We start from the raw sequence: 56,104 nt of genomic DNA, 5'->3' as shown, positions 1-56,104 counted from the left end.
TTGCCGTCGGACAGCATCTGCAGGCCGTCCGGCACCAACTGGCTCTTGCCCCAGGCCTGCATCACGAACGGGTCGTTGACCGCCATGCAGTACACCTCGATGCCGCGCTTGCGGAATTCCTCGAAGTGCTCGACGTAGCCGGGCAGGTGCTTCTCCGAGCAGGTCGGGGTGAACGCGCCGGGCACCGCGAACAGCAATGCATGGCGGCCGTCGAACAGGCTGCGCGTGTCGACCTGCTCCACGCCCTCGCGGATGCGCTGCAGGACCACTTCGGGAATGCGTTCGCCGGGCTGGATGGGCATGTCGGGCTCCTTGGATGAATCGAGTCTAGAAATCGGGATGGGAAGGCAGCGTCAAGGCCCTTGAAAAGCGCCGGCCCATTCCTATCTGGCAGGCATGGCGGCGGGCCTGGCCCGGCGCCGCGAACCACCCGTCAGGGTTTACCCCATTCACGTTGCAGGAGACTACGAGATGAGCATCGTCCGTTATCGCCAGTTGCCGGCCCAGGCCGCCTTCCAGAACGAGATCAAGCAGGTGTTCGACCGCTTCTTCGACCCCAACGGCGGCACCGACGAGTCGGCCGTCGTCACCGCGCAGTGGGTGCCGCGCGTGGACATCAAGGAGGAGCCGGAGCGCTTCGTGCTGTACGCCGACCTGCCCGGCATCGACCCGTCCGAGATCGAGGTGTCGATGGACAAGGGCATCCTGTCGATCAAGGGCGAGCGCAAGAGCGAGTCCACCGCCGACAGCGAGCGCTTCTCGCGCGTGGAGCGCCGCTACGGCAGCTTCCACCGCCGCTTCGCGCTGCCCGACAGCGCCGATCCCGACAACATTTCCGCCACCGGCTACCATGGGGTGCTGGAAGTGCGCATCCCCAAGCGCCCGGCGAGCACGCCGCGCCGGATCCAGGTCGGCAGCGGGGCCACGATCGTGCAGTAAGCGCCCGCCCGCGTCGGCGCCGCTGCGGCGGCGCCGCGCCTTCGCGGCCGGCCAGTAGAATGGCCGGGCGATGGTGCGCAACATGCAACCGGCCCGTTGCCGCAAGGCGGCGGGCCGACTCTTTTTGAGGTGATGGATGGAATTCAAGGATTACTACGCCACCCTGGGCGTGGAGCCCAGCGCGGGCGACGCCGAGATCAAGACCGCGTACCGGCGGCTGGCGCGCAAGTACCATCCCGACGTCAGCAAGGAGGCCGGCGCCGAGGACAAGTTCAAGGCCATCAACGAGGCCTACGAGGCGCTGCGCGATCCGCCCAAGCGCGCCGCCTACGACCAGCTGCGCGCGCAGGGCTACCGGCCCGGCGAGGAGTTCCAGGCCCCGCCCAACTACGGCGGCGCGCAGGGCTACGACTTCGAGGAAGTGTTCGGCAACGGCGGCGCCGGCGGCGGCTTCAGCGATTTCTTCGAGAGCCTGTTCGCGCGCCAGCAGCGCGCGCGCCAGGGCGGTGCCGGTCCCGGCCCGGGCGCGGCGCCGCGCGGCGATACCCGCGCCAAGCTGGCGGTGCCGCTGGAGGCGGTATACAGCGGCGACAGCGTGCGCATCACCATCAACGGCCGCCAGCTGGACGTGCGCGTGCCCAAGGGCGTGCGCCCCGGCCAGGTGATCCGGCTGAGCGGGCAGGGCAACGGCGGCAGCAACCTGCTGCTGGAGATCGAGTACGCCGCCCACCCGCAGTTCGAGGTGGACGGGCTCAACATCCTCTACACGCTGCCGGTGACCCCGTGGCAGGCGGCGCTGGGCACCAGCATCAGCGTGCCGACCCTGGGCGGCGCGGTGGAGCTGAAGATCCCGCCGGACTCCGACGCCGGGCGCAAGCTGCGCCTGCGCGGCCGCGGCCTGCCGGGCACCCCGCCGGGCGACCAGATCGTGGAACTGGAAGTGCTGGCGCCGGCCCCGGAGACCGAGGCGCAGCGCAAGGCCTACCGGAATCTGGCCAAGGCGTTCGGCGAGGCGGTCTGAGGGCCGGGATTCGGGATTCGGCATTGGGGATTCGCAACAGCGACATCTCCCTCGCCAAGCCGGATCGTGGTGGGAGTGGCTTCAGCCGCGACGCCGTATCCATAAAGCGGCCTCAGCTGCGCAGGCGGGCCAACGCAACCAGTGCACCCTGTGGGAGTGGCTTCAGCCGCGACACGCCTTACCGATAACGCATGTCGCGGCTGAAGCCGCTCCTACAGGAGCACTGCGTGCACCACGGTTTCACATCGCAGCCAAGCCGCCCGGAAGCCCGCCGTTACTAATCCCCAATCCCCAATCCCGGCCTTTCAGCCCTTCGGCGGATCCTCGCCACTGAACACCCGCTCGATCACCTCGGACAGTTCGTCCTCGGAGAACGGCTTGGTGATGTAGGCGCGGGCGCCCTGGCGCATGCCCCACATGCGGTCGGTGTCCTGGTCCTTGGTGGTGACCAGGATCACCGGGATGTTCTGCGTGCTCGGCTCGCGGCGCAGGGTGCGGGTGGCCTGGAAGCCGTTGAGGTTGGGCATCACCACGTCCATCAGCACCAGGTCCGGCAGCGCCGCCTTGGCCGCTTCCACGCCGGCCGCACCGTCGGTGGCGGTGAGCGTTTCGTGGCCCAGCTTCTCGACGATGCGCTGGATGCCCAGCAACTGCGACGGCGAGTCGTCGACGATCAGGATGCGTGCCATGTGTTTCCCCCTTGGAGACACGAGTGTAGTGGCAGCGGCGCGCAGCCGGAAAGCGCTGCGCGTCACAAAGCCCCGGGGGCGTCTACGCGGCCGGATCCAGCCGCACCACGGTGCGTCCGAACGACTGCCCGGCGAGCATCGTCGCGAACACCTCGGGCAGGCCGGACAGGTCCACCTCGCGGGTGCAGATCGCGTCCAGGTGGCGCGGTTTCCAGTCGCTGCCCAGGTGCTGCCAGATGCGGTCGCGCAGGTCGCGCGCGGTGCCGGCCGAGCCGATCCCCAGCAGCGAGACCCCGCGCAGGATGAACGGCATCACCGTCATGTCCAGTTCCGGGGTCGCCGCCAGCCCGGCGCTGGCGACGTTGCCGTACGGGGCGGTCTGCGCCAGCAGGCTGGTCAGCATCGCGCCGCCGACGTTGTCCAGGCCGCCGCCGAAGCGCACCGACTCCAGCGGGCGCCGGGTCTGCAGCGCCTCGCGGCCCAGCACCTGGCTGGCGCCCAGCGCCTTCAGGTGCTCGGCGCGGTCGGCCTTGCCGCTGACCGCGTGCACCTCGAAGCCGGCGCGGCTGAAGATGTCGATCGCCAGCGAGCCGACCCCGCCGGTGGCGCCGGTCACGCACAGCGGGCCGTGGTCCGGGGTCTGCCGGTTGTCGAGCAGGCGCAGCAGCGCCAGCGCCGCGGTGAAGCCGGCGGTGCCCAGCACCATGCTCTCGCGCAGGCTCAGCCCGGCCGGCAGCGGCACCACCCACTTGGCCTCCAGCCGCGCGTACTGGCTGTAGCCGCCGTCGCGGGTCTCGCTGAGGCCGCAGCCGGTGACCAGCACCGCATCGCCTTCCTTGAAGGCCGGATCGCTGGAGGCGACCACGTGCCCGGCCACGTCGATGCCGCCGACCAGCGGGAAACGGCGCAGGATCTTGCCCTGGCCGGTGCCGGCCAGGGCGTCCTTGAAGTTCACCGACGACCAGGCGCCGCGGATCACCACTTCGCCCGGACTGAGCTGGTCCAGCCCCACCGGCTCGACCGCGGCACGGTAGCCGGCATCGTCCTGGTGGATGCGGAAAGCGGGGAAGCTGGCGGGGAGCGACATGGCGAACACCTTGGTCGGCGCGAAGGAATGCACCAAGATAGCCCTTTCGAAACGTCGGATCTGCCCCATCTTGTAGAATCGGCGACTCACTTACGGTGACCGGCGCGGACCGACGCGCCGCCACCTTCCTTCTTGGAGCATGCATGGCCTGGAATACACCCGGCGGCAAGGGCGGAGATGGCCCGGACAATAACGGGCGCAATCCCTGGAAGCCTCGTGGCGGCAATGGTGGCGGCAAGTGGGGCGGGTTGCCCGGTCCCGTGAAGGACCTGTTCGGCGGCGACGGCGCCAGCATCGGCCGCTGGGTCCTGGCGGCGGCGGTGTTGCTGCTGCTGTTCAGCAGCTTCCAGCTGATCGGCGAGCAGCAGCGCGGCGTGGTGCTGCGCTTCGGCCAGTTCTCGCGGATCCTGCAGCCCGGCCCGAACTTCAAGCTGCCGTGGCCGATCGAATCGGTGCGCAAGGTCAACGCCACCGAGATCAAGACCTTCAGCAACCAGGTGCCGGTGCTGACCCGCGACGAGAACATCGTCAGCGTCTCGCTCAACGTGCAGTACCGCATCGACGACCCGCGCATGTACGTGTTCGGCTCGCGCAACGCCGACCAGGTGCTGGAGCAGGCCGCGCAGAGCGCGGTGCGCGAGCAGGTCGGCCGCGCCGACCTCAACGTGGTGCTGAACAACCGCGGGCCGATGGCCGTCGCCGCGCGCGACCGCCTGCAGGCCGCGCTCAGCGCCTACCGCACCGGCCTGATCGTGACCGGGCTGACCCTGCCCGACGCGCGCCCGCCGGAAGAAGTGAAGCCGGCCTTCGACGAGGTCAACGGCGCGCAGCAGGTCAAGGAGCGGCTGATCAACGAGGCCCAGGCCTATGCCGCCAAGGTGGTGCCGGAGGCCCGCGGCAACGCCGCGCGCACCCGCACCGTCGCCGAAGGCTACAAGGAAGCGTCGATCGCCCGCGCGCAGGGCGATGCCGAGCGCTTCACCCTGCTGCAGCAGCAGTACCAGAACGCGCCGGAGGTCACCCGCAAGCGGCTGTGGCTGGAAACGGTGCAGAAGGTGCTGTCGGAGAACCGCAAGGTCATCGGCGGCGACGGCCGCCAGCTGATCTACGTGCCGATGCCGGCCGATGGCGGCAAGGCTGCCGGCGCTGCCGCGCCGGCGCCGTCCAGCAGCGGCGGCGTGCCGACGCTGCCGCAGGACGTCCTGATGCCGTCGCTGTCCAGCAGCCCGGCCGAGAGTATCCGCAGTCCGGAGCGCTCGCCGCGCCCGAACGGCCGTGAGGAGGTGCAGCCATGAGAATTTCCCTGTGGGCAGGCGTTGCGGTCGTGGCGCTGTTCGTGTTGCTCAGCTCGGTGTTCGTGGTGCGCGAAGACCAGACCGCGATGGTGCTGAACCTGGGCCGCGTGGCCCGCGCCGACCTCAAGCCGGGCCTGCACTTCAAGCTGCCGCTGGTGGAGACCACGCGCGTGTTCGACCGCCGCTTCCAGGTGCTGGACACGCCGCCGGCGCGCTATTTCACCGCCGAGCAGAAGGACGTCAGCGTCGACTTCTTCGCCATCGGCTACATCTCCGACGTGCGCGCCTTCTACCGCGCCACCGGCGGCGACGAGAAGGTGGCCAATGCGCGCCTGGCGCCGATCATCATCGATTCGCTGCGCAACCAGATCAACGCGCGCACCCTGCAGCAGCTGGTGTCCGGCGACCGCAGCGAGCTGATCGCGCAGCAGTTGAACGCGATCAATGCCGCCGGCAAGACCCTGGGCATGCAGATCACCGACCTGCGCATCAAGCAGATCGACCTGCCGACCGACAGCCAGGTGATCACCGACGTGTACGAGCGCATGCGCGCGCAGCGCAAGCAGGAAGCCAGCAAGCTGCGCGCCGAGGGCGAGGAACAGGCGCTGACCATCCGCGCCCAGGCCGACCGCGAGAGCACGGTGCTGGTCGCCGAGGCCGAGCGCGACGCGCAGAAGCTGCGCGGCGAGGGCGATGCCGAGGCCGCCAGCATCTACGGCAAGGCCGGCTCCGCCGACCCGTCGTTCTATGCGTTCTACCGCAGCCTGGAGGCCTATCGCGGCGCGATGGCCGACGGCAACGCGGTGATCGTGCTGGACAAGAACGATCCGTTCCTGCAGTACCTCAAGAGCGAGCGCTGATCGAGGCCGGGATTGGGCATTGGGGATTCGGGATTCGTAAAAGCGGGTCCCGGTTCCTGGCGACGTACGGGTTGCCGGTCGCATACGGCCTGGCGGTCCGGCGCTTGGAACATTCTCAATTCGAATAGTCCCAGTCCGCGGACCGTTGTGGGAGCGACTTCAGTCGCGACGGGCCTTCCCGGTAAAGCCCGTCGCGACTGAAGTCGCTCCCACAGGTTTCAGTGCGGTGCCCCAGTCCCGGCGCGGTGCGCCTTCCCCTTGCCCGAGACCCCCATGCACGATCTGATCGCCGCGGTGTGCCTGGTCGTCATCTTCGAGGGCCTGGTCCTGCTGGTGGCGCCGGAGGCCTGGAAGCGGCTGGTGCAGCAGATGCTGGCCATGCCGGCCGCGCAGCTGCGCATCGCCGGCGGCGTGGCCCTGGCGGTGGGGTTGCTGGCCTTGCTGTGGGTTCGCGCCTGACCCGCATCCGGTTCGCTCCAGCCAGGTACGTCGCTGAACGCGACCGCGGAAGGGGTGGTGACCGCCATCCAAAACCCGGATAATGCACAAAAGCCGGCCGGACCCGCTCCACGCGAGCGTCTCGACCGGCTTTTTCCGTGTATGGGCCTGTCGCCGCCTGGACGTTCCCCGATGGAGCGGCCGCCGGTGCCGGCAGCCACCCCTGCATGGCCACCACATCCGTGCGGCCCCGATGGCTGCGCAGCAAACCAGGAGTTACCCAGCCATGGGTCAGTCAGTTGTCGTGCTCGGCGCCCAGTGGGGCGATGAAGGCAAAGGCAAGATCGTCGATCTGCTCACCGAGGAAATCGGTGCCGTCGTGCGCTTCCAGGGCGGCCACAACGCCGGCCACACCCTCGTCATCAACGGCAAGAAGACCGTGCTGCACCTGATTCCGTCCGGCATCCTGCGCGAAGACGCGCTGTGCCTGATCGGCAACGGCGTGGTGATCTCCCCGGCCGCCTTGATCAAGGAAATCAGCGAGCTGGAGGAGGCGGGCGTGGAAGTGCGCTCGCGCCTGAAGATCTCCCCGGCCGCGCCGCTGATCATGCCGTACCACATCGCCCTGGATCAGGCCCGCGAGAAGGCCGCCGGCGGCAAGGCCATCGGCACCACCGGCCGCGGCATCGGCCCGGCGTACGAAGACAAGGTGGCGCGCCGCGGCATCCGCATCGCCGACCTGCATTACCCGCCGCAGCTGGAAGAACTGCTGCGCACCGCGCTGGACTACCACAACTTCGTGCTGACCAAGTACCTGGGCGTGGAAGCGGTCGATTTCCAGAAGACCTTCGACGAAGCGCTGGCCTTTGGCGACTACGTGCAGCCGATGAAGTACGACGTGGCCGGCATCCTCCACGACCTGCGCAAGCAGGGCAAGCGCGTGCTGTTCGAGGGCGCGCAGGGCGCGTTGCTGGACATCGACCACGGCACCTACCCGTACGTCACCAGCTCCAACACCACCGTCGGCGGCGCGCTGGCCGGCACCGGCGTCGGCGCCGATGCCATCGACTACGTGCTGGGCATCGCCAAGGCCTACGCCACCCGCGTCGGCGGCGGCCCGTTCCCGACCGAACTGGACGACGAAGTGGGCCAGGGCATCCGCGACCGCGGCGCCGAATACGGCGCCTCCACCGGCCGCCCGCGCCGTTGCGGCTGGATGGACATCGTCGCGCTCAAGCGCGCCGTGGCCATCAACGGCATCTCCGGCCTGTGCATCACCAAGCTCGACGTGCTCGACGGCATGGAGAAGCTGAAGATCTGCATCGCTTACGAATACCGCGGCAAGCGCACCGAATACGCCCCGCTGGACGCGCAGGGCTGGGAAGAGTGCACCCCGGTGTACCTGGAGTTCCCCGGCTGGAGCGAGAACACCCACGGCATCACCGAGTGGGACAAGCTGCCCGCCGCCGCCCGCGCCTACCTGCGCGCGCTGGAGGAACTGGCCGGCTGTCCGATCTCCATCGTCTCCACCGGCCCGGACCGCGACCACACGATGGTGTTGCAGGATCCGTTCGCCTGATCCGGCGTCCCGGCGCATGCCGGGACCAGTGCCGCAGGAAGGCCCCGCAAGGGGCCTTCTTTTTTGGTCAAAAGACTTGCAAAGCAGTGCCCTGGGGCGGATATTCCATATTCCGGAATATGGAATAAGGGTGCGCTGTGGAGCTCAAGCCCCAGGACCTCGTGGTGCTGTACAAACAGGTCGCTCAAGCAGGGCGATCCTGGACGTATGCATCCTTGGGCGAAGCGCTGCAGATGAGTGCCTCGCAAGTGCACCGTAGCGTGAAGCGATGCACGGCGTCCGGCTTGGCGCTTGAGAAAGGGCGCGGCGAATGGGAGGCGGTGCGTACGGCGCTGCATGAATTCGCGGTACACGGCGTGCGCTATGCGTTCCCTGCCGTCTTGGGTCCTGTGCGAAGAGGGATCCCCACGGCGTTCGGCGCGCCGCCGCTGTCCGTGGATATCGCCAGCGCGCCCGGCGAGGCGCCGGTGTGGCCGAGCGCAGAGGGCACGGCAAAGGGGCCGGGCGTGGCGCCGTTGTCCGCCAATGCGCCGCACGCCGCACTGGCTGATCCTGGCTTGTACGAATTGTTGGCGCTTCAGGACGCCCTGCGCATCGGCCGCGCGCGTGAGCGCGCATTGGCTGCCAAGCACCTCAAGCAACGGTTGGGCCTCGGCGATGCGAGCTGACGATCCCAATCTGCCGCATCTACGTGCGATCGCCGATGCGCTAGGCGAATTGCGCGAGCAGGTCGTCTTCCTCGGTGGTGCAGTCGTTGGCCTGTTGCTGTCCGATCCATTGGCCGAGAGCGTTCGCTCTACCTACGACGTCGATGCGGTAGTGGATCTGGACTGGTCCCGGTTCCGTCGTATCGAAGAGCGCGTACAGACGCAAGGCTTCGCCCGCGAGATGGAAAGTGGCGTGGTCTGTCGTTGGGTGCATCGTGAGTCTGGTGTGGTGTTCGATCTGATGCCGGTGGATTCCGAGGTCCTTGGCTTCTCGAATCGTTGGTACGTCTACGCCGTGGAAACCGCTCAGTCAGTTGAATTGGATGAGCGTTTATCCATACGGATGGTGACAGCGGTTGCGTTCGTCGCGACGAAGCTCGAGGCCTTCGCTACGCGGGGTCAGGGCGACTTTCTTTCCAGCCACGATCTGGAGGACGTGCTCAATGTCGTCGACGGTCGGCCAGAACTGGTGGAAGAACTTGCCATGGCGCCGCAAGACCTGAGGCACATGGTCGCCCACGCGTTTGCGGCGCTGCTGGACGATCCCGCGTTTGCGAATGCGCTACCCGGTTTGGTGGCCGAGCCCGGAAGGGCATGGATTGTGCGCGAACGCCTTCAAGCCATGCTCCTTTCGCGGCCAAAGTGAAAATCGCCGCTTAACGAAGATGCCGCACGCAAGACGACACTCCCAACCTCGCGCCGACGTCGACGCGGTGGCCGAGCGGCGCTAAGCCGGCATCGTCGCGTCCGGGAAGGCCATTGCGTGAAGCGACATGCGCGTCTATCTGGAAAAGCGCATGTCAGCTGAGCTGAACCCTACTCGGTCGGCTGCCTGCTGCCTGTAACACACATGTGCTACATTGCCTCGAACCCATCGCCGGGAGCCCCGCATGAGCACCACCACCATCCGCCTGCCGGACGCGCTCAAGGCCCGCATCGCCAAGGCGGCGGAAGCGGCCGGCACCACGCCGCACAATTTCATCCTGCAGGCCATCGCCGAGAAGGCCGAGCTGGCCGAGCGGCGCGCCGACTTCCACGCCCAGGCCGATCGGCGTTGGGTCGAGTTCCTGGAGACGGGTGAGACCATCCCCTGGGACGAGGCGCGCACCTACTTCAGGGTCCAGATTGCAGGAAAGCCTGCGAAGCGGCCGGTGGCGCGCAAGCTGGAAGACTGAAGTGGCGCGCATTCGCCTCGGTCCCGGCGTGATCGAGGATCTGGAGCGGATCGCCGTGTATTTGCGCGACCAAGAGCGCGCGCATGCAGAAGAGCGAGCCGAGGAGATCGTCAGCGCGTTCGACGTGCTGGCAGGCAATCCGTTGATCGGCCGTCCGGTGCATGGCGACAGCCGTGAACTGGTGATGGGCCGCGGTTCGCGCGGTGACGTGGCGTCGTATCGCTATGTGGATGTGACCGATACGGTGGTGGTGCTGGCGATCCGCGCACAGCGAGAGGCGGGCTATGCACGCGATGCATGAAACCGAGGCGCGGACGCCCGCGCCAACCACCAAGGAAGACCACTGATGCTCACAGCACTGTTCGACAAACTGCTCACGCGCAAGACCAGCCCGGATGCGTTCGCCAAGCTGTTCGAGGAGGCGTTGCGCGCGCAGGGCTACCGGGAGGAGCTAACGTACCGGCCGGACGAATTCCGCCTTGCCGACCAGCGCGGGCGGATCATCAACCTGCACAACGCCTACCACTCCTACGGCATTGCCGATCGCCATGGCCGGGCCGAGGTTCTGCGCAGCTATGTCGCGGCCTTCGTGGAGGGGCACAGCGAAGAAAACGAGGCCCAGACCTTCGAGCAGGTGCGGCCGATGCTGATGCCCGTGCTGCGCCATCGCGGCATGTTCGAGGAAATGCGCCTGGACCATGTCCGCGAGCACGGCTGGGAGGCCCCCTTCGTGGCCGTCTGGCGCGAGGTTGCCGAGGATTGCGTCGAGTTGTTGGCGATCGACCGCCCCGATTCGACCTCGACCCTGGCCCACGGGCCGAAAGAAGCGTGGGGGATCACCTTCGAGCAGGGCCTGGCCATCGCGCACGACAACCTGCGCGATGCCACCCCGGACCGCTTCGTGGAGGTCGCGGCAGGCGTCTTCCGCGGTGGCTGGCAGGATGCGTACGACTCCAGCCGCGCCTTGCTGCCCGACGTGCTGCAGCGCGTCCCGGTGAAGGGGCGGCCGGTGTTCATGCTGCCCACGCGCGATTGCCTGCTGGTGGTGGGCGACCGCGACGAAGCGGCGATGGCGGGCATGCTGGAATTGAGCCTGGAAGAGGCCGCGAACGGCCGCTGCATTTCCTCGCTGGCATTCGCCTACGACGACGATCGCCGGATCGTCCCCTTCGCGCTGCCGCAGCCCGAGCACCGGCGCCGTCAGGCCGACCTGCGGCGTCTGCTGGAGGCGTCCACCTATTCCGTGCAGAAGGAGCTCCTGGAAAAGATCCACGAGGCGAACCAGGCCGACATCTTCGTCGCCTCCTACCGCGTGTTCGAGGAGAACGACGGCAGCGGCCATCAGTTCTCGTTGGCCACCTGGACCCAGGATGTCGACACCTCCTTGCCGAGGGCCGACCGCATCGCCTTCGTCGCGCCCAAGGACGATGGCGACGCGGACGTGGTGGTCGCGGACTGGGACAAGGCCGTCGCGGTGGTGGCCGGTCTGATGCAGCAGGAGCCGGAGTTCTATCCGCCGCGCTTTCGGTTGCGTGGCTTTCCCAGCGAGGCGCAACTCCGGCAACTGGCATCGGCATAGCCGGCGCCATCGTTTCGCCGCATGCCGGGTTCTTCGATCGACGCTAAAACCGTGAGCGCGAACAGGCTCGCGGTTGCGCAGGAAGAGGCGAGGGCAATGGCGCTTGCTGCCGCGTCCACGTTGTCGGCCTTGGCGGGCTGGTAGTCCGACCTGATTCTCCGCTGTCTCCGGTCCAGGCGGCTGCGCCAATCGTTGTGCCACCTCTGTATCCTGCGCCGGCCCCTTCGAAGAGCCCCCATGCGCCAGATCCTGACGACCGCTATCGCCCTGGCCCTGGCCAGCGTCTCGCCGTGCACGTTCGCGCAGCCGGAACCCCCTGCGCCCGGCGTCGCCGCGGCGCCGGCCGCCGCGGTCACCACGCAATTGCCGCGCACCGCCAGGCCGCGCCACTACGCGCTGGAGATCACCCCGCACGCCGAGAAGATGACGTTCGACGGCAAGGTCCGCATCGCGCTCGACGTGCTGCAGCCCACCGACCGCATCGTGCTGCAGGCGGCCGACCTGCGCTTCGGCCAAAGCACCCTCACCGGCGGCAAGGCCAAGGCCGCGCTGGTGGCCAAGGTCGCCACCGACGCCGACGCGCAGACCGCCAGCTTCGTCTTCGCCAAGCCGCTGGCGCCCGGCAGCTACGTGCTGTCCATCGCCTACAGCGGCGTCATCAACACCCAGGCCAACGGCCTGTTCGCGTTGGACTACGCCACCGCGCAGGGCCAGCGCCGTGCGCTGTACACGCAGTTCGAGAACTCCGACGCGCGCCGCTTCCTGCCGTCCTGGGACGAACCCGACTTCAAGGCCACCTTCGACCTGGCGGTGATCGCGCCGGCCGCGCAGATGGTGGTCGGCAACATGCCCGTGGCCAGCACCACCGACCTCGGCCATAGCCGCAAGCGCGTCGCGTTCCAGACCACGCCGAAGATGTCCACCTACCTGCTGTTCCTGGGCATGGGCGAGTTCGAGCGCACCGCGCTCACCGGCGACAACGGCACCGAGATCGGCGTGATCGCGCAGCAGGGCAAGGCCGGGCAGGCGCGCTTCGCGCTGGAGTCCGGCCGCGACGTGCTGCGCGAGTACAACGCCTACTTCGGCGTGCCGTACCCGCTGCCCAAGCTGGACAACATCGCCGCGCCGGGCAGCAGCCAGTTCTTCAGCGCCATGGAGAACTGGGGCGCCATCTTCACCTTCGAGCATTCGCTGCTGCTGGATCCTGCGGTGTCGGACGTCACCGACCGCCAGCGCGTGTTCACCACCGCCGCGCACGAGATCGCGCACCAGTGGTTCGGCGACCTGGTGACCATGGCCTGGTGGGACGACCTGTGGCTCAACGAAGGTTTCGCCACCTGGCTGGAAGGCCGCACCACCGCCAAGCTGCACCCGGAATGGGACATCGACAAGACCGGCCCGGCCTACGACAGCCGCGCCGCCATGGGCAGCGATGCCTACGCCACCACCCACCCGGTGGTGCAGGCCGTGGCCACCGTCGAACAGGCCAGCCAGGCCTTCGACGGCATCACCTACCAGAAGGGCGCGGCGGTGATCGGCATGCTCGAGGACTACGTCGGCACCGACGCATGGCGCGACGGCGTGCGCCGCTATATCAAGAAGCGCGCCTACGGCAACGCCGTCACCGGCGACCTGTGGCAGGAAATCGACGCCGCCGCGCCCGGCAAGCAGTTCCTGCAGGTGGCGCACGACTTCACCCTGCAGCCCGGCGTGCCGCTGATCAAGGTCGCGACCCGCTGCAACGCCGGCGCCACCGTCGTGCGCCTGGAGCAGGGCGAATACACCCTCGACCGCCCCGACAAACAGCCGCTGCGCTGGCACGTGCCGGTGGCCGTGCGCAGCGGCGGCAATGAAGTGCGTGTGCTGGTGGACGGCAACGCGCAGCTGCAGCTGCCCGGCTGCGCGGCACCGATACTGGTCAACGCCGGGCAGAAGGGCTACTACCGCACGCTGTATGCGCCCGCGCAGTTCAAGATGCTGACCGACGGCTTCGCCACGCTGCCGGTGGTGGACCGGCTCGGCGTGCTGCTGGACACCAGTGCGATGGCAAAGGTCGGCCTGCAACCGGAAGCGGATCTGCTCGACCTGGCCGGCAAGGTGCCGGTGGGCGCCGTGCCCGACCTGTGGGCCACCGTGTCAGGCATCTACGCCGGCATCGACGACCTGTTCCAGGGCGACCCGCAGGCCCAGGCGGCCTGGCGCCGCTACGCGCTGTCGCGACTGGCGCCGGAATTCGCCACGCTGGGCTGGGACGACCGCGAAGGCGATTCCGCCCAGGTGCAGCAACTGCGCGCGGGCCTGATCGACACCCTCGGCGGCATGGGCGACGCCAACGTGATCGCCGAAGCGCGCCGCCGCTTCGCCACGTTCCAGGCCGACCCCAAGGCCTTGCCGCCGGAGCTGCGCAACAGCGTGCTGGGCATCGTCGCGCGCAACGCCGACGCCGCCACCTGGGATGCCCTGCACCGCATGGCGCAGCAGGAAACCACCGCGATGATCCGCGACCAGGACTACCTGCTGCTGGCCGCCGCCAAAGACGACGCCCTGGCGCAACGCGCCCTGGAGATGGCGCTGACCGACGAACCCGGCGCCACCAACAGCGCCTCCATGATCTCGAGCGTCGCGAGCGAGCACCCGGACCTGGCCTTCGATTTCGCCGTGGCCCATCGCACCCGCGTGGACACCCTGATCGACACCACCTCGCGCGCGCGCTACTACCCGTACCTGGGCGCCGGCTCGGTCGACCTGAAGATGGTCGACAAGATCCAGGCGTATGCGCAGCGCTACCTCGCCGCGACCTCGCGCCGCGATGCGGAGGCGGCCATCGCCGACATCCGCACGCGGGTGAGGCTGCGTGCGCAGCGGGTGCCTCAGATCAAGGCGTGGTTGGCGGGGCGGAAGGGGTGAGGGTGGGTGGCTGGTCGAGTGCGGCTGGCTCCCGACCAGGGAGCCTTCGCCCGGCCCAGCCAAAAGGCTTTGCAAATACCCAGATTGGGTAATAACCTACCCATTATGGGTAACAAAGCCGCCACCGCCGCTGCAAAGACCGAAGCGCCGCGTGCCGCAACCGCGCGGCCATCGGGCCTGGCCGATGCCTTGTTCACCCGCACCCAGCAACGCGTGCTGGCCCTGCTGTACGGCCAGCCGCAGCGCGACTTCGGGGTCGGCGAACTGATCGCGGCCGCCGGCGCCGGCAACGGTGCGGTGCAGCGCGAACTGGCCAAGCTGGCCGACGCCGGCCTGCTCACGGTGCAGCGCACCGGCAACCAGAAGCGCTACCAGGCCAACCCGCACTCGCCCATCCACGACGAGCTGCTCGGCATCGTGCAGAAGACCATCGGCCTGGCCGGCCCGCTCGGCGAGGCCTTGCAGCCCATCGCCGCGGACATCGTGTCCGCCTTCGTCTACGGCTCGGTCGCCAAGCACAGCGACACCGCGCGCAGCGACATCGACCTGATGGTGATCTCCGATACGCTGGGCTATGCCGACCTAATGCGCGTGCTGGATGGCATGCAGGCGCGGCTGGGCCGCCCGGTCAATCCCACGCTGTACACGCGTGCCGATTACCTCAAGCGGCTGCGCGACGAAAACGCGTTCCTGCAGCGCGTGCTGCAGCAACCCAAGATCTGGGTGATCGGAGGCATGGATGACCTCGCCACTTGAAAACCTGTCCGGCCCCGGCAAGCAACTCAGCGCCGAACCGACCGACCAACGCGAACTGGAAGGCCTGACGCGCTCGGGCCTGGCCCGCCTGGGCGACGCCAAGAACGCCACGCTGTCCCTGGAAAGCCGACTCGACCTGGCCTACAACGCCGCGCATGCGCTGTGCCTGGCGGCGCTGCGGGCAAAGGGCTACCGCGCCAACAACCGCTACATCGTGTTCCAGGTGTTGCCGCACACCCTGGGCCTGGGGCCGGAGGTGTGGCGGGTGCTGGACAAGTGCCACCACCAGCGCAACGTCGCCGAGTACGAGGGCGAGCTGGATGTGAGCGAGCGGCTGGTGCTGGATTTGATTGAGGCGTGTGATGCGGTGCGGGTGGCGTTGGGGCATGAAGTTCAGGTGCTGGACGCCTAAACTGCAGTTGGTCTAATCATCGAAGCACGACGCATTTCATGGAGGAGAAGGTATGAGCAGTTTTGGACGTTGCTGAACCACCCGGCTATCGTGGAGGTCGTTGGGGACAGCCCTTCGAGTTGTTGACCAAATACAGGCTGGTGAACGACCATGTGCCATGCTGCCTTTTGCAACCCGCCTGCCCATGGCTGCCCTGCCGGAACCGCCAATGCCAGCGGTACTAACTGATCCGGAACGGCCTGTTACGGCTGAAAATGTAGCCACTGAAGCTACCTGCCTTAGCCGGGTGCTATCCGGTGGAGAGCTGGTGGAAGATATCATCGCCGCTTGGGATCGGACTCAGCAGGCTATCGAGTTAGGAGACAAGGCGGCACTACGATCACTTCACGTGCAAGCTAAACGCCATGATCGGGACATTGATCGGGCGAGTCTTAGGCGCGACCTTGCGAAGTACGCCCGGTTCTTCCCGGAACCCTCCAGCATCGACCCTAAGCGCATAGAACCGGAACTGGTGGAGGTGGGGGCGCACAGAAGCCTTGAAGGTCAGCTCTTCCGGCTCCTTCGCTCATACTGGTCAATGCCGTTCTCTAAGGGTTACGGTCGGCGTCTACGTTTCTTAGTGATGGATAAGCACCACGAGGCCGTTATCGGCCTAATCGGTTTGCAATCGCCTTCTGCGGACCTCAAATGCCGAGATCAGTACTTGGGAGCCAGAAAGGCCGACAAGCTTGCCGTCGTCAACACCACCTTGGATGCCTATACGGTCGGCGCTTCCCCGACCTACGCCCCCTTGATCGGCGGCAAGCTTGTTGCAGGCTTCATTCACTCGGAAAAAGTCAGGCAACTCTATTGGCGCAAGTATGCCTCAGCCCAGACGGAGATCGAGGATCGTCGCCTTCCCCAGCCTCTGCTTGCGGTCACGACCACAAGTGCGTTCGGACGTAGTTCTATCTATAATCGATTGAGGATCGGCAACCATTTGCTCGCCAAGCCTCTTGGGTTTACGAGAGGCTTCGGCACCGTGCATTTGGAAGGTCTTTATCCACATATCGTCGCTTGGCTCAAGGATCATGGTAAACACGTGCCGGCAGGTTTCGGGCATGGGCCAAAAGTGCGTTGGCAAAATGTGATCAATGCGCTCGCTGCACTTGGTATCCCACGAACATACTTGGAGCATGGGCTCGAACGCGAGGTCTTTATCTTCGAGTTCGCGTCTAACCTAGATAGAGTGCATCGTCTCGGCGAGCTGCCGGAAATGCTGACCTTCGATGATCAAGCTTGGGTCGATCACTGGAAGGAGCGATGGTGTCTGAAGAGAGTTGCAAGTCGACCCGATTGGAATCAGTTTAACGCACGGTCGAAATTGGAAGCAGGTTTAGATCAGTTCTCATGAGCCACCTGAGCGGAAACCGAGTTTGAGACTTAGGAAGACAAGCACGCCGCCGCTAATCGCTGCAACATTCCCCCAGGCTCCCCATTCGGCCTTGTCAAGCATCGCTACAGTTGCCGCCATCGCCGCGGCAAGCGATGCAATGGTCGGAAGCATCCATCCCGCGCGGACGGGAATGTCGTATCTCGACAGCGAGACCGGATTGCGCTCGGTGGCGCAAGTGATGTTTGAAGAATCAGCCTTGAAGACAATAACCTTCACCGAAAGGTGGCCTGGTACGGTTCGAAACACTGCATCACAGGTAAGTTGCATCCGCTTGACGTCCCGCTGCGAGTCAACGCGAATGCGTCTGGATGTGACCATTCGCATGGGCTGGCACGACACTTCGATCAAGACTTCACCCAGTGGGTTGACGATAGCGCTCTTGATGGGCGCAGACCGAGTGTGAATATCCCAAGCTAGCTTTGATCCGCTCTCGACCACTAACTCGCCGGATTGCCTATACCTCGCAAAGACCTGAGATTGGCTTTGCATCAAGTACAGAAACGGCACTTTGCCTTGAGTGTCCAGCTCGAAGAAGACATCCGCAGCGCGTTCCCAAGCCTCCACGGACTCCTCAATAATTACGTTCGAGGGACATTCCCTCAAAGCCTGAAGGTAGTGCCCCGACCGATTCATGTCACCTGCGAGCGAGGTCGGTAGAGACTTTGCTATAGACGCCACCCCAGGCCAAACATAGTTGCCGTCCGCGGCGAACCCGCCAAGGGCGACCTCAAGAGTCAGTATCTCTCCCTCTATGGACAGTCGGTAGATACTGCCGACACGCAATGGTTCGAAGCGAATCGTACCGCTGACATCAGCGCCGATGACGACCAGCACGTGCCATTGATCGAGATTACCCGCCTTGGCAGCCTCCCATAGATCGGGCGCGATGTAGCGTTTGCGGTAGCGCAGTAGCAAGCGTGAGCCGCAGGGCAGCCCTACTATTTGCATTGCGTCGTCGATGAAGCGGCGGTGGCCGAGGGTGGTGATACAAAGGAGCGTGCGACCCTTCGGGCCCACCAAATTCGCCCAAGGTTGCCGGGTGAGATTGGTCATGGGCAGGAGATCTCTAGTGTGCCTATGTTCGCGATGGCCTTCACGGCGGTACCGAGGTTTGGAAAATGGAGGACGAAGGTCCGGCCGATCCCCGACGAGTACTTGCTCGCGTTAAAAGATGCCGGTCTGACGGTCAGTACCGCCACCTCGCTACGTGCGGCTGCCGCTAATGCCACGCCAATTGCCTGCAGCTTGCTCCCCATGTGAACGATTGATATGTTGCGTCCCGGGAGTTCGTCAATGCGATCGACTAGCCGCCGAGTGGTGTCCGCATAGTCGAGTACGTCGCAGGTCTCCATATCATCGGCACGGATGACTTCGCTTTCAGTGCCTTCGTCCTCCCGTCCCTGTAGCCGGAGCATTAGGTCCCTGACGGCGTTACGGGTGTGGTTCTGCCTCCACTTGTGCTCATCTGCGCCAGTAGCGGGGAGTAGCCAGTACAAGTTGTCCGCAGATCCGGTGATCGGGCCGACGTTCAGGTGGGCCAGGCAAGCTTCCAAGCGATCTGTGTACAGTGAGGGCAGCGCGATGACCGACACTGGAAGGTGATCGTGATGATGGCCGCTGAACGGTGCGCTCAGCGGCTCGGTGCTGATGCCTGTCTCTCTCTGATCATCTAGTACCAGCGTTTCCCGACCATCTGAACGGGGCTGGTCGTAGGTCTGCGCGGTCGTGTAGAACACGGTGAGTGCGATCGATTGGGGAAAGCGCGCCAATGCGGCCATGATTGCCAAGATTAGCGTCGAGGACGCGCCGCTGACGTCGAATCCCACATGCAACTCGGTTGACGGCTGGCGTTGCAGCGCATCCGTGATTACCGACACCACCTCCGCCGGATCGTCGGCATCGAACCCGCTCATTGCGGCACCGAACGACGCCAGTGTTGGTGCCAGTTCCTCATAGCGTTGCTGATTATCAGAGAGGTTGGTCCGGTAGTTGCCAATCAGGATCTCTCCGGTGACCGCTATGCCGTCATCCCGGAGGCGGTTGGGCGCCTCGAGTACCCGTTCCTCGAAGCCGGCAGCAACTATGAAGACGTCTAAGGAAAGCGCCGCAGGCGTATATGGCTGCAGGGTCGGAAGTTCGCACAGACAGTCCGATGCTGTCACGGTCCGGACGAGAAATCTTTTGCGTTCAATCACGTGTGTCGCCCCTTTCGTCGAAAAGGCCGCCAAGCATGACTTCGGGCGTGCTGTACCTCGCTATGACGCCTTCAGTCCAGCGTCTGGTCCGGGTCAGGAACTCGACGAACTCGTCAGTTTTGTCGATTTTTAAGTGGTTCTCATGCTGTAGAGATGTGCCAAAGCTAGGAAGTAAGGAGCTGCGGATCTGCAGGCGGACGGTGCGACGACCGGGCCCCTCCTTTCCTCGGCTCTGCAGATTCTCGTGGAACACTGCACGTCGGATGAGTTCTTTGTATAGGCTGTAAAGCCCACCGGAGGGGTCGAACTTCGTCAGTTCGGATTCGGTGTCAGCACCTTCGGGCAATGTCCATTCGATCCTGTACTTGCGGTTTATGTCGCCGCTGTTGCCATTGCGTACCCTGGCTCTATAGTCAATAAGTAAGCGAGCTGCCAAATCACCAAAAGCTGAGAGAATGACACTCATATCCTGACCGAACGGGGAGTAGCTCTGCACACGGCCGCGCAGCCCCTTTGAAACTCGGACTATGGCGTTGTGCTGGACATCATTGGAAATACGGTTGTTTGACATTGCATTGACGCCGGCGTCGGCGAACATGTTGTTCACGATGTGAAGGACAGTGGCCACATCGCCGCTCCAAGCATTTGAGAGGACATTCAGTCCGTTGTAGTACGTGTGCTTGCCCTTGCGTCTGCTCCTGATGGCTTCGGCGAGTTTCGGGTCGCTGATGTACTGGCTTTCGCCGATCAGTGTATCGGCGGTGCCAGCAAACTTGGCAACTCTAAGACGGCGATCCAATAGGTCAGTGACGAACAGTCGCCGGTCTGCGGCAGACATGTCTAGGCAATTGGTGCCGGCGTCGATCGGTACATACTCGCGCACGGGATCCACACGGGTTTCGAAAAAGGTGGCCGAATCGAAGCCATACGGTTCGCTGGAAACCTTGAAAATCATCCAAGGTACACGCTGGAAGATGATGCCATTGAGGATTTCCTGCACGGGCTTCGAGATGCGGTGCTCGGTGTAGTCGTCAAGTAGGAATGTGATGCTGTAGGTCTTGAACGCAGGCATCTCCTCGACGATCTTCGCGCATAAGTCCCTGAGGAAGGTCGCTCCGGTCCCGAGGCCAGGTCCTGGGCCAGTGCGCATCTCCCGCGCGAGACCAAGCCGAAGCCTGTCCAGAGTGTCCGCGCAGGACTGAAATATTTCCATCCCGCTGACATGCACCCTACGCAGATTTTTTTCTAGGGCTCCTTCAAGAAAATCCGCGACACGCCGCTTGCCTTGTTCTGTCAAGCCCAGCGCCTTGGTAAATTCTGTCGCGCACGCGGCACTGGCGAGCGCCCGCATCAGTTCTCTGGCAACGACTAAGTTAAAGTAGTCAGAGATTTGATCAACATAGTCCGCAATCCCTTTGCCCTTGCGGCTGAGCCAGACTAGGTCGTGACCCAGATCACTGGAGCATCCAACGTACACCCCGAAGATTCCGCTTTCCTTCAGGACACTAGCATTGGATTCCTTTGACGTAATGTGGGTCTTGGTCGCCATGTAACGGAACACCATCGACTTGCCGCAGCCCCGCGGCCCGATCAAGACGCAAGGGTTCGGTCCCTGTACGAGCGATAGCCAAGGTAAGTGTTTGACGAATAATTTAAGTAAGATGTCATCGTCGGCGAGATGCTCCGCACTGATGGCTTCCAAGGGGTGGAACACGGTTTCCGCGCGAGGCTCGATGGTGATTAGCTGCTCGGCTCGTTCAATGCTGCGTATGTAATCGCCACGGTCCGGGAACTTGCGGGATGGATCGTCCGCCAAATCATGGATGAAATCTCGCAGGCTTTTCAGGAACAAGGGGTGCTGCGAGGCCAGCGATCGATTCGCATGTAAGGTATTGTGCAACTCCGCCAGGCACCTGGCCGATAGCGACCAGTCATCGTCCGGTTTGGTGGTCGCTTTGTCGAACGGCTTCATGCTACCCAGATCAATGATCCGCAGCCTACGTACCGCCTTGGCCGGATTGATAGCGGCCAGTCTCGCGTTGGGCTGCTCGAGCATCAGGTTGCCCAAGTTCAGGTCGTCGTGTTTGTACCCCATTTCTTCCATCACCAAGATAGCGGTGAGTAGATCCTTGGCGACATGAGCAACGAGCGCTGGCGTGATCTCCTCGGCAGACTGATCGATCAGGTCCCGTAGTGTGATGCCTTCCAGCCATTCGCTGATGAAGCAGATCCACCGGCTGGTTTCTGAGTGCCGAGGTTCGGTCTCGAATCGCTTGACAGTACCTAATACTTTCGGGCGCAGAACCAGTTCGTCGAGATCCTTTAGCGCATTGGAAAATTCAAGCTCAGTAAGAGGTGTTGAGTTGGTATAGTCCTCTGGTATACAGAGTTTGGCGGCGTAATTATCGCCGGATTCTTGGTCGCGCACGCACAATACGAAGCCTTTCTTGCCGCGCCGTCCTTCGCGTAGCGCTTCAACTACGCCATGCTCGTCACGCTCCAAGATGGTGTAACGGCGAATCTGATCGTCACGCAAGTGAACTTCCAGCGTTTCGGGAAACACAGCGCCTTTCTTCAACCATGCGACAGTCGCCGGATCCAGTTCAGGTCCGAACTTATACATCCTTCACGCTCCTTCTGCGCAACTACAAATAGAACCAACTTCGCCGGAGGCCAGAGCGCTACCTGTAAGAGGCAGGTACCCCCCCTCCTCCAAGACGACTGTCATACCAAGGTGTCTAGGTTGATGCTCGGGTGTAAATCGCGTGCCTAGGTTAGTGGGTCGGGAGTCGCTTAGGCGATTCGACTTTAGATGTTGGATCATCGATATAGACATAGCATCCCCTCATACCTCGGCTCATCAAGGTCTTGTAGGTATTGCGGATGATTCGGTCTACACGGTCGTGAACCTCGGGATTGCCCTTGGATTGCGATTTGTATCCGCGGATTGATCGATCTTGCTTAGAGCGCTGACTTGGGTCAGTGAGTACCTGGCCCTCGCGCCACGCCAAGTCCGGCCCTATGATCACGCCTACATAGTCCAGTTCCAGCCCCTGGCAGGTGTGGATGCATCCGACTTGCTCGACCGAGCTTTCGGCGACGGCCCACAAGCTGCCATCGCTTCCCAGGTTCCATTGCGCACGATAGTCGTGCTCCGGGATCTCGATGTCCCAGGCATCCGGGTTGTTCTTGCTCTTCCAGTCCCAGCAATAGCCGGCTACCACGCGGGACTTGTTGTTGAGCTTGTTCTTCTCGCGGATCAGGTTGTGCAGTTCCACCGGCGAGTCGACGATGCGGAAGTCGAAGGCGTTGCGGTCGAAATCGGTGTTGGCGGTCTCGCGGAGGCCAAGGAAGTTGTCCAGCCACGCGATGTAGCCGTCCGAGCCGGCGCAGCGGAACTGCGAGGCCAGTTCCAGCTCGGTCACTTCTGCGCCGAGGTACGAGGTCCAGCGGCGCAGTTCTCCGGTGTGGCCGATGTCGGAGAGGGTGACGATCTGGTCGTCGTCCACGAAGAAGATGGTGCAGTGGGCGCTGCGGATCAGCTCCATAACCTGGTTCTGTCCGAGGTTGCCGTACAGGCCGCTCTTCTCGTTGAGACGGTGCGCTTCGTCCACCACGAGCGTGCCGAACACGTTCGGTTCGGTCTGGTGGAAGTTGCCCGAGCCGGAGAACAGGTTGCCGATCTCAATCTTGCGGATGTGACCGGCCAGCTTCTGCGCGTACACGGCACGTGGCGCCGCGTTCTTGGAGACGTACTTGGTGGTGGTGCCGCGCTTGGTTAGTTCGACCAGCAGGTTCACCGCCACCACAGACTTCCCGGTGCCTGGGCCACCCTTGACGATCACCACCTGCTTCCGTTCGGCGCTGGCCTGCGCGGCGCGCGCCAGACAGGTTTCGTAGACCAGTTTCTGTTCGTCGATCAGCACGAATTCCTGGTTGCCCTTGAGCATGCCGACCACGCTGTCGGCAAGCATCTTGGAAGGGCGGATGCGGCCGTTCTCGATCTTGTAGAGCAACTCCCCGTTGTCGCCATGGCGCACGTGCTGGCGGATGAAGTCGCGCAGCTTGCGCTTTTCCTCCACGCCGCGCAGGAACAGCGGCGCCTTGTCGGTGTATGCGTTGTAGCGAGGATCGTCGATGGTGCCGTCGCGGAAGTGGTTGTGCAGATAGGCGCAAGGCCGTAGCTGGACGCCGCCCTCGTGTACTGCCTCGTTGAAGCCCTGCAGCAGGGCCGCATACGACCAAGCTTGGTAGGACGGGTGCGGGCCTTCGGTCTCGGTCGGTCCGCCGCGTTGCGCCCTGACGATGCCGTCCTTGTCGGTGACGGCGGACGTGGACCATTGCTTGAGCTCGACAATGATCGCCCGTGGTTCTTCTGCTTCGCCGAGCCCGCTCAGGATGAAATCGATGCGCTTGGCGGTCTGCGGGATGCCGAACTCAATGCCGACGCCCATGTCCGCGGGCAGGCTGTCGTCGCTGAGGACGTCGGCCATCTGGGTAAGCGAGTGGCGCCAGGCACGGAACTCGCTCTCCGGTGCGTATCGGCCCGTCTTCTGAATGAAGGCGGTGGAGATGATGTCCTCGATTGCCTGCTGCTCCGAGTCTTTCAGGAACGCGGCACGGGTCGACTGATAAACGATCACGCTCGGCGTTCCCCCTGAATGCCTTCCGTTGCTCGCTCGAACTTTGAACCGATGCGCATTGGCTGACAAGTCTTTGCATTGGTGCGCGCCATCGGTTCGTAGTACCCAGGGTGCTTTGGAGCAATTCGTATACAAATCTGGCGCATCCTAGTCATCGCTTGCAGCATGCAAGATCCAGCGAATGAGGCGACTTGACGCGTCGCGCCAGCGATATCAAGATTGCCACACGGAGCCTAGGAACTCCTCGTACAGCGGGCTACCACCTCCGACAACGGGTGGATCTTCATGCCGTTTGGCGAGAGATGCTATGAGCGAGGCCGCCCGTCATTCTGATTCGGATCCTGGCTATTACCTGCCAGAAGAAGCGCAGTACCGCCTGCAGCAGCTGCGCGATCATATGCGTTTCCTAGCGCGACTAGCGCAGCCACGCACTGTGGACGAAGAGCGCGAGGCCGCACCGAAGGTGCGTGCGGGTGAACTGGCGATATGCATGGAACTGCTCGCGGAGCAGCTGGACATGGTGCTGCGCGAGGTGTCGTGGCCGGCGCAGCGTCAGTCTCCGTATCAGGCGCGGGGTTATGGCGCCGATAGCGGGGCACCATGACCGGTTCTCGTCTGCGATAGGCAAGTCGCCATTCGCTTCCTGCGTGCAGTCTTTGGGTGATGGAGTCGCCGCTGTTATGCAGCCCATCGCTCGCGGCTGCTGACGCCGCCGCGGCCGGGTCGATGCCGTGCCCGCACTGACGCACGGTGGGAGGGCTTGCGGCGACTACATCGAACGTACCGGCGCCGATTGCGCCTGCACGGTCTCCTGCTGTTGGCTGCGTTGCAGTTCCTCTGTCCTGGCTTGCTGCTGCACCACATCCAATTGCGCGAAGCGCTGTTCCGCCGGCATGGCGAGCGCTTCCTGCATGGGCATGTGCGCTCGGTGCGCGGCGGGATCGGGCGACGAGTGGCCGTCGCGCCACAGGTGCACCACCTCGCCGCTGCCCAAGGTGGCGGTGGGCGTGTTGGTCGCAATCTTCAGGTCGTCCTTTGCCGTGAAGCCCTTTTCGCCCGCCAACAGCAACAGGCTCGCGCTCAGCCGCTCGCTGTTCTCGTCCCACGGTTTGCCGGCCTGTTGATCCAGCCCGCGCACGCCATCGCGGATCTTCTCGAACAAGGGGGTGTCGGGATGTCCAGGGTCGCCCGGCTGGGCACGTCCTGGCTGCGGAGGATCAAGCTCCGGCGTTGGACTGATGTGCTGGTGCGAGTCCCGCGTGTGTTGCAGCAGGCCGCGCGTTGGCGGGGTGGTGCTGGTATCCCAGTACTCCTGCGGGGTGGTCGCGGTGGCCTGAGGCAAGGTGATGCCGTTGCGCTCCAGCAAGGTCTCGTTAAAGTGTAGGCGTTGCATGTTCAGGTGCATTTGCGGCGCGACGCCGCCGACCGCGTGCGCGTTGTCTCTGTCGATCGCAATCGCGCGGCTCACGGCGCCGGCGCCGTAGTAATTGGGGTAGTCGGAGTCGCCGTGGAAGCCGATGCTGGTCGTCTGATCCAATGGCAGGCCAGGGGTGCCTCTTGCGGCTTTGTCGAAGTAATAGCGTCCCTGGGTGGCAATGTTCTCCGGTGTCATCGGGAGTGAGCCATCGGCGTTGAAGCTCAAGCCCGGTCGTGCTTGGGCTTGGCCGGGATTGGATGGGTCGGGTTTGACGAAGTCCTTCATGCGATTGCTCGGGACGTTCATCATTGTGGTCAAATTCGCTGCAGGATCGTGCTGTCGTACCCTGTCTAACAACGCGTTCCACCCTGAAATCTGTGCTTTGGCTTCATCCTGGCGATTGCTCTCAACCAAATTTTCGATCGGTACGGTGTAGTCGTTGATCGGGTTGTTGTCTCTCGCAATCGCTTTGGCGGCTTCGTCGAACTGCCGGTAAGCGGATGCCATCGACACTTGGTTGAAGGCGTGCTGGGTTTCGTGCCCCAATACAAATGTCAGGTCGACGGCGTTGTTCCGGTTGAATTGGCTTGGCGATGGTGCCAGCGTGCTGGGTGGAATGCTCATCGTCTTGTTCGCCGGATTGAACGTGCCGCCCGCGACCGTGCCGCTGAGCGGTGCGAAATTCTCGAGCAGCATATGCTGCTGTCTATCTCGGCTGTTGCTGCTGTCGATCGTCGTGACAGCGCGTTTCATTTCGTCTGCCAAAGCCGGCGAACTGTTGATGGTCGCTTGCAGGTTGGTGACCATGTCCGGCGTCACGGCCTGGCTTTGTTGATGGCCATCGATGTAGGTGCTGTGAGCGAAGCGCATGCTCATTTCCTGAAGCCGCAACGCCGCGCGCAAATCGGTGGCTGCGGCTGGTCCGGCCTGGAGTGTCGGCAGGGTCACGATGCCGGACGACTTGTCGTAAGAGCCAATCAACGAGTCTGCGCCACTCGGACTCAATGCGAATCCATTGAGGTGGCCGCTGGCAGCTTGTTGATTTAGGCGTTCTACAAGGTCTTGATCGGACGAGAGCGCTGCGCGCAATTGCGCCTCTTGATCAGGCGTCACGCCCGGCTGGCTTGAAAAGCTTGCCAATGCGGTCTGCAATTGTGCATTTGCGGTTGCCATCCTTGTCACTCCCCAAATTCGCGAACGCTGATCGTCTCGATGCAAAGTTGTCCGGTTTTGGAAGCCTGGTCTTGCGGGATGATTTGAACAAACATGTCGTCGCGTGTGTACTGCACGGACAATAGTCTGCCGATTTCGTTGTGGGATTCCGGTTGAGGTGTAAATCCGGCCGACTTCAATTCTCTGACATATTCTTCGACTGGTAGGTCGCAGGGAGGTTGTGGAGGATTTTCTGAATTTCTCGATTCAATTAGTTTGAGCGAGACGTTGGAATACTCAGAGAATTTTTCATCGAAATTGTAGATCACGCTATATTGCCAGTCGCCTCCCGGCAAGTTGAGCGTATAGAATCCATTTTCCTCGGTCCCGTTCGGATCGAACGGCTTTCCTATTGAGCGTTGCACGGCATTTGCCGATAGGTCCTTAAAGCTCTTTGCTTCCTTTATCATTGCTAGAAAGCGACGCCCCAATTCGTTCGGGCTCATTTCGGTGTGCTGGTTCATGTTTCTTCCTTGGCTTTCATCGGCTGCCATACCAGTGGTTGCACAGGAGGTTGAAGAGGTGGTGAGCGCTAACGCTAGTAGGATATTTGAAATTCTTGTCACGTCGCGTGCTCCTTCTTGGCGCCACCGCGAAAGTGGACGCATTCCATGCCGAATTCGATCTTCATGCTTCAGCCTCTTGGTGAACGCCAAGCTTGATGGGCAACGCGTCCAGGGGGCGCGCGGCCGAAGTAAAGGTGACAACATGGTACTGCGCTGCCAGGTTGTTGTCGTAGACCAAGGCCACGAACCGGTCGAATGGCCGGCTGTCCAGTCGGTCCTTCGGCCTTGCTACGGATCTGCTGCGGGATGGGGCTGTCGGCGTTGACTGTCAGTGGAGGCCTCCGCCAATGGAGGTACATTGGCAGCCGACATCCTCGTCATCCCTAGGCATCGTGGATGCTGATCTCTTCGATGCAACTTTTATCTGCGCTTTCGGCGGATTTCAATGCCTTGTTCTGCGGGACGACCTGGACATAGATGCCGTTGCGCGAATAATAGAAGGCGAGTGCCCAGGCGAATTCGTTGTATGACGTCGGTTCGGGTTTGAATCCTGACTCCTTTAGCGATGCATCGTACTCTTTCAGTATAAGGTCGCAGGGAGGTGGGGTTGCTTCACTTGCGGTTTCTGATTCGAGCATTTCCAGTTTTACATTGGAATACCTGCGGAACTTTTTGTCGAAGTTGTAAGTTAGGCTATATTCCCAATGGGCGTTAGGGGGTTTCAAGACGTAAAAGCCGGAGCTGTTTTCCCCATTCGTGGTGAGCGGAACTCCCAGGAGGCGCTGCACTGAATTCGCTGATAGGTCGTCGAAGCTGTCGACGTTATTGATCATCGCTAGAAAGCGATGCCCCAGATCAGCCGGAGTCACCGCAGTGTTAGCGGTCATGTTGCTTCCTTGAACTTCGTGGGCTGCCTGGCTAGTGTTTGCGTAAAAGGCTGGCGAGAGAACGAGCACCAAGGCCAGTAGAAGACTGGAGCTGCTTTTCACGCTGTTTACTCCTTTTTTGCGAGTCGTGGAACTGATCCATGTTCACACCTGTTGTCAGGCGCGCCTTAGCTGTTGCTGCGGATCTGTTGCGGCATGGCGTGGTTTGGTGAGCTCTGGCAGAAGGCTTTGTGTTGACCCGGTTGAGGTCGGATTTCTACGTGACGCCGCCTGGCGGACTCAGTGACGAGCACAAGCCGCGCTTTCTGATTCCCGCGAGCCAGATGCTGAGTTGGAGCAGGGTCGAGGCAACCAAGAAGGAAGCAGTTACACCGGCCACGCAACCGTCCAAGTGATCGATTGCCTGTTTGCGAACAGGCGTTCTGTCGGGGCTAGCAGGCGATATGCGGCCACCTGTTGCTGAGGTGGCCGGCCACTGCAAGCAGCAGTGCTACAACGCCTGCACCATCGGCCGCTGCTGCGCTTCCTGCGCCTGGACCTGGTTCTGCACTTGCTGCTGCCCGCGCTCCTGCACCTGCGGGTTGGGTTGCTGCGCTTGCGCCTTGTCGAACGACTGCTCGACCGGGGTCTGCGCCGCTTCCGCGGTGGGCATGTGCGCGCGCAGCTTGGCCGGATCGTCGGAGGCGCCTTGCACGATGAAGATGTTCTCGCCGGCCGGGGCGGTCCTGGTCTTCTCGCTGAGGGCGATCTGGTCGACGCTGCTGAAGTTGTGTTGCTTGGCCAGCGCGTACAGGCTGGCGCTGACGCGGTCGTTGTCGGCCGGGTCCAACTGGCCGGGACCATTGAGGCCTTCGACCTTGCCGCGGATCTGCTGCAGCATGGCGGGGTCCTGGGATCCCTGGCGCGCAGGGGCGTCGGCCGGTGCGGGCGCACGCTGCCGGTCCTGGTCCGGTTGCTCGCGGTAGCGCAGTGCTTCGGTGCGTTCCTGCGACAGCATGCGGTTGTCGATACCCGGCTCGAGCCGGCCGGGGAAGTCGTTGACCGGCACGTCCATCAATTCGCCGAAGGTGCGGTAGGCGGAGTTGCTGTTGACGGTCTCGCCGAAGACCTTGAAGCCGTAGTTTGGGTAGTTCATGTCCTGCGCGTTGAGTTCGGGGACGGCGCTGACCGCGGTGTTCCAGCGCGCCAGGATCTGGTCCTTGTCGCCGGTGAGGACGGTGCGCGAAGGTTGGCCCTCCTGGATGTAGCTGGTGCTGTCAACCTTGGCGCCGATGGAGCTGGCGTAGCCGGCATCGTGCGGGTAGTGCCAGGCGCGTAACGAGTGTTTGCTTTCGTCGGTGCCGATCGGGATGGCTTCGCCGGTCTGCCGGTCCGTGGCCAGGCCGTGCAGTTCGGCCAGGGCCTTGCCGTGCTCGTCGCGCAGTACCCAGTAGTCGTGGCCGGCCACGCCGGCGACGCCGAGCGAGCGTGCTTCAATCGAATAATCGGGCATGTCTGTCTCCTTCCTTGGTGATCGGGGTTAGTGCGGTTGGGTGGCGACGCAACTGTCCAGCGAGGCCTTGAGGTCTTTCATCGCCTGTTCCACGCCGAGATCCACGAAGTAGGCGCCGGCGCCCTTGAGGGTGATCCTGGCCTGGCCGGCGCCCTGCGCGCGCTCGATGCGCATGCGGAAGCCGCTGCGGTTCTCTTCTTCGAAGTTGCCCGATTCCAGCACGCCCTTGGCGTCGTCCTTGCGCGTGACCTTGGGCCAGGAACTGCTGGTCTCGGACAACTTGGTGATGCTGGTCTCGGCGCAGTCGAACAGGCGCTGGGTCGGCAGGTCCGCTGGCACCGCCAGGACATCGGAGGCCATCGGGGTCTTTTTTGCGGCGGCGGACATGCTGCATGCTCCTGCGACGAACAAAAGGCCGGCGATCTGGGCGGCGACGAGCCACGGCTTCATGTGCTTCTCCTTGTGTGGCCCGGCGTGTCGCACTGCGGTGCTGCGGCGAGGCGATGTGCCCACTGTAAATGCGCCGGCTGCGCCTGTCGATTCGGTGCCTGGGCCGCCGCGAGCCGGTGCCGGACGGTGTGCGTTGGAGCGCCTTGCGGAGCTAGGCCGAGGTCCTGCCCTTACGGCCGCCGCGCCCGCCTCATTCCCCTCCGCCATTGGTCACCAACCGCAGGAACACCTCATGCTGGTACCGGCTCATGCGCAACTGCTGACCGTTGTCCATGGTCACCACGTGGTGGCCGTTGAACCAGGGGTGGATGGCCTTGACCCGGCGCACGTTGATGATCGCGGAGCGGTGCACGCGGGCGAAGTGGCGCGGGTCCAGGCGCGCGCCGAGGGCGGCCATGGTCTCGCGCAGTTCGTGCACGGCGCCGGCCACGTGGAGTTGCACGGTGTTGCGGTTGGCCTTGATCCAGACGATGTCGTCCACGGCGACGAACGCCACGTGTTCGTCCACGCGCACGGCGATGCGCTGCAGGTAGGCGTCGCGCTGGCGCAATGCGTCCAGCGCCTGCAGGAGGTGGGCGGGGTTGTTGCCGGCGCCGCCCAGCCGCGCCTTGGCGCGTTGCAGGGTGGCGGCGAAGCGTTCGCGGCTGAAGGGCTTGACCAGGTAGTCCAGCGCGTTGGCTTCGAAGGCGCGCACGGCGTACTGCTCGTAGGCGGTGACGAACACGGTGGCGGGCATGCGCTCGGCGCCGATCTGCGCGACCACGTCCATGCCGGTCATTTCCGGCATCTGGATGTCGAGGAACACCAGGTCCGGCGAGTGGTCGCGGATCGCGGCCACCGCGGCGGCGCCGTCGCCGCATTCGCCGAGCAGGGCGATGTCGGCGTGTTCGCGCAGCAGGCGCACGATGGCGTGGCGGGCGATCGGTTCGTCGTCGATGACCAGCGCGGTGATGGTCATGCGGGCACGTGCTCCGGCGCGCCTTCGGCATCCTCCAGTTCGCGGAACGGCATGCGGATGCGGCACGCCACGCCTTGCGGCCAGAGCATGTCCAGGCGGATCTCGGCGTGCGCGCCGTACAGTTCCTGCAGCCGCAGCCGCGTGTTCGACAGGCCGATGCCATGGCCGGCGGCGTCGCTGCGGTTGCCCAGGGTGCTGCTGCGGTTGCGCACTTCGATGCGCAGTTGGCCGTCCTCGCGCCGGCTCTCGATCTCCACGCAGTCGGCGCCGGCGTGGCGGCCGATGCCGTGCTGGATGGCGTTCTCCACGATCGGCTGCAGCAGCAGGCTCGGCACCGCGCAGTCCAGGGTGGCCGGGTCGATGTACAGGCGCGTGGTCAGGCGGTCGCCGAAGCGCTTGCGCTGGATGCCCAGGTACAGGTCGAGCAGGGTGAGTTCGTGGCGCAGGGTGATTTCCTGGCCGTCGAATTCCTCCAGCAGCGCGCGCAGCAGTTCGCTCAGGCGCAGCAGCATGTCCTCGGCCGAGGCGACGTCCTCGTCGAGCAGGGTCACGATGGCGTGCAGGGTGTTGAACAGGAAATGCGGTTGCAGTTGGGTCTTCAGCGCCTGCAGCCGCGATTGCGCCAGCTCCGTGGCCAGGCGCCCGGCTTCCAGTTCGCGGCGGTCGCTCTCGCTGCGGTAGTGCAGCGCCTGCTGGATCGCCAGCAGGCCCCAGTAGGTGAGCAGGCCGATCGCGAAGTGCTTGCCGATGAACTGCCCGAGCTGATCGGAGAACGCGCCTGGCGAGACGATGGCGCCGATGAGCATCGCCAGCGCGGTGACACCGCCGCTGGCGAGCAGTTGCCGCCCCAGCAAGCGCAGCTGCAACGGCGTGACGATCGGGAAGCGCTCGCCCAGCTGGAACACGAGCGGGGCCAGCGCAGCCCAGGTGTACCACTGGATCATCGACCAGCGCAGGTAGTCGCTGATCGCCCAGCGGTGGTCGCCGCTGTTGAACACGTCGTACACATAGCCCTGCACGGCGAAGGCCACGACCACGGCCGTCCACAGGGTCAGGTATCGGATCAGGCCGATTTCCGTGGAACCCAGGCGGATCTTCATCGGGCGATGCTCGGACGGGATGCGCCGATCCTAAGCGCGGTCGTGTGCGCTGAGAAGCGCGGCGGCCGATGGCGACGATTGGTCACGCGGGCACGACGATTCGTCCCGGATCGCTGGGCGCGGGGCAGGGCGCGCGCGCCAGATATGCGCACCGCCGCCGCTGCGGGGCGGTATCCCTTCCTGCCGGAGATTCCCGCCATGCCTCCATTCCGCACCGCCTGCCTCGCCAGCGTGCTGCTCGCCGCAGCGGCCACCGCCCATGCGCAGGACCAAATCCGCACGCACTACGTCATGCTGGTCAACCGCGCGCACGACAGCGTGACTGCGCTGACGGTCGCCGACACCGGCAGCGGGTCGTTCCGGGAGGTGCCGCTGGATCCGCTGCGCGGTGGCGGCGACTCGGCTACCGTCGGCGTCCACGGCGAGGGCTGCCGCTACGACCTGCGCTTTGCGTTCGACGACGGGCGCAGCCTGGTCTACCAGGATCTGGACGTCTGCCGCTACGGACTGGTGCGGATCCGGCCGCTGCCGCGCGAGCAGGTGGACGCCTCCAGGCAGTTCACGGTGTCGATGGCGCGCTAGCGAGCGGGTGCGTTGCGGGGTACGGCCGCATGGCCGGCTGCTTCGCTCCATCCGTCATGCAGGCAGCCGCCCTATAGCCTCTATGGCGCTTCCACCAGCTGCAAGCGACGAGGCGGCGAGACGCCCTCGCCTGCGTCGCGGGAAGCGAAGGCGCGTTTGTCGTCGGGCGGTCAGCGCCGCGCGCGCCGCCAGGCGATCAACGCCAACGTGGCGATGGCGGCGATGCTGCCGACCGCGACGATGCCGGTCGCCAGCTGCTTGCGTTGCGCGCGGGCGCGCTGCTCGCCATCCGCGCCGCCTGCGGACAAGGGGTGCTGGTATACGTTGCTCGCTCCGCTGCGTACGTGCGCCGTTTCCGCTGGCGCCTTGGCGGTGTAGCCGGACGCGTCGTGGTTCGCGCCGCCATGGGGCGCGGTGTCTGCCGTCGAGAGAGGGGTCGTCGTCCTGCGCGCTGCCGTCATGCGTGTGGTTCGCCTGTGCTGTGGAGGGAGGGACATTCTGCATGCTCCCAAGCGCGACGTTAACGCGGCGCGGGTGAAAAGTAAGAATTTCCATCGCTGGGTCGCGCTCCGCACCCCGCGTCGCAGCCGCTGATCCGTTCAGATGCTGGGATGGCGCTTCTTCCGCCGCATCCCCATCTTTCGCCCATGGATCTGTTCGCCCAGCCCGACGACGCCCCGCACCATCTGGTGCACGATGCCGAGGGCGGCATCCGCTATTGGCCGCGGCTGCTCGATCCGGAGCTGGCGCAGGCGTGGTTCGCGGCGTTGCGCGACGGCGCGCAATGGCAGCACCTGCGCCGGCCGATGTACGACCGGGTGGTGGATGTGCCGCGGCTGGTGGCGGCGTACCCGCTGTCGGCCTTGCCCGAGGCGTTGCCGTTGCGCGCGTTGCATGCGGCGGTGCAGGCGCGCGTGCCGGCACCGTACACGGCGGTGGGCCTGAACCTGTACCGCGATGGCCGCGACAGCGTGGCGATGCACCACGACAAGCTGCATACGCTGGTCGCGCCGCATCCGATCGCGTTGGTGTCGCTGGGCGCTGCGCGACGCATGAACATCCGCGCCAAGGCCGGCGAGCGCAGGAGCATCGGGGTGGATCTGCTGCCCGGCAGCCTGCTGGTGATGAGTCATGCGTCGCAGCTGACCCACGAACACGGCATCCCCAAGACCGCCCGGCCGGTGGCGCCGCGGATGAGCGTGGTGTTCCGGGTGCGGCCGGCGCCGGAGACATGAACGGCGCGATCCTGGCACGCGGATTCCGCGATAATGCGGTTCTGCCCCGTCAGGAAGGCCGCATGACCGCTCTTACCGAACTTTACGCGCGCGCCGTGGATTACGCGCGCATCGCCCACGCCGGCCAGTTCCGCAAGGGCGGCACGGTGCCGTACTTCAGCCATGTGCTGGGAGTCTCGACGCTGGTGCTGGAGGCGGGGGGCAACGAGGACCAGGCGATCGCCGCGTTGCTGCACGACGTGATCGAGGACTGCGGCGCCGGCCACGAGGCGGTGATCCGCGCGCAGTTCGGCGATGCGGTGGCGGCGATCGTGATGGGCTGCACCGACGCCAGCGCCGAGCGCAAGGCGGGCCACGAGGACGTGCCGGCCCGGCGCCGCGACTGGCGCATCCGCAAGCAGGCGTATCTGGCGCACCTGGGCGAGGCGCCGGATGCGGTGCTGCTGGTCTCGGCCTGCGACAAGCTGTACAACGCGCGCAGCATCGTCGCGGATCTTGAGGATCTGGACGTGGGTGTGGAGGTGTTCGAGCGTTTCACTGCTGGCCGCGAGGGGACGTTGTGGTACTACGCGGCGCTGCACGCGGTGTTCGCTGCGCGTGGCGTCGCGGTGTTGCGTCCGTTCGCGGCGGCGGTGACGAGGATGCATGCGTTGGCGGGCGTGGCGTTCGTTGCGGGCGATGCGGGTGCGGGTGGGCTCGCGGTGCCGTCGGTGGCCTAGATGCTGCTTGTGCGGGCGAAGCTTCGTGCGCTTTGAATCAGCGAGTCGCTTTCGCGCCGGACCCTCACCCCAACCCCTCTCCCGGTGGGAGAGGGGCTAAGGCTTTGCCTTCTCCCCTCGGGACCATGGCCCCCTTTTTGGGGGGAAGTGCCCCGCAGGGGCGGATGAGGGTACGGGCGCAGCCTCGTGCACCCAAACTCCGCGAGTCGCTTCGCGCCTTACCCTCACCCCAACCCCTCTCCCGGTGGGAGAGGGGCGTTAAGCGGCCTCGGTTTCTACCGTGTCGAACGGTCCCAGGTAGTCGAGCTTGCCCACCGCCACGCCTTGCTGGCGCAGGATCGCGTGCGCGGTGGCCACGTGGAAGAAGAAGTTCGGCAGGGCGAAGGTCAGCAGGTAGTCGCTGCCGTTGAAGTCGGCTTTCAATTTGCCGGCATTCAGTGATACCGCGCGGTCCTGTGCGCCGTCCAGGACGCTGGCGTCCACGCTGTGCAGGAAACGCTGGGTGGCGGCGATGCGCTCGCGCAGCTGCGCCAGGGTGGTTTCGTCGTCGGTCATGCGCGGCGGCACGATGTCGCTGAGGCGGCCGATGGCGTTCTTCGCGACGTCCGAGGCGCGCTGGATCTGCCCGGCGAAGCCGAACATGTCCGGCGCCAGGCGCGCGTCGACCAGCGACTGCGGATCCAGGCCCTGGTCCTGCGCATGGCGCTCGGCCAGGTCCACGTAGTGTTGCAACACGTCCAGGCCGCGCAGGAACACCGGGACGGAAAGGCGGTACATCGAGACGGACATGGGCGGTTTCCTTGAGGGCGACAGGGGCCGGACGGACGCCGAAGACGGCGCGGCACGAACTGGATGGGGGGTTGCGGATCGAACACAAGGGCTGCCATCGCGGCAGCCGGCGCGCACGCAGGCCATACCCGCGCGTACTGGTCGCACGATGGCGCTGCTGCGACGCGACGCAAGGCCGCGATCGCTGTTTGCGAGGCTTCGTCCCCCTCATCCGGCCCTGCGGGCCACCTTTCCTCGAAAACGGGCCATGGCCCCGCAGGGAGAAGCGAACAACCGCGGCGCCAAAGCCCCTCTCCCCTCGGGAGAGGGGTTGGGGTGAGGGTACGGGCGCGAAGTGCTTGGCCGGCCCGGTGCGCGAGGCGCGTCCGTTGGCCTTTGCGACAACGTGGCCGCACCGCTGCCGCGCACGCGCCGCCTCCCAGAATGGGTGATTGCCCGCGGCGCCCACGCACCGCATGCTGTGCCCTGTCGCCCGCTGCCCACAAGGATGCCGATGAGCCTGGCCGATACCCGTCGCCATCAGATGTTCCCGGTGCTCGAGCCGGCGCAGGTGGAGACCGCGCGCCGCTTCGCCAGCGGTGCGCCGCGCACGTTCGCGCCGGGCGAGGAGGTGTTCGCCGTCGGCGATCATCCGGCGCCGGTATGGCTGGTGCTGCAGGGCTCGATCGCGGTGGTGCGCCGCGACGGGCTGGGCCACGAGAAGCCGGTCACCGAGCACACCGCGGGGCAGTTCAGCGGCGAGGTCAGCCAGTTGGCAGGGCGCGCGTCGCTGGCCGGCGGCCGTGCCGGGGCCGAGGGCTGCGTGGCGGTGCCGTTCGATGCGGCGCACCTGCGTTCGCTGATGATCAGTTCGGCCGACGTCGGCGAGATCGTGATGCGTGCCTTGATCCTGCGCCGGGTCGGACTGATCGAAGGCGACACCGCCGGCTCGGTGCTGATCGGCGCGCCAGGCGAGGCACGGCTGACGCGGCTGCAGGGCTTCCTGACCCGCAACGGCTATCCCAACACCTTCCTGGATGCGGCCAACGACGACGAGGGCCGTGCGCTGGTCGAACGCCTGGGCATCCATCCCGACGAACTGCCGCTGATGGTCTGCCCCAGCGGCACCGTGCTGCGCCGCCCCAGCGATGCCGAGGCTGCGCATTGCCTGGGCATGACCCCGGAGCTGGATCCGCACAAGCGCTACGACGTGGCGATCGTCGGTGCCGGGCCGGCCGGCCTGGCGACCGCGGTGTACGCCGCGTCCGAAGGGCTGTCGGTGCTGGTGCTGGACCAGCGCGCGATCGGCGGCCAGGCCGGCGCGTCGGCGCGCATCGAGAACTACCTGGGTTTTCCCACCGGCATTTCCGGCCAGGCCCTGGCCGGGCGCGCCTACAACCAGGCGCTGAAGTTCGGCGCCGAGCTGGCGCTGCCGCTGGAAGTGGCGCAACTGCATTGCGACGCGGCCACCGCCGAGGACTGCAGCGCCGCGCCGTTGCAGTTGCAGATGCGCGACGGCCTGCGCGTGCAGGCGCGCACCGTGGTGATCGCCTCGGGCGCGCGCTACCGGCGTCCGGACATCGCCAACCTGGCCGCGTTCGAAGGCAATGGCGTGTCGTACTGGGCCTCGCCGGTGGAGGCGCGGCTGTGCGAAGGCGAGGAGGTGGCACTGGTCGGCGGCGGCAATTCCGCGGGCCAGGCGGTGGTGTTCCTGGCGCCGAAGGTGAAGCGCCTGCACCTGATCGTGCGCGGCACGGGGCTGGAGGCGTCGATGTCGCGCTACCTGATCGAGCGCATCGCCGCGTTGCCCAACGTCGAGCTGCATACCGGCACCGAAGTGGTGTCGCTGCAGGGCGATGACACGCAGCGCCTGGCGAGCGCGGAGTTCCGCGACCGCGCCACGGGTGCCACCCATCGCTGCGATCTGCATCACCTGTTCCTGTTCGTCGGCGCCGATCCCAACAGCGCCTGGGTCGATGGCTGTGTGCGGCTGGACCATGCCGGCTTCGTCGTCACCGGCGCCGAGGCGGAACTCGGCCAGGTGCCGGCGCTGCCGCTGGAGACCGACCGGCCGGGCGTGTTCGCGATCGGCGACGTGCGCGCCGGTTCGGTCAAGCGCGTGGCCGCGGCGGTCGGCGAAGGCGCCGCGGTGGTCGCGCAGATCCACCAGTTCCTGGCGCGGCGCAGTGCGCCCGCCCCTATCGAGAGGGCCAGCTCATGAGTGCGCGTTGTTCCCACCTTTCCACCATCGCCGAGGTCGTGCCGAGCGCGCGCGGCTGCGAGGAATGCCTGAAGATCGGCAGCCCCTGGGTGCATTTGCGCCTGTGCCGCAGCTGCGGCCATGTCGGCTGTTGCGACGATTCGCCCAATCGCCACGCCACCAGGCATTTCCACCAGACCGCGCACCCGATCATCGAAGGCTACGACCCGCCCGAGGGCTGGGGCTGGTGCTACGTGGACGAGACCGAAGTGGAGCTGCCGGACCAGACGCCGCAGCTGGGGCCGATCCCGCGTTACGTGTAATGGTGGGGCTGGCGGCTGCGGATAGTGTCGGGGCTGAAGCCCCTCCCACAGTGCCCCATCCAGTTCGCCGCAAGCGCCTGTAGGAGCGGCTTCAGCCGCGACGGGCAGCATGGGTGTCGACAAATCCCGGTCGGGGCTGAAGCCCCTCCTACAGTGCACCCAGCCTGCTCACCGCAAGTCACTGTGGGAGCGACTTCAGTCGCGACGAGCGGAGCGGGACACTCGGCGGCTGCGGACAGCGTCGGGACTGAAGTCCCTCCCACAGTGCACCCAGCCGGCTCACCGCAAGTCCTTGTGGAGCGACTTCAGTCGCGACGAGCGAAGCGCTGCACTCGATGGCTGCGGACAGCGTCGGGACTGAAGTCCCTCTCACAGTGGACCCAGCCAGCGCGCCGCAAGCCTCCTGTAGGAGAGGCTTCAGCCGCGACAGGCAGCGTGGAGTGCCGATAGATCCGTTCGGGGCTGAAGCCCCTCCCACAGTGCACCCAGCCGGCGCGCCGCAAGTCCCTGTGGGAGCGACTTCAGTCGCGACGAACGAAGCGGTGCACGCGATGGCGGCGGACAGCGTCGGCACCGAAACCCCTCTCGCAGTGGACCCAGCCAGCTTGCCACAAGCCTCCTGTAGGAGCGGCTTCAGCCGCGACAGGCAGCGTGGAGTGCCGATAGATCCCGGTCGGGGCTGAAGCCCCTCCTGCAGTGCACCCAGCCGGCGCGCCGCAAGTCTTCTGTGGGAGCGACTTCAGTCGCGACGAACGAAGTGGTGCATTTGACGGCTGCGGATAGTCGGGGCCGAAGCCCCTCCTGCAGGAGGGGCTCGATTGGCAGGTGGGCATCATGTCGGATGCGACGCCGCATCCACCGCGCCGGCCCCATACACGGCACATCCAACCGACCCGCTAAGCTTGTCCGCGTTCTCGCAGACGTTTCTTCCAGCCAATGCCAAAACCGCCTGTTTCCACCGCCTCCGGCTTCGTCCATGTCCGTGGCGCCCGCGAGCACAATCTCAAGGACGTGGACGTGCAACTGCCGCGCGATGCGCTGGTGGTGTTCACCGGCGTGTCCGGCTCCGGCAAGTCCTCGCTGGCGTTCGGCACGCTGTTCGCCGAGGCGCAGCGCCGCTACCTGGATTCGATCTCGCCGTATGCGCGGCGCCTGATCGACCAGGCCGGGGTGCCGGACGTGGATGCCATCGAAGGCCTGCCGCCGGCGGTGGCGCTGCAGCAGCATCGCGGTGCGCCGAGCACGCGCTCGTCGGTGGGCAGCGTCACCACCATCTCCAATTCGCTGCGCATGCTGTATTCGCGTGCCGGCGACTATCCGCCGGGGCAGGCCATCATCTACGCCGACGGCTTCTCGCCGAACACGCCGGCCGGCGCCTGCCCGACCTGCCACGGCCTGGGCCGCATCTACGACGCCACCGAGGCGTCGATGGTGCCGGACCGCTCGCTGAGCATCCGCGAGCGCGCCGTCGCCGCGTGGCCGCCGGCCTGGCACGGGCAGAACCTGCGCGACATCCTCACCACGCTCGGCCACGACGTCGATGTGCCGTGGGCCAAGCTGCCGAAGAAGACCCGCGACTGGATCCTGTTCACCGACGAGCAGCCGACCGTGCCGGTGTATCCGGGCTTCACTCTCGCCGAGACCCAGCGCGCGCTGCGGCGCAAGCAGGAACCGGCGTACATGGGCACCTTCAGCAGCGCGCGCCGCTACGTGCTGCACACCTTCGCCAGCACGCAGAGCGCGTTGATCAAGAAGCGCGTGTCGCAGTACCTGCTGAGCACGCCGTGCCCGACCTGCGACGGCAAGCGCCTGCGCCGCGAGGCGCTGTCGGTGACCTTCGCCGGACTCGACATCGGCGCGCTGTCGCAGCGTCCGCTCACGCAGGTGGCCGAACTGTTGCGTCCTGCTGCAGAAGGACGCACCCGCGACGCCAAGCGCCATCCCGAGCAGGCCATCGCCGCGCAGCGCATCGCCCAGGACCTGCTGGCGCGGATCCAGATCCTGCAGGAGCTGGGCCTGGGCTATCTCACCCTGGAACGCAGCACGCCGACGCTGTCGCCCGGCGAACTGCAGCGGCTGCGCCTGGCCACGCAGATCCGCTCGCAGCTGTTCGGCGTGGTCTACGTGATGGACGAGCCGTCCGCCGGCCTGCATCCGGCCGATGCGCAGGCGCTGCTGGCGGCGCTGGATCAGCTCAAGGCCGCTGGCAATTCGCTGTTCGTGGTCGAGCACGAGATCGACGTGATCCGCCATGCCGACTGGATCGTCGATGTCGGCCCCGGCGCGGGCGAGCAGGGCGGGCAGGTGCTGTACAGCGGGCCGCCGGCGGGACTGGCGCAGGTCGCGGCCTCGTCCACGCGCCGCTACCTGTTCGCCGAGCAGGTGCCGATCGCGCATGCGCCGCGCGCGCCGGGCGCGTGGCTGCAACTGCGCGGGATCAGCCGCAACAACGTCGCCGCGCTGGACGTGGATATCCCGCTGGGCGTGTTCACCACGGTCACCGGCGTGTCCGGCTCGGGCAAGTCGTCGCTGGTCAGCCAGGCGCTGGTGGAACTGCTCGGCGCGCATCTTGGCCAGGAGCCTGTCGATCCGGAAGAAGGCGTGGATCCGCTGGAACGCGGTACGCAAGCCGCGACCGACGGGCGCATCGCCGATGGCCTGCAGCATGTGCGGCGCCTGGTGCAGGTGGACCAGAAACCGATCGGCCGCACCCCGCGTTCCAACCTGGCGACCTATACCGGCCTGTTCGACCACGTGCGCAAGCGCTTCGCAGCCACGCCGGCCGCGCGCAAGCGAAAATACGATGCCGGCCGCTTCTCGTTCAATGTCGCCAAGGGCCGTTGCGAGACCTGCGAAGGCGAGGGCGCGGTGTTCGTGGAACTGCTGTTCATGCCCAGCGTCTATGCGCCGTGCCCTACCTGCCATGGCGCGCGCTACAACGCCAAGACGCTGGAGATCGAACTGCGCGGCCACAACATCGCGCAGGTGCTGCGCATGACCGTGGCGCAGGCGGCGGACTTCTTCGCCGACGATGCGGCGATCGCACGGCCGCTGCAGGTGCTGGGCGAGGTCGGGCTGGGCTATCTGCGGCTGGGCCAGCCGGCCACCGAACTGTCCGGCGGCGAGGCGCAGCGCATCAAGCTGGCCACCGAACTGCAACGTGCGCAGCGCCGCGACACCGTCTACGTGCTCGACGAACCGACCACCGGCCTGCACCCGGCCGACGTGGACACGCTGTTGCGCCAGCTGCACGGGCTGGTGGAGGCGGGCAATACGGTGGTGGCGGTGGAGCACGACATGCGCGTGGCCGCGGCCAGCGACTGGATCATCGACATGGGGCCTGGCGCCGGCGACGAAGGCGGCGCGGTGGTCGCCGCCGGCGTGCCGCAGGCGGTGGCGCGGCATGCCGCCAGCCGCACGGCGCCGTTCCTGGCGGAGGCGATGAAGGGCTAGCGCGCCTTCTCTGATTTGGTTGGGGGCGGTGAATCTTGTGGGAGCGACTTCGCTCCCACACTGCTTGTCTGCCTCGGATGGCTTCCGCAAGCACATCGCATCGCCAATGCAACGGGCGCCGACATGCGCAACCGATGGTGGTTGGAGCGCATGGCGGCAGCTGCACTGCGCAGTTCTTTGCGCAGGCGCTGCAGGGCTGGCGTGTGCTTCAACTCAGCTGTTGAACTTTGTAGGAGCGGCTTCAGCCGCGACAGGCACCTTCAGTAAGACCCGTCGCGGCTGAAGCAGCTCCTACAGGGTTCACTGTCGCGAAATGCTCCCGCTTCTCAGCCCACCAGTTCGAAACTCGCGGACACGCCCGCGGCTTCGGCCGACGGCGCCACCCACAGGTCGAACACGCCTGGTTCCACGGTGGGTTTCAGTGCCTGCCCGACGAACAGCAGATCCTCGCGGCGCAGCACGAACTCCACGCCGACGCTGCCACCGGCCACCACCGCGATCTTGCGGAAATCCTTCAGTTCGCGCACAGGGCGGGTGACGCTGGCGCTGCGGTCGCGCACGTACAGCTGCACCACTTCCTCCGCATCGCGGGTGCCGCGGTTGTGGATGCGCGCGCTGATCCGCAGCGTGCCGCCGGGGGCGAGCCGCGCATCGCTCAGCGCCAGTTCGCCGTATTCGATGCGGCCGTAGGTCAGGCCGTGGCCGAACGGGAACAGCGCGGCGTTGGGCACGGTGCGGTAGTGGGTCTTGTACGGCTGCAGCGCGTCCGGACGCGGGTCGGGGCGGCCGCTGGGCTTGTGCGCGTAGCTGTACGGCACTTGCCCGGCTTCGTGCGGGAAACTCACCGGCAGGCGCCCGGACGGACCGTGCGTGCCGAACAGGATGTCGGCCAGCGCCGCGCCGGAGGCCGAGCCCAGGAACCAGCTCACCAGGATCGCCGGCGCTTCCAGCACCGCGCCGTCGAGCACCAGCGCGCGGCCGTTGCCGAGCACCACCACCACCGGCGTGCCGGTCGCCGCCACCGCGGCCAGCAGCGATTGCTGCGCCGGCGGAATGACGATCTCGGTGCGCGACTGCGCTTCGCCGGAATAGCGCAGCGGCTCGCCGATCGCCAGCACCGCCACGTCGGCGCCGACCGCGGCGGCGACCGCGGCCTGCACGCCGCCGGGCAGGCTGTGTTCGAACGCGCAGCCTTCCACCACCTGCAGCGCGTGCGGGTCGGCCAGTTGCGCGCGCAGCGCGGTGGCCAGGTCGTTGCCGCTGTCGTCGCCGCCGAACAGCGTCCACGGCCCGGCGCTGTCCACCCAGTTGGCGGCCATCGGCCCGATCAGCGCGATGCGCTGGCCACGGCGCTTGAGCGGCAGCAGCTCGCCCTCGTTCTTCAGCAGCACCACCGACTTGCGCGCCGCCTCGCGCGCCAGCGCCAGCGTCTCCGGACGCCGCTGCCGCGCCTGCGCGCGCTCGGGCACGATGCGCAGGAACGGATCGTCGAACAGGCCGAGTTCGGCCTTGAACTGCAGCACGCGGCGCACCGACGCGTCGAGTTGCGCCATCGTCACCGCGCCGTCGGCGACCAGGCCCGGCAGGTGCTGCAGGTACAGCGCGCTCTGCATGCTGATGTCCACCCCGGCCAGGAACGCCAGCCGCGCCGCGTCGCGCGCATCGCGGGCGAAACCGTGCGCGATCAGTTCCTGGTCGCCGGTGTAGTCGGAGACGACCAGCCCGCGGTAGTTCCATTCGCCGCGCAGCACCTCGCTCAGCAGCCAGGTGTTCGCGGTGGCCGGAATGCCGGCGATCTCGTTGAACGCGGCCATCGTGGTCACCGCGCCGGCGTCGAACGCGGCCTGGAACGGCGGGAAGTACACCTCGCGCAGGGTGCGCTCGGAGATGTCGACGGTGTTGTAGTCCAGCCCGGCCTCGGCTGCGCCGTAGGCGGCGAAGTGCTTGGGGCAGGCGGCCAGCGCGTCGGCGTGGCCGATGCCCTCGCCCTGGAAGCCGCGCACCCGCGCCTGGGCGAAGCGGCGGCCGAGCAGCACGTCCTCGCCGCTGCCCTCCACGCCGCGGCCCCAGCGCGCGTCGCGGGCGATGTCCACCATCGGCGCGAAGGTCCAGTCGATGCCGACCGCGCTGGCCTCCAGCGCCGCCGCGCGCGCGGTGCGCTGCGCCAGCTCCGGCTCGAAGCTGGCGGCCTCGGCCAGCGGCACCGGGAACACGGTGGTGAAGCCATGGATCACGTCGGCGGCGAACAGCAGCGGGATCTGCAGCCGGCTCTGCAGCGCCGCCTGTTGCAGCTGCTGGTGCCAGCGCACGTTGGAGCCGTTGAAGATGCCGGTCAGGCGCCCGGCGCGCGCCGCGGCCAGCTGGCCCTCGGCGGTGGGCCGCACGTTGACCGGATTGGCCGCGGCGGCGGCGTCGGTCTGCTGCGCCGAGCCGGACAGGGTCAGCTGCCCGGCCTTCTCCTCCACCGTCATGCGCGCGATCAGCGCATCGATGAAGGCCGGGGTCTTCGCCGCCGCGCCGCGCGGCAGCGCGAACCCCATCGGCACCTGCGACAGCAATGCGAACGAACCGGCGCCGAGCAACAGCCCGCGCCGCGTGGTGCGTAGTGACATCTGCATTCCCCCAGTGATCCGCCAGGAACCTTACCGGATCAGGGCAAGGGCGCTTGTTGCAGTGCGGGAGGATGCTGTCTTCAGGCTATTCCATCGACTTGCGCTTGCCTGTGCGGGCGGCGAGTGCAGGCGGCCTCAGCGCTTCACCCCGTCGGCCTTGCAAGGCTGGGTGCGCAGCGTTTCCTCGGCGACAGCGACCGGCTTGCCGGGCGGGTAGCGGCGGTTGCGGACGGATTCCATCACCGCCCGATCGCAGATACGGTCCCTGGATGAACGGACGACCTCGACCTTGCCGACGGCGCCGCTGTCGAGAACCTCGAACGCCACCGTGACCGAGCAGCGTTTGTCCGTATCGGAAGCGCCGAAGCAAAAATCGGCGGGAATGTGCAACGGCGTGGAGGACAATGGTTGCGGAGGCATTGCACGCCCTGGATCGTGCTGTTCCTGCGGCAAGCCAGCCAATGCCAGCATCAGCGCCATCGGTAGCGTTTGCATCGATGTCGACTCCTGCGGGACCGCCGCGATCGCTAGCGTTGTCCGGCGCTGGCGACGGCCTGCGCGTTGCGCAGATTGTCGCGCTGCGCCAGGTCCTTGCCGATGCCGTAGCCGAAGGCGGCGAGCAGGAAGACGATCGCGCAGGTAGCGAACGCTGCGCCGTATCGCGTGTCGCCGCGCATCGCCAGAATGGCGATGCACACGAACGCGGCGCTGAAATAGATCGGGCCGGCGAACAGGCCGAGCAGCGCGAACAGGCTGCTGGCGCAGGACAGGACGGCGGTGGTTGTGCGCTTGTCGGTGGACATCCTTAGTTCTCCCCTCGAACGTGGCCGGCGACGGCGGCGCAGCCTGCGAAGGCTGCGCCTGTGGTGAGGCGGCGCCGGTGCGTCCGCGTCATGCATCGAGCATCGCCTGTGCGGCAGGGACGGTCAAGCCAGTCGCGGTCCCCCGGGATTCCCGCCTGGGGCGAGGCCGCCGGCATGCACGGCGTGCCGGTGCGAACGCGCCGATCCGCGGCCGGCGGGCTGCCGAACCGCGGCGCCGCCGCCGGCCAGCCTTGGGCTACAGCGCCGAGCGCGCCATGTCGATCACGAAGCGGTAGTGCGCGTCGCCTTTCTCCAGGCGTGCGAAGGCCTCGTTGATCTGCTCCATCACGATCACTTCCACGTCGGCGACGATGCCGTGCCGCTGGCAGAACGCGAGCATCTCGTGGGTGTCGGCGGTGCCGCCGGAACCGGAGCTGGCGATGCGGCGGCGGCCCATCGCCAGCAGCATCGGCGTGAAGTCCAGCGTGTCCGGCAGGCCCAGCGAGCACAGGGTGCCGTCGAGTTTCAGCGCCTGCAGCATCGGGTCCAGCGGGTAGGCCTGCGAGACCGTGTCCAGGATGAAGTCGAAACGGAAGGCCTGCGCCTGCATCTGTGCGGGGTCGGTGGACAGCACCACCTCGTGCGCGCCCAGGCGCTGCGCTTCGGCGGCCTTCTTCGGCGAGGTGGTGAAGGCCACCACATGCGCGCCGAGCGCGCGGGCGAACTTCACCGCCAGGTGGCCGATGCGCTGCACGATCGGCTGCAGCGTCAGGTGGTTCCCAGGATGCTGCGCGATTGGCCCGGAAACGCCACGACGATGCTGCCGTCACCGGCATGTGCGGCTCGGTCTTGCAGCAGCCCGCGTCGGGCAGGTTCAAGCCTGGTACCACTCCAACGCATCCAGAAACTGCGCAGCCTGCGCGGCGCTGCCCAGGTACGACGCCAGGGACGAGGCGACCGCCGCGCGCGCCGTTGCGCGCAACTCGTCGGTCTCGTCGAATGCGTCGTCGCCCAGTTCCGCCATGGCGTTGGCGATGGTGGCCAGGCCGCCGAATGCGCTGTCCAGGCTGGCCGCCAGCCGCTTCGGTTGCCACGCACCGGCACCGTGAAACGCGAACAGCACCTCGTCGCTGGCGACGTCGAGAATGATGGGGTCCGCACCCTGGTCGGCGACCACCAGCCACTGCTCGCTCCAGTCCGCAAGGCGTTCGCCGCTGACGGCATTCCACCGGTATCCGGCTTGCAGTTGCCAGAGCTTGTGCAGCGGCGGAATGTCGACCGGGTTGCCGCCGATGTCGAGCGACACGCCGGTCGGGCCCACGTGCGCATGGTAGGTCTCGCCCCACGGCCCCACCTGTGCGTAGAAATCGGCGAGCGTCGCCGGCAGCGGGATCGGTCCCTGCCAGTCGGACACCGGTTGCGGGCGTAGCTCGCCCAAGGGAGCGAGCAGGGTGCGAAGTGCGGCGTAGGACATCGGTTTCCTGCGGCAGTCGGGATGGCCGACAGTATGCCCGCGCACGCCGGGTCGCACGTGCCGTGCGCGGTGCGCGGTCGTGCAGCGCCACGCTGGCGTGCATGCGCGCCGCGCAGGGCGTACGCCGCCGCTATCGGCGCCGCCTCAGAGGTCGAGGCCGACGGCGTGCGCGGCGGTCGCTTCGGGCAGGTAGACCCGTTCGTGCGGCACACACAGCGACGCCTCGCCGTGGTGCAAATGGGCGGCCTGTGCGTGCACGAAGTCGGTGACGTCGGTGATCGCCATGGCCTGCTGCGCGCCGTAGCGGCGCAGCGCCTCGCCGCGCAGGCCCAGTTGCAGCGCGCGACGTTCCAGGGCGGTGCCGTCGGGCGCATGGTCGGGATCCCATTGCAGGCGTACGTCGGAATGGCGGATCGCGGCCTGCCACTCGGCGTGGCTGGAAAAGCGCGACGGGTCGAACGTGGAAGGAACCGCCGCGCGCAACAGCGCATCGAAGAACGCTCGCGGCAGACGCACCGCCAGGATCCGTTCCTGTCCTTCCTTTTGCGCCCACCCCGAGCGATACATCATCCACAGGAAGTTCGGCTTGATCCAGCTCATCCGCTCGTAGCTGAATTCTCCACCGAAGCGTTGCTGCGCGACCGCGAACTGCGCGATCGACGGGCGGTACGCCTGGTAGACGACGATCGATTCGGCGTCGAAGTGCGCCAGGATGTGGCGGCCCTGCCGCGGCCAGGTGGCTTGCAGTGCCACGTACGATGCTTGTTTCATTGCCGCGGAAGTGTACGCAGATGCGCTGCCGGGGTCGATTCTGCTGGCCGCGGGCGCGCGAACTCAGGGCGCGATCGCGTGCCGCCGCGCAGGTGCCTCGCGCGACGACCGGGCGCGCTGGCGTGCGCCACTGCCGGTGGTTGCGGCAACTTGTGCATCGTGCGCAAGGAGGCGATCCTCGCGGCGATGCTGCTGCGCCAGCGCGACCAGTGCCTGGCCGAAGCTGCGCCATCAACTCGAGTTCAATGCGAACTCGATACGGCTCCAATGAATCCCAGTGTCACCGCTGCGCTGTCGTTTCAGGGCCTGATGAATTTCATGGCGCAAGGCATCGCCCAATGGCGTAAATCGTCGTGCCTCGTCGCGGATCCATCGATTCAGCTCCAGCTCCAGGGCCTCGGCCATGGCATCGTCGGGCGGGTGATGCCATAGCAACAACAGGGCCAGCGCGTTCCATTTGTCCAGCTCGTGCGTCGCGCGGATCAGCGTATGTTTGATCGGAGGGGCGGTGACCTGCGAATAGGCGTTCTGCAGCATTTCCCTGCTCAACCCGATTTCGCGTTGGGCAATGGTCACGGCTCGCCGGACGACCTTGGGCGCGCTATCCATCAATGCCGAACTGACCAGTGACCGCAGATCCTCGGGTTTGGCGCGAGCCAAACCATCGAGCGCCGATATCCGCAGCACGGCCCTGCGTGCCCGCATCCATGGGCGCAGTCGATTTGCGTCTTCTGCCGTCGCCAGGTCGGCGAGCGCAATCACTGCGACATCGGCATTGAACGGCGCTTCGGTATCGATCGCCGCACGGTAGCGAAGAAGCGGCGCTTCGCCATAGCGTGTCTTGGCGAGATGGATCGCGGCGTTGCGAAGCGAATGCGTCGCCGAGAACAGCGCCGCTTCTACCGCGGCATGGGCATCGGCAGCATCATGTTCGACATGCAGTCGCAGCGCCTGGGCACGGATGGACGCAAGCGACGGTGGCGGTCCAGCAGTGATCCAGGTTGGATGGCTGCTGCATGAGCGGAGCGATCAGCGGGTCCCATGCCTGTTCGGAAAAACGTTCGCGCTCGCGCAACGTCAACAATAGGTCGATGAACTCGAACAGGCTTCCACTGTTTCCGGCGACGATGGATCGCAGCAGCGCGATGGCCTGAGCCTAGACCTGCGGAACCCAGTCGTCGCAACGCAGCAGTGCCGCTGCGACTGCCAGGCGGCCAGGCCTGGCTTCGAAGTCGCGCAACGCCTGTTCGCGCCGGAATCCACTGCGGTCGCACGCCGCCATGAACAGGGCTGCGTCGCTTGAGGTCGAGATGCTATCAGACTCACCGTTGTGAGCGTTGTGCCACCAGCAATGACGCAACTGTTGGTCCAATAGAGGGAAATGCACGCTTTCCAGTTCAAACAGGGCGTCTATACACGCGTCTTCCGTGATTGCGCGGTTGAGCGTCCTCGAAAGCGCAAGGCACAAGGTGTAGCGGCGGTAGCGGTGCGTCATTGTGGTGGCGGGTCATTGCGCGCTTTGCCTGGTCGCTGCCAGCTTAACTTCTCGAGCGAGGCAGGGGCGAATGCAATGCATGTCACGAGGGAGTGGCGGCTGGAACGCGCCGGATTTTTCAAACCCCGGCTACAGCGCCGAGCGCGCCATGTCGATCACGAAGCGGTAGTGCACGTCGCCTTTCTCCAGGCGTGCGAAGGCCTCGTTGATCTGCTCCATCGCGATCACCTCCACGTCGGCGACGATGCCGTACCGCTGGCAGAACGCGAGCATCTCGTGGGTGTCGGCGGTGCCGCCGGAACCGGAGCTGGCGATGCGGCGGCGGCCCATCGCCAGCAGCATCGGCGTGAAGTCCAGCGTGTCCGGCAGGCCCAGCGAGCACAGGGTGCCGTCGAGTTTCAGCGCCTGCAGCATCGGGTCCAGCGGGTAGGCCTGCGAGACCGTGTCCAGGATGAAGTCGAAACGGAAGGCCTGCGCCTGCATCTGTGCGGGGTCGGTGGACAGCACCACCTCGTGCGCGCCCAGGCGCTGCGCTTCGGCGGCCTTCTTCGGCGAGGTGGTGAAGGCCACCACATGCGCGCCGAGCGCGCGGGCGAACTTCACCGCCAGGTGGCCCAGGCCGCCGATGCCGACGATGCCCACGGTGCTGTCCGGGCCCACATTCCAATGCCGCAGCGGCGAATACGTGGTGACGCCGGCGCACAGCAGCGGCGCCGCCGCGGCCGGATCCAGGCCGTCGGGCAGCGGATAGACGAAATGCGCGTCGGCCACGTAGAACTCCGAATAGCCGCCGCGGGTGCGGCTGCCGTCGATGCGATCGAGGCCGTCGAAGGTGGTGGTCGGGAAATCGCGGCAGTACACCTCCATCTGCGCGCGGCACGGTTCGCACACGCGGCAGGAATCGACGATGGTGCCGATCATGACCCGCTGGCCGACGGCGAAGTCGTGGACCGCCGCCCCTACCTCCACCACTTCGCCGACGATCTCGTGGCCGGGCACCAGCGGGAATTCGTTGCCCCAGTGGCGTAACGAATGGATGTCGGAGTGGCACACCCCGGAATACAGCACCTTCACCGCCACGTCGCATTCGCGCACCGCGCGGCGTTCGAACTGCCAGGGCACCATGGCGCCGCCTTTCTCCAGGGCGGCGTAGGCGCGGGTCGGGCGGGGTTGGGCCGATGCGGCGATGGCGTTCATGGGGACTCCGGTGCTTTACACTTTGGTTGGAAATGCAAGAGTGACAATTTTACAAATTATGTCAAGTGTAAAGTCTCCGCCTTCCCCCGCCGCCTTGCCGGCCAAGGACACGCGGATCATGGATGCGGCCTTCCAACTGTTCCTGCGGCACGGCTACCGCAAGGTCAGCATCGGCGACATTGCCGAGGCGGCGCAGATGTCGCGGCCGTCGCTGTACGCGTCGTTCCCCAACAAGGACGCGATCTTCGCGGCGATGGTGCGGCGCCAGCGCGACCAGTGCCTGGCCGAATCCGGCGTGCGGCTGCGCCCGGGGCAGGACCTGGAGACGCGGTTGCGGCACCTGTTCGACATCTGGGTGCTGGAGCCGGTGGCGGCGGTGATCGGCTCCGAGAACGCCACCGAACTGTTGGCCAAGTGCGGCGACTACGCGCCCGAAGCGCTGGCCGACCTGTACGCGCAACTGGAGGCGCAACTGGTGGCCGCGCTGCAGCCGGACGTGCGCGCGCCTGCGGCGATGTCCGCGGCCGACATCGCCTACATCCTGCGCCTGGCCACCACCAGCCTGAAGGCGTCGGCCGACAACGAAGCCGACCTGCGGCGCCTGATCGGCGGGTTGATCGCGATGACGCTGGCGACGGTGCGCGCGGGTGGGGGGGAGTCGGTGGCGGCGCCGAAGCGGAAGCGTGGCGCGGCTGAAGCTGGTTGAGCGGGGCTGCATTCGCTTCTTGCTGCGCTGTGGGCATTTAGGAACGGTCTTTGGCGTCAGCTCTGTCCGAAACCGATAGGCCCACCGCTTCGTTCGTCGCGGTTGAAACCGCTCCTACAGGGGCTTGCGGCGAGCTGTCTGGGTGCACTGTGAGAGGTGCCTCAGCCCGGACTTTTGTCTGAAGCCTGTGGGCATCACCGCTTCGTTCGTCGCGGCTGAAGCCGCTCCTACAGGGGGCTTGCGGCGAGCTGGCCGGGTGCACTGTGGGAGGGGCTTCAGCCCCGACTGCACGGTGGTGCACATCGCGGGCTCGCTCGCTGAATCGCTCAGTCACGCCATGGCCGCCGCGTCACGCGATGAGACGCGGCCTGGCTACGCTGGCGGTCCGTTTTTTCCGGAGCCCCACGCATGAGCCGACGTTCCGGCAGCGCCGATCTGCCCCTGCACGGCGGGCGTGTGCCGCATTGGCTGGGCGAGCGCATGACCCGGCTCGGGGCGGTGATGTGCCAGGCCATCGTGCACAGCTATGGTCGCGACGAGTTGCTGCGGCGCCTGGCGCATCCGTTCTGGTTCCAGTCGCTGGGCGCGGTGATGGGCATGGACTGGCATTCCTCGGGCATCACCACCAGCGTGCTCGGTGCGCTCAAGCGCGGGTTGGCGCCGTTGTCCGGCGAGCTGGGCATCCATGTCTGCGGCGGCCGCGGGCGGCATTCGCGCGCCACGCCGGACGAACTGCTCGCCGTGGGCGAGCTGACCGGCGTCGACGGCGCCGGCCTGGCGCGCGCCAGCCGGCTGGTGGCCAAGGTCGACAGCGCGGCGGTGCAGGACGGGTTCGATCTGTACCTGCACGGTTTCATCGTCAGCGACGACGGCCGCTGGGTGGTGGTGCAGCAGGGCATGAACGGCGCCAGCAAGCAGGCGCGCCGCTATCACTGGCTGTCCGAAGGGCTGAGCAGCTTCGTCGATGCGCCGCATGCGGCGATCGACGGACCGGGGCAGGGACGCATCGTCAATCTCGCCGACCATCGTGCCGCCGCGTCGCGCGCGGCGCAGGTGGACCTGCTGCAGGCGCTGGGGCCGGACCGGATCGCGCAGGAATACCGCGCATTGGATGCGGCCTCGGCGCAGGCGCCGTCGTCCGCGTCGCGCGCGACGGCGGCCGCAGGCGGACGCAGGGCGCAAGCCGCGCGCGGAGCGCAGGATGCGCACGCGCGGTCAGCGGACGCCTTGTTCGCGCCCAGCGGCGATCTGTTCGCCGCCACGCCGGACCCGGTGCCGGCGCACATGCCGGCCGGCTTGCCGCATCTGTCGCTGCCCGACCATCACGACGTGCGCGGCAGCGACATCGTGACCCGCCGTCTGCACGCCAACCTGGCCGCGGCCGCCGAATGCGGGCCGCAGGATTTCACCGAACTGCTGCAGGTGCCGGGCGTCGGCGCGCGCACGGTGCGCGCGCTGGCGTTGGTGGCCGAGGTGCTGCACGGCACGCCGTGCCGCTTCACCGATCCGGCGCGGTTCTCGATGGCGCACGGCGGCAAGGACCGGCATCCGTTTCCGGTGCCGACCCGCGTCTACGACCACACCATCGGCGTGCTGAAGACCGCGGTGGCGCAGGCCAGGCTGGGCCGCGAGGAAAAGCTGGAAGCGATCCGCCGGCTGGATGCGCAGGCGCGCCTGCTCGAACCGCATGCGCGCGGGCCGTCGGTGGAGGCGTTGATCGCCGAAGAGCGGCGCGAATCGCATCGCTATGGCGGGCGCAGCGTGTTCGGTTGGGAACCGGCCCCGCCGGATGCGTCCGCCGACGTCGACGCCGGCGCCAGCGTGCCGCGGCGCGTGCGCGGGCCATAGCCGCTGCGGCGAGCACCGTTGCGGCAGTCGGGGACAAGCGCGGCGGTGCGTCGTCGACGTGCGGTGGTGATCGCATCCAGGCGAACAGATCGCGAGGAAGTAGCGCCGTTGCGTCTGCATGCACCTTTTTTGAGCGGACCGTGCGTCCGCATCGCCGTTCCGATGCCATGCGCTCCTGCTCCCCCCCCAAGTGCGCAAGCAGCGGCGGTGGAGCGTTGGTGCCGCGCATCCCGGTGCGCGACCGCGCTCGCCCAGCAGCGCGGCAGCCTGTTGCCGACGGCGTGCGCCGTCGGCCCAGCAAACGCGCGAGGTGGACATCGGCTTCGCATGACGTATGCCGATTGTTTACCTTCCGATTGCTACACCTGCCGCGACGGCCGCCTGTAGCCGGCCGCAGGAGAACGCCATGCCAACGCAATCCACCACTGCCCGTGCCACGCGCGCCAAGCGTGAGGGCAAGGCCGGCAGCACCCAGGCCGGCGAATTCGTCCGCGAGGAGATCGAGCGGGTACGCGCTGGCAAGACCGAGGTGAAATCGACCAAGCAGGCGATCGCCATCGGCCTGTCCAAGGCGCGCCGCGCCGGGGTCAGGACCGGCGCGTCCAAGACCGCGTCCACGTCCACCAAAAAGAAAGTGGCGCAGGAGGAAGCGAAGGGCGGCAAGGCTGGCGCGCCGTCGCCGACCCGCTCGCGTGGCGCCAAGAAGGCGCTGAAGACGGCCAGCAAGGGCAAGACCGCTACTCAGACCGTCGGCAAGAGGGCCTTGTCCACGCAGACCAGGAAGGCGGCCAAGAAGCGCACCGCCAGCAGCCGTTCGGCTGCGGCGAAGCAGGCCGCGCAGACCAAGGGCGCCACCGTGCGCAAGACGGCGGCCAAGAAGGCGGCGCGGACGCGGGCGAAGAAGGCCGGGGCGCCTGCCGCCACGGCCAGGAAGAGTGCGGCGAAAAAGGCGCCAGCCCAGAAAAACGCCGCGAAGAAGGCATCGGCCAGGAGGAGCACGGCGAAGAAGACGGCGGCCAGGAAGAGCGCGCCGCGCAAGCGTGCGGCGAAGAAGACCGCTGCGGGGTAGAACCACGGGCGCCTCGGCAGAGGCTTCTTCTGCGCCTGCCGGCGCTTCCAGCTGGCGGAGCGTTGCGGGACGCCAACGCAGCGGATCCGGCAATCCCTTGTAGGGGCGGCTTCACCGCGACGGGCTTTCCTCGGGATGCGTGTCGCGGCTGAAGCCGCTCCTACAACGCCGGCCTTGCGGCGCGGCGGAAGCCGCTGCTACAGCTCGGTGTATTTGGTGATGCGCCCCCTGGCGCGTTCGACCGGGTACTTGTTCGCGTTCACCTGCATCTTCGCGCGCGCCGCCTCGATCGGGTCGATGCCCAGCTTGTCGCACAGCTGCACCAGGTACAGCAGCACGTCGGCCACTTCGCTGCCGACCTGGGCCTTCTTGTCGTCCGACAGCTGCCGGCTCTGCTCGTCGGTGAGCCATTGGAAATGCTCGAGCAGTTCCGACGCCTCGACCGACAGCGCCGCGGCCAGGTTGCGCGGGGTGTGGAACTGGCCCCAGTCGCGTGCGTCGGCGAACGCGCGCTGGGCGGCTTGCAGGTCGTGGAGGCTGTCGGGCATGGGCAGGCTCGCGGGAGGGGAAGCCGCATGGTAATGCAGCGCCGCGGCGTGGCGACAGGCGCCGGCACCGCGGTTTCACGCGCCGTTCTCTTCGCGCCAGCGGACGATGGCGCGGTGGACCGCTTCGCCGTGGTCGCGCGAGACATCGCGCGGATGCTGCGGCGACGCCGTGTCGCGGATGCGCGTGGCCAGCGCGTCGCAGGCGGCGCGTCCGCCTTGCTGCACCTGCGCGCATTCGTCGGCGTCGAGCCGGAGCAACAGCGAGTAGCCGAATGCGGACGCGCTGCAGTTCACGTCCAGGAAGCGGTCGTCACCGGCCTGCAGCAGGAACCAGGCATGGGCGGCGTGGTCCAGGACGCGGAAGGGAAGGGAACTCACGGCGCGGCGAGCGGGTCGTGGGTGTCGTTCGCGCGGGCGCCGCCACCCAGGGAGATGGGCGCGAGCGCAACGGCGGCGCGGCAGAGCGGGCAATACGCGGTGTGCATCGGCATGGCCATAGCCTATCCCAATCGTATCGACGGGCTTCGGCGCTCGCTCGATCAGCATCGATGTTCTGGGCGAGCGCTGGCCGGGGCGATCGGGTCACCGGGCGTGACCGGCGTTATCGGTAACGCCTGTCGCGACCGAAGTCGCTCCCACAGTGTTGGGCGCGCGGATGGAACGACGTGCGCCGGCCGCGGCGCCGTTGTCCTGGCCCTCAGCGCGGCTTGCAGCCCAACATGCCCAGGTCGATGGCGGCGGCCATGCGCGTGTAGCCGGCGTCGTTGGGGTGCAGGTGGTCGCGGGTGATGGCGGCCGGCAGCGCTTCGGGATCCGCCGGGTCGCGCAGGATCGCGTCGAAGTCGATCACCGCGGTGAATGCGCTGCCGTCGCGGATGAAGTCGTTCAAGGCGCGGCGGGTGGCGGCGGAGACCGGTTCGTAGCGTTCGGATGCGCCGAACGGGGTCAATGTCGCGCCGATGGTGGCGATGCCGTGCTGCTGCAGCCGCGCGACGATCTGCCGGTAGCCCAGCCGCATGTCCTCGGCGTTGCGGCCGGGCACGAAGCCGGGCGCGCCGCTGTGGCGGATGTCGTTGATGCCTTCGAACAGCACCACGTCGGTGACGCCGGGCAGCGCCAGTACGTCGCGGTCCAGGCGCGCGAGCGCGCTGGGGCTGCGGCCGTGGTCGAGCAGTTTGTTGCCGCTGATGCCGGCGTTGAGCACCACCACCTGGCCTGGGCAGGCCTGCTCCAGGCGCCTGGCCAGCAAGGCCGGCCAGTCGCCGTGGCGGCCGCGCGCGGCGGTGGCGCCCTCGGTGATCGAATCGCCCAGCGCCACCACCACCCGTGGCGTCGCTGCGGTCTGCGCATATACTGCCGAGACCACGTTCTGCCGGTAGCCCAGCGCGGTGGCGTCGGGCACGTCGACCCGGCCATCGGCCACGCGCAAGGCGGTGCGGCGCACCGCCGGCCGCACCGCCTCGGGGAAGTACAGGGTCAACGCGACCTCGGCCAAGGCCGGGACGCGCAGCGCCACCGGATCGCTGAGCAGCACGCCGCCGGGCGGCAACACGATCTCGCCGCGGCCGTCGAACAGCACCGCGTGCGCCGCCTGCGCGCTGCCGGCCAGGCGCACCGAGGCCGCGCCGATCTTCAGCGGCGCGGTGCCCAGCTCGTTGCTGATGCGAAAGCGCAGCGCCTGCGCGGCGATGCCCAGGCGCATGTCCTGGCGCACGCTCTGCCGCTCGAACTGCAGCGAGGTACCGGCCGGACCGTCGAGCCGGTCCGGCGTGGGCGAGGCGATCCAGGCCGGCAACCAGCGCTCGGCCGCCTGCGCCGCCGCCGGTGCGGCCAGGCACAGCGCGAGCGCGGCGGCGATCACGCCGCTCCACAACAACGGCCGCAAGCGCGGGAATCGCAAGAACATGGTGTGGCTCCTGGGTCTGCTGGTGCGATCGGCATGGGCCACGCGATGCCTGGGCATGCACGTGGCCGCTTGTCACTGGCTCGCTTGGCGAAATCGGTGGCTGGTGCTTCGTTCGCCTGGTGCGCGCGCAGGCATGGCGTGATCCATTCCAGGCGCGCTCCCAGGCCCTGGGCGATCAGGAAAAGTACACGCCGCCGTTGACGTCGAGGTTGGCGCCGTTGATGAAGCTGGCCGCGTCCGAGGCCAGGTACACCGCCGCGTCCGCGGCTTCGGCGGCGCGGCCTTCGCGGCGCAGCGGGGTGGCGTTGGCGACGAAGGCGCGCACTTCCGGCTTGGTGAAGTCGTCGTGGAAGCGGGTGGCGATCATGCCGCAGCACAGTGCGTTGACGCGGATGCCGCGCGGGCCCAGTTCCTTGGCCATGGCTCGCGAGAAGGTCATCACCGCGGCCTTGGCGGTGGCGTAGATCGCCGCGCCGGGACCGCCGCCGTCGCGTCCGGCCAGCGAGGCGAAATTGACGATCGCGCCGCCTTCGGCCATGTGCGGCGCCACCGCCTGCGTGGTCAGGTACACCGACTTCAGGTTGAGGTCCATCACCTGGTGGAAGAACGCCTCGTCGATGTCGGCCAGCGGCTTGCGCGCGACCATGCCGCCGGCG

The 56,104-nt window shown here is 66.5% G+C and carries 53 protein-coding genes and 1 pseudogene (2 of these 54 cut by a window edge); 25 read left to right on the top strand and 29 right to left on the bottom strand.

Going from position 1 to position 56,104, the window contains the following annotated elements:
* A protein-coding gene (locus tag AB3X10_RS16770; protein ID WP_145701446.1) for a peroxiredoxin crosses the window boundary here: on the bottom strand, positions 1–302 show its 5' portion. It extends 181 nt beyond the left edge of the window; only the first 302 of its 483 coding nucleotides appear in the window; its start codon is at positions 300–302; its stop codon lies beyond the left edge, outside the window.
* Positions 303–471: 169 nt separating this feature from the next.
* Between AB3X10_RS16770 and AB3X10_RS16765 the strand changes: the two genes are divergently transcribed.
* Both AB3X10_RS16765 and AB3X10_RS16760 read left to right on the top strand, forming a co-directional pair.
* Positions 472–939: an Hsp20/alpha crystallin family protein gene (locus AB3X10_RS16765; RefSeq protein ID WP_369976493.1), complete on the top strand. Its 468-nt coding sequence runs from the start codon at positions 472–474 to the stop codon at positions 937–939.
* Positions 940–1,075: 136 nt separating this feature from the next.
* A complete protein-coding gene (locus AB3X10_RS16760; protein ID WP_369976491.1) occupies positions 1,076–1,960 on the top strand; it encodes a DnaJ C-terminal domain-containing protein in 885 nt (294 codons plus the stop codon).
* 305 nt (positions 1,961–2,265) lie between these two features.
* Here AB3X10_RS16760 and pilH read toward each other — a convergent pair whose 3' ends face one another.
* Both pilH and AB3X10_RS16750 read right to left on the bottom strand, forming a co-directional pair.
* A complete protein-coding gene (pilH, locus tag AB3X10_RS16755) occupies positions 2,266–2,649 on the bottom strand; it encodes a twitching motility response regulator PilH (protein ID WP_145701440.1) in 384 nt (127 codons plus the stop codon).
* A gap of 82 nt (positions 2,650–2,731) precedes the next feature.
* Positions 2,732–3,736 carry an acryloyl-CoA reductase gene (locus AB3X10_RS16750; protein ID WP_369976489.1) on the bottom strand — a complete coding sequence of 335 codons (1,005 nt, stop codon included), beginning with the start codon at positions 3,734–3,736 and terminating at the stop codon, positions 2,732–2,734.
* Positions 3,737–3,879: 143 nt separating this feature from the next.
* Here AB3X10_RS16750 and hflK point away from each other — a divergent pair, with 143 nt between their 5' ends.
* The 13 genes from hflK to AB3X10_RS16685 all read left to right on the top strand — a co-directional run bounded on the left by hflK (position 3,880) and on the right by AB3X10_RS16685 (position 16,837).
* Complete coding sequence (hflK, locus tag AB3X10_RS16745) at positions 3,880–5,031, top strand: FtsH protease activity modulator HflK (RefSeq protein WP_369976487.1); 1,152 nt, start codon at positions 3,880–3,882, stop codon at positions 5,029–5,031.
* Positions 5,028–5,891, top strand: coding sequence for a protease modulator HflC (gene hflC, locus AB3X10_RS16740; protein WP_369976486.1), 864 nt, complete (start codon positions 5,028–5,030; stop codon positions 5,889–5,891). Before hflK ends, hflC begins: the two co-directional genes overlap by 4 nt.
* 273 nt (positions 5,892–6,164) lie before the next feature.
* On the top strand, positions 6,165–6,350 hold the full coding sequence (locus AB3X10_RS16735; protein ID WP_206229959.1) for a DUF2065 domain-containing protein: 186 nt from the start codon (positions 6,165–6,167) through the stop codon (positions 6,348–6,350).
* Between the two features lie 265 nt (positions 6,351–6,615).
* Positions 6,616–7,908 carry an adenylosuccinate synthase gene (locus tag AB3X10_RS16730; protein ID WP_369976485.1) on the top strand — a complete coding sequence of 431 codons (1,293 nt, stop codon included), beginning with the start codon at positions 6,616–6,618 and terminating at the stop codon, positions 7,906–7,908.
* Between the two features lie 137 nt (positions 7,909–8,045).
* Positions 8,046–8,576: a MarR family transcriptional regulator gene (locus AB3X10_RS16725; protein WP_369976483.1), complete on the top strand. Its 531-nt coding sequence runs from the start codon at positions 8,046–8,048 to the stop codon at positions 8,574–8,576.
* Positions 8,566–9,261: a hypothetical protein gene (locus tag AB3X10_RS16720; RefSeq protein WP_369976482.1), complete on the top strand. Its 696-nt coding sequence runs from the start codon at positions 8,566–8,568 to the stop codon at positions 9,259–9,261. Before AB3X10_RS16725 ends, AB3X10_RS16720 begins: the two co-directional genes overlap by 11 nt.
* Positions 9,262–9,505: 244 nt before the next feature.
* Positions 9,506–9,790, top strand: coding sequence for a CopG family ribbon-helix-helix protein (locus AB3X10_RS16715; RefSeq protein WP_369976480.1), 285 nt, complete (start codon positions 9,506–9,508; stop codon positions 9,788–9,790).
* Position 9,791: 1 nt separating this feature from the next.
* Positions 9,792–10,091 (top strand): type II toxin-antitoxin system RelE/ParE family toxin, encoded by a 300-nt coding sequence (locus tag AB3X10_RS16710; protein WP_369976478.1) that lies wholly within the window; start codon positions 9,792–9,794, stop codon positions 10,089–10,091.
* 45 nt (positions 10,092–10,136) lie between these two features.
* A complete protein-coding gene (locus AB3X10_RS16705) occupies positions 10,137–11,369 on the top strand; it encodes a hypothetical protein (RefSeq protein WP_369976476.1) in 1,233 nt (410 codons plus the stop codon).
* Positions 11,370–11,606: 237 nt separating this feature from the next.
* Positions 11,607–14,276 carry a M1 family metallopeptidase gene (locus tag AB3X10_RS16700; protein WP_369976474.1) on the top strand — a complete coding sequence of 890 codons (2,670 nt, stop codon included), beginning with the start codon at positions 11,607–11,609 and terminating at the stop codon, positions 14,274–14,276.
* 105 nt (positions 14,277–14,381) lie between these two features.
* Positions 14,382–15,032: a transcriptional regulator gene (locus tag AB3X10_RS16695; protein ID WP_369976473.1), complete on the top strand. Its 651-nt coding sequence runs from the start codon at positions 14,382–14,384 to the stop codon at positions 15,030–15,032.
* A complete protein-coding gene (locus AB3X10_RS16690; protein WP_369976471.1) occupies positions 15,016–15,444 on the top strand; it encodes a hypothetical protein in 429 nt (142 codons plus the stop codon). Before AB3X10_RS16695 ends, AB3X10_RS16690 begins: the two co-directional genes overlap by 17 nt.
* A gap of 157 nt (positions 15,445–15,601) precedes the next feature.
* Positions 15,602–16,837: a Druantia anti-phage system protein DruA gene (locus AB3X10_RS16685; RefSeq protein ID WP_369976470.1), complete on the top strand. Its 1,236-nt coding sequence runs from the start codon at positions 15,602–15,604 to the stop codon at positions 16,835–16,837.
* Here AB3X10_RS16685 and AB3X10_RS16680 read toward each other — a convergent pair.
* The 4 genes from AB3X10_RS16680 to AB3X10_RS16665 all read right to left on the bottom strand — a co-directional run bounded on the left by AB3X10_RS16680 (position 16,832) and on the right by AB3X10_RS16665 (position 23,717).
* Positions 16,832–17,932, bottom strand: a complete 1,101-nt coding sequence (locus tag AB3X10_RS16680) for a hypothetical protein (RefSeq protein ID WP_369976468.1) — start codon at positions 17,930–17,932, stop codon at positions 16,832–16,834. The two genes, AB3X10_RS16685 and AB3X10_RS16680, sit on opposite strands and share 6 nt — an antisense overlap.
* Positions 17,929–19,074 carry a hypothetical protein gene (locus tag AB3X10_RS16675; RefSeq protein ID WP_369976467.1) on the bottom strand — a complete coding sequence of 382 codons (1,146 nt, stop codon included), beginning with the start codon at positions 19,072–19,074 and terminating at the stop codon, positions 17,929–17,931. The genes AB3X10_RS16680 and AB3X10_RS16675 overlap by 4 nt, the downstream gene beginning before the upstream one ends.
* A complete protein-coding gene (locus tag AB3X10_RS16670; RefSeq protein WP_369976465.1) occupies positions 19,067–21,697 on the bottom strand; it encodes a hypothetical protein in 2,631 nt (876 codons plus the stop codon). The genes AB3X10_RS16675 and AB3X10_RS16670 overlap by 8 nt, the downstream gene beginning before the upstream one ends.
* Positions 21,698–21,848: 151 nt before the next feature.
* A complete protein-coding gene (locus tag AB3X10_RS16665; RefSeq protein ID WP_369976464.1) occupies positions 21,849–23,717 on the bottom strand; it encodes a DNA/RNA helicase domain-containing protein in 1,869 nt (622 codons plus the stop codon).
* Positions 23,718–24,024: 307 nt separating this feature from the next.
* On the opposite strand from AB3X10_RS16665, the gene AB3X10_RS16660 reads away from it, so the two are divergent.
* Entirely contained in the window at positions 24,025–24,321 is a 297-nt protein-coding gene (locus AB3X10_RS16660; RefSeq protein WP_369976463.1) for an XAC0095 family protein, read from the top strand.
* A gap of 165 nt (positions 24,322–24,486) precedes the next feature.
* Here the strand turns inward: AB3X10_RS16660 and AB3X10_RS16655 are convergent, their stop codons facing one another.
* The 7 genes from AB3X10_RS16655 to AB3X10_RS16625 all read right to left on the bottom strand — a co-directional run bounded on the left by AB3X10_RS16655 (position 24,487) and on the right by AB3X10_RS16625 (position 31,739).
* Entirely contained in the window at positions 24,487–26,307 is a 1,821-nt protein-coding gene (locus AB3X10_RS16655) for an XVIPCD domain-containing protein (RefSeq protein WP_369976462.1), read from the bottom strand.
* A gap of 5 nt (positions 26,308–26,312) precedes the next feature.
* Entirely contained in the window at positions 26,313–26,810 is a 498-nt protein-coding gene (locus AB3X10_RS16650) for a hypothetical protein (RefSeq protein ID WP_369976461.1), read from the bottom strand.
* A 425-nt stretch (positions 26,811–27,235) separates the two neighbouring features.
* Positions 27,236–27,841: a hypothetical protein gene (locus AB3X10_RS16645; protein ID WP_369976460.1), complete on the bottom strand. Its 606-nt coding sequence runs from the start codon at positions 27,839–27,841 to the stop codon at positions 27,236–27,238.
* Between the two features lie 388 nt (positions 27,842–28,229).
* Complete coding sequence (locus AB3X10_RS16640; RefSeq protein WP_369976458.1) at positions 28,230–29,231, bottom strand: XVIPCD domain-containing protein; 1,002 nt, start codon at positions 29,229–29,231, stop codon at positions 28,230–28,232.
* Between the two features lie 27 nt (positions 29,232–29,258).
* Positions 29,259–29,681 (bottom strand): hypothetical protein, encoded by a 423-nt coding sequence (locus AB3X10_RS16635; RefSeq protein WP_369976456.1) that lies wholly within the window; start codon positions 29,679–29,681, stop codon positions 29,259–29,261.
* A 190-nt stretch (positions 29,682–29,871) separates the two neighbouring features.
* A complete protein-coding gene (locus AB3X10_RS16630) occupies positions 29,872–30,639 on the bottom strand; it encodes a LytR/AlgR family response regulator transcription factor (protein ID WP_369976454.1) in 768 nt (255 codons plus the stop codon).
* Positions 30,636–31,739 (bottom strand): sensor histidine kinase, encoded by a 1,104-nt coding sequence (locus AB3X10_RS16625; protein ID WP_369976452.1) that lies wholly within the window; start codon positions 31,737–31,739, stop codon positions 30,636–30,638. The genes AB3X10_RS16630 and AB3X10_RS16625 overlap by 4 nt, the downstream gene beginning before the upstream one ends.
* A 198-nt stretch (positions 31,740–31,937) precedes the next feature.
* Here AB3X10_RS16625 and AB3X10_RS16620 point away from each other — a divergent pair, with 198 nt between their 5' ends.
* Positions 31,938–32,321, top strand: coding sequence for a hypothetical protein (locus AB3X10_RS16620; RefSeq protein ID WP_369976450.1), 384 nt, complete (start codon positions 31,938–31,940; stop codon positions 32,319–32,321).
* 170 nt (positions 32,322–32,491) lie between these two features.
* Here the strand turns inward: AB3X10_RS16620 and AB3X10_RS16615 are convergent, their stop codons facing one another.
* On the bottom strand, positions 32,492–32,782 hold the full coding sequence (locus AB3X10_RS16615) for a hypothetical protein (RefSeq protein ID WP_369976448.1): 291 nt from the start codon (positions 32,780–32,782) through the stop codon (positions 32,492–32,494).
* Between the two features lie 186 nt (positions 32,783–32,968).
* Here AB3X10_RS16615 and AB3X10_RS16610 point away from each other — a divergent pair, with 186 nt between their 5' ends.
* Both AB3X10_RS16610 and AB3X10_RS16605 read left to right on the top strand, forming a co-directional pair.
* Positions 32,969–33,556 carry an alpha-ketoglutarate-dependent dioxygenase AlkB family protein gene (locus AB3X10_RS16610; RefSeq protein ID WP_369976447.1) on the top strand — a complete coding sequence of 196 codons (588 nt, stop codon included), beginning with the start codon at positions 32,969–32,971 and terminating at the stop codon, positions 33,554–33,556.
* Between the two features lie 62 nt (positions 33,557–33,618).
* The gene (locus tag AB3X10_RS16605) at positions 33,619–34,275 is read left to right on the top strand and encodes an HD domain-containing protein (RefSeq protein WP_369981872.1); all 657 of its coding nucleotides are present in this window, start codon (positions 33,619–33,621) and stop codon (positions 34,273–34,275) included.
* Between the two features lie 258 nt (positions 34,276–34,533).
* Here the strand turns inward: AB3X10_RS16605 and AB3X10_RS16600 are convergent, their stop codons facing one another.
* Entirely contained in the window at positions 34,534–35,064 is a 531-nt protein-coding gene (locus AB3X10_RS16600; RefSeq protein WP_369976445.1) for a DUF1993 domain-containing protein, read from the bottom strand.
* 493 nt (positions 35,065–35,557) lie between these two features.
* Here AB3X10_RS16600 and AB3X10_RS16595 point away from each other — a divergent pair, with 493 nt between their 5' ends.
* From AB3X10_RS16595 to AB3X10_RS16585, 3 genes are all read left to right on the top strand, one after another.
* Positions 35,558–37,264: an FAD-dependent oxidoreductase gene (locus AB3X10_RS16595; protein ID WP_369976443.1), complete on the top strand. Its 1,707-nt coding sequence runs from the start codon at positions 35,558–35,560 to the stop codon at positions 37,262–37,264.
* The gene (locus tag AB3X10_RS16590) at positions 37,261–37,566 is read left to right on the top strand and encodes a UBP-type zinc finger domain-containing protein (protein ID WP_369976441.1); all 306 of its coding nucleotides are present in this window, start codon (positions 37,261–37,263) and stop codon (positions 37,564–37,566) included. Before AB3X10_RS16595 ends, AB3X10_RS16590 begins: the two co-directional genes overlap by 4 nt.
* 936 nt (positions 37,567–38,502) lie before the next feature.
* On the top strand, positions 38,503–41,019 hold the full coding sequence (locus AB3X10_RS16585; RefSeq protein ID WP_369976439.1) for an excinuclease ABC subunit A: 2,517 nt from the start codon (positions 38,503–38,505) through the stop codon (positions 41,017–41,019).
* Between the two features lie 326 nt (positions 41,020–41,345).
* Here the strand turns inward: AB3X10_RS16585 and AB3X10_RS16580 are convergent, their stop codons facing one another.
* From AB3X10_RS16580 to AB3X10_RS16540, 9 genes are all read right to left on the bottom strand, one after another.
* Positions 41,346–43,631 carry a glycoside hydrolase family 3 N-terminal domain-containing protein gene (locus AB3X10_RS16580; protein WP_369976438.1) on the bottom strand — a complete coding sequence of 762 codons (2,286 nt, stop codon included), beginning with the start codon at positions 43,629–43,631 and terminating at the stop codon, positions 41,346–41,348.
* 135 nt (positions 43,632–43,766) lie between these two features.
* A complete protein-coding gene (locus AB3X10_RS16575; RefSeq protein WP_369976437.1) occupies positions 43,767–44,126 on the bottom strand; it encodes a TonB family protein in 360 nt (119 codons plus the stop codon).
* A gap of 32 nt (positions 44,127–44,158) precedes the next feature.
* Positions 44,159–44,434, bottom strand: a complete 276-nt coding sequence (locus tag AB3X10_RS16570) for a hypothetical protein (RefSeq protein WP_369976435.1) — start codon at positions 44,432–44,434, stop codon at positions 44,159–44,161.
* Positions 44,435–44,690: 256 nt separating this feature from the next.
* Positions 44,691–45,188: a zinc-binding dehydrogenase gene (locus tag AB3X10_RS16565; RefSeq protein WP_369976433.1), complete on the bottom strand. Its 498-nt coding sequence runs from the start codon at positions 45,186–45,188 to the stop codon at positions 44,691–44,693.
* A 120-nt stretch (positions 45,189–45,308) separates the two neighbouring features.
* Positions 45,309–45,908, bottom strand: a complete 600-nt coding sequence (locus tag AB3X10_RS16560; RefSeq protein WP_369976432.1) for a hypothetical protein — start codon at positions 45,906–45,908, stop codon at positions 45,309–45,311.
* A gap of 144 nt (positions 45,909–46,052) precedes the next feature.
* Positions 46,053–46,661 carry a DUF4291 domain-containing protein gene (locus AB3X10_RS16555; RefSeq protein WP_369976431.1) on the bottom strand — a complete coding sequence of 203 codons (609 nt, stop codon included), beginning with the start codon at positions 46,659–46,661 and terminating at the stop codon, positions 46,053–46,055.
* A 249-nt stretch (positions 46,662–46,910) separates the two neighbouring features.
* A complete protein-coding gene (locus tag AB3X10_RS16550) occupies positions 46,911–47,441 on the bottom strand; it encodes a hypothetical protein (RefSeq protein WP_369976429.1) in 531 nt (176 codons plus the stop codon).
* Between the two features lie 394 nt (positions 47,442–47,835).
* Complete coding sequence (locus tag AB3X10_RS16545; protein ID WP_369976427.1) at positions 47,836–48,174, bottom strand: hypothetical protein; 339 nt, start codon at positions 48,172–48,174, stop codon at positions 47,836–47,838.
* A 129-nt stretch (positions 48,175–48,303) separates the two neighbouring features.
* On the bottom strand, positions 48,304–49,371 hold the full coding sequence (locus AB3X10_RS16540; RefSeq protein ID WP_369976426.1) for an NAD(P)-dependent alcohol dehydrogenase: 1,068 nt from the start codon (positions 49,369–49,371) through the stop codon (positions 48,304–48,306).
* Between the two features lie 118 nt (positions 49,372–49,489).
* Here AB3X10_RS16540 and AB3X10_RS16535 point away from each other — a divergent pair, with 118 nt between their 5' ends.
* From AB3X10_RS16535 to AB3X10_RS16525, 3 genes and pseudogenes are all read left to right on the top strand, one after another.
* Positions 49,490–50,077 (top strand): TetR/AcrR family transcriptional regulator, encoded by a 588-nt coding sequence (locus AB3X10_RS16535; RefSeq protein ID WP_369976425.1) that lies wholly within the window; start codon positions 49,490–49,492, stop codon positions 50,075–50,077.
* A gap of 408 nt (positions 50,078–50,485) precedes the next feature.
* Positions 50,486–51,925, top strand: coding sequence for a DUF763 domain-containing protein (locus AB3X10_RS16530; RefSeq protein ID WP_369976424.1), 1,440 nt, complete (start codon positions 50,486–50,488; stop codon positions 51,923–51,925).
* 406 nt (positions 51,926–52,331) lie between these two features.
* Positions 52,332–52,826, top strand: a pseudogene (locus AB3X10_RS16525) (DUF6496 domain-containing protein); the annotation flags it as partial.
* Positions 52,827–53,191: 365 nt separating this feature from the next.
* Here AB3X10_RS16525 and AB3X10_RS16520 read toward each other — a convergent pair.
* From AB3X10_RS16520 to AB3X10_RS16505, 4 genes are all read right to left on the bottom strand, one after another.
* The gene (locus AB3X10_RS16520; protein WP_369976423.1) at positions 53,192–53,542 is read right to left on the bottom strand and encodes a nucleotide pyrophosphohydrolase; all 351 of its coding nucleotides are present in this window, start codon (positions 53,540–53,542) and stop codon (positions 53,192–53,194) included.
* A 75-nt stretch (positions 53,543–53,617) separates the two neighbouring features.
* The gene (locus AB3X10_RS16515; protein WP_369976422.1) at positions 53,618–53,920 is read right to left on the bottom strand and encodes a hypothetical protein; all 303 of its coding nucleotides are present in this window, start codon (positions 53,918–53,920) and stop codon (positions 53,618–53,620) included.
* Between the two features lie 319 nt (positions 53,921–54,239).
* Positions 54,240–55,448, bottom strand: a complete 1,209-nt coding sequence (locus AB3X10_RS16510) for an SGNH/GDSL hydrolase family protein (protein ID WP_369976421.1) — start codon at positions 55,446–55,448, stop codon at positions 54,240–54,242.
* 175 nt (positions 55,449–55,623) lie between these two features.
* Positions 55,624–56,104, bottom strand: the 3' portion of a protein-coding gene (locus AB3X10_RS16505; RefSeq protein WP_369976419.1) for an SDR family NAD(P)-dependent oxidoreductase. 272 nt of this gene lie beyond the right edge of the window; 481 of the gene's 753 nt are visible here — the last part of the coding sequence; its start codon lies off the right edge, out of view — the gene reads right to left on this strand; its stop codon occupies positions 55,624–55,626.

Origin of the sequence: Xanthomonas sp. DAR 80977, assembly GCF_041240605.1 — a bacterium.
Taxonomy (GTDB): Bacteria; Pseudomonadota; Gammaproteobacteria; order Xanthomonadales; family Xanthomonadaceae; genus Xanthomonas_A; species Xanthomonas_A bundabergensis.
Note: the sequence above shows the minus strand (reverse complement) of the source record. Positions and strands in the feature narration are given on the sequence as shown.

Excerpts from the sequence above, each read along its gene's own strand:
- AB3X10_RS16765 (WP_369976493.1), top strand. The coding sequence starts at position 472 with ATGAGCATCGTCCGTTATCGCCAGTTGCCGGCCCAGGCCGCCTTCCAG.
- AB3X10_RS16760 (WP_369976491.1), top strand. The coding sequence starts at position 1,076 with ATGGAATTCAAGGATTACTACGCCACCCTGGGCGTGGAGCCCAGCGCG.
- pilH (WP_145701440.1), bottom strand. The coding sequence starts at position 2,649 with ATGGCACGCATCCTGATCGTCGACGACTCGCCGTCGCAGTTGCTGGGC.
- AB3X10_RS16750 (WP_369976489.1), bottom strand. The coding sequence starts at position 3,736 with ATGTCGCTCCCCGCCAGCTTCCCCGCTTTCCGCATCCACCAGGACGAT.
- hflK (WP_369976487.1), top strand. The coding sequence starts at position 3,880 with ATGGCCTGGAATACACCCGGCGGCAAGGGCGGAGATGGCCCGGACAAT.
- hflC (WP_369976486.1), top strand. The coding sequence starts at position 5,028 with ATGAGAATTTCCCTGTGGGCAGGCGTTGCGGTCGTGGCGCTGTTCGTG.
- AB3X10_RS16735 (WP_206229959.1), top strand. The coding sequence starts at position 6,165 with ATGCACGATCTGATCGCCGCGGTGTGCCTGGTCGTCATCTTCGAGGGC.
- AB3X10_RS16730 (WP_369976485.1), top strand. The coding sequence starts at position 6,616 with ATGGGTCAGTCAGTTGTCGTGCTCGGCGCCCAGTGGGGCGATGAAGGC.
- AB3X10_RS16720 (WP_369976482.1), top strand. The coding sequence starts at position 8,566 with ATGCGAGCTGACGATCCCAATCTGCCGCATCTACGTGCGATCGCCGAT.
- AB3X10_RS16715 (WP_369976480.1), top strand. The coding sequence starts at position 9,506 with ATGAGCACCACCACCATCCGCCTGCCGGACGCGCTCAAGGCCCGCATC.
- AB3X10_RS16705 (WP_369976476.1), top strand. The coding sequence starts at position 10,137 with ATGCTCACAGCACTGTTCGACAAACTGCTCACGCGCAAGACCAGCCCG.
- AB3X10_RS16700 (WP_369976474.1), top strand. The coding sequence starts at position 11,607 with ATGCGCCAGATCCTGACGACCGCTATCGCCCTGGCCCTGGCCAGCGTC.
- AB3X10_RS16695 (WP_369976473.1), top strand. The coding sequence starts at position 14,382 with ATGGGTAACAAAGCCGCCACCGCCGCTGCAAAGACCGAAGCGCCGCGT.
- AB3X10_RS16690 (WP_369976471.1), top strand. The coding sequence starts at position 15,016 with ATGACCTCGCCACTTGAAAACCTGTCCGGCCCCGGCAAGCAACTCAGC.
- AB3X10_RS16685 (WP_369976470.1), top strand. The coding sequence starts at position 15,602 with ATGCTGCCTTTTGCAACCCGCCTGCCCATGGCTGCCCTGCCGGAACCG.
- AB3X10_RS16680 (WP_369976468.1), bottom strand. The coding sequence starts at position 17,932 with ATGACCAATCTCACCCGGCAACCTTGGGCGAATTTGGTGGGCCCGAAG.
- AB3X10_RS16670 (WP_369976465.1), bottom strand. The coding sequence starts at position 21,697 with ATGTATAAGTTCGGACCTGAACTGGATCCGGCGACTGTCGCATGGTTG.
- AB3X10_RS16660 (WP_369976463.1), top strand. The coding sequence starts at position 24,025 with ATGAGCGAGGCCGCCCGTCATTCTGATTCGGATCCTGGCTATTACCTG.
- AB3X10_RS16655 (WP_369976462.1), bottom strand. The coding sequence starts at position 26,307 with ATGGCAACCGCAAATGCACAATTGCAGACCGCATTGGCAAGCTTTTCA.
- AB3X10_RS16650 (WP_369976461.1), bottom strand. The coding sequence starts at position 26,810 with ATGAACCAGCACACCGAAATGAGCCCGAACGAATTGGGGCGTCGCTTT.
- AB3X10_RS16640 (WP_369976458.1), bottom strand. The coding sequence starts at position 29,231 with ATGCCCGATTATTCGATTGAAGCACGCTCGCTCGGCGTCGCCGGCGTG.
- AB3X10_RS16635 (WP_369976456.1), bottom strand. The coding sequence starts at position 29,681 with ATGAAGCCGTGGCTCGTCGCCGCCCAGATCGCCGGCCTTTTGTTCGTC.
- AB3X10_RS16630 (WP_369976454.1), bottom strand. The coding sequence starts at position 30,639 with ATGACCATCACCGCGCTGGTCATCGACGACGAACCGATCGCCCGCCAC.
- AB3X10_RS16625 (WP_369976452.1), bottom strand. The coding sequence starts at position 31,739 with ATGAAGATCCGCCTGGGTTCCACGGAAATCGGCCTGATCCGATACCTG.
- AB3X10_RS16620 (WP_369976450.1), top strand. The coding sequence starts at position 31,938 with ATGCCTCCATTCCGCACCGCCTGCCTCGCCAGCGTGCTGCTCGCCGCA.
- AB3X10_RS16615 (WP_369976448.1), bottom strand. The coding sequence starts at position 32,782 with ATGACGGCAGCGCGCAGGACGACGACCCCTCTCTCGACGGCAGACACC.
- AB3X10_RS16610 (WP_369976447.1), top strand. The coding sequence starts at position 32,969 with ATGGATCTGTTCGCCCAGCCCGACGACGCCCCGCACCATCTGGTGCAC.
- AB3X10_RS16605 (WP_369981872.1), top strand. The coding sequence starts at position 33,619 with ATGACCGCTCTTACCGAACTTTACGCGCGCGCCGTGGATTACGCGCGC.
- AB3X10_RS16600 (WP_369976445.1), bottom strand. The coding sequence starts at position 35,064 with ATGTCCGTCTCGATGTACCGCCTTTCCGTCCCGGTGTTCCTGCGCGGC.
- AB3X10_RS16595 (WP_369976443.1), top strand. The coding sequence starts at position 35,558 with ATGAGCCTGGCCGATACCCGTCGCCATCAGATGTTCCCGGTGCTCGAG.
- AB3X10_RS16590 (WP_369976441.1), top strand. The coding sequence starts at position 37,261 with ATGAGTGCGCGTTGTTCCCACCTTTCCACCATCGCCGAGGTCGTGCCG.
- AB3X10_RS16585 (WP_369976439.1), top strand. The coding sequence starts at position 38,503 with ATGCCAAAACCGCCTGTTTCCACCGCCTCCGGCTTCGTCCATGTCCGT.
- AB3X10_RS16580 (WP_369976438.1), bottom strand. The coding sequence starts at position 43,631 with ATGTCACTACGCACCACGCGGCGCGGGCTGTTGCTCGGCGCCGGTTCG.
- AB3X10_RS16575 (WP_369976437.1), bottom strand. The coding sequence starts at position 44,126 with ATGCAAACGCTACCGATGGCGCTGATGCTGGCATTGGCTGGCTTGCCG.
- AB3X10_RS16570 (WP_369976435.1), bottom strand. The coding sequence starts at position 44,434 with ATGTCCACCGACAAGCGCACAACCACCGCCGTCCTGTCCTGCGCCAGC.
- AB3X10_RS16560 (WP_369976432.1), bottom strand. The coding sequence starts at position 45,908 with ATGTCCTACGCCGCACTTCGCACCCTGCTCGCTCCCTTGGGCGAGCTA.
- AB3X10_RS16545 (WP_369976427.1), bottom strand. The coding sequence starts at position 48,174 with ATGACGCACCGCTACCGCCGCTACACCTTGTGCCTTGCGCTTTCGAGG.
- AB3X10_RS16540 (WP_369976426.1), bottom strand. The coding sequence starts at position 49,371 with ATGAACGCCATCGCCGCATCGGCCCAACCCCGCCCGACCCGCGCCTAC.
- AB3X10_RS16535 (WP_369976425.1), top strand. The coding sequence starts at position 49,490 with ATGGATGCGGCCTTCCAACTGTTCCTGCGGCACGGCTACCGCAAGGTC.
- AB3X10_RS16530 (WP_369976424.1), top strand. The coding sequence starts at position 50,486 with ATGAGCCGACGTTCCGGCAGCGCCGATCTGCCCCTGCACGGCGGGCGT.
- AB3X10_RS16520 (WP_369976423.1), bottom strand. The coding sequence starts at position 53,542 with ATGCCCGACAGCCTCCACGACCTGCAAGCCGCCCAGCGCGCGTTCGCC.
- AB3X10_RS16510 (WP_369976421.1), bottom strand. The coding sequence starts at position 55,448 with ATGTTCTTGCGATTCCCGCGCTTGCGGCCGTTGTTGTGGAGCGGCGTG.